At 62.7% G+C, this 55,462-nt stretch carries 57 protein-coding genes (2 of these 57 only partly in view); 35 read left to right on the forward strand and 22 right to left on the reverse strand.

From position 1 onward, the window contains the following. Nucleotides 1–739, forward strand: partial view of a guanosine monophosphate reductase gene (locus tag NKF25_RS09860; protein WP_253226508.1) — the 3' portion only. The gene continues 332 nt to the left of window position 1, outside the view; only the last 739 of its 1,071 coding nucleotides appear in the window; its start codon lies off the left edge, out of view; the stop codon is at nucleotides 737–739. 76 nt (nucleotides 740–815) lie between these two features. On the opposite strand, the gene thsA is transcribed toward NKF25_RS09860, so the two are convergent. Continuing rightward, nucleotides 816–2,456, reverse strand: coding sequence for a thermosome subunit alpha (gene thsA / locus NKF25_RS09865; RefSeq protein WP_253226796.1), 1,641 nt, complete (start codon nucleotides 2,454–2,456; stop codon nucleotides 816–818). A 154-nt stretch (nucleotides 2,457–2,610) separates the two neighbouring features. Between thsA and NKF25_RS09870 the strand changes: the two genes are divergently transcribed. Beyond that, nucleotides 2,611–3,588, forward strand: a complete 978-nt coding sequence (locus NKF25_RS09870) for an AIR synthase family protein (protein ID WP_253226509.1) — start codon at nucleotides 2,611–2,613, stop codon at nucleotides 3,586–3,588. Between the two features lie 53 nt (nucleotides 3,589–3,641). On the opposite strand, the gene NKF25_RS09875 is transcribed toward NKF25_RS09870, so the two are convergent. Further along, the gene (locus NKF25_RS09875; RefSeq protein WP_253226510.1) at nucleotides 3,642–4,589 is read right to left on the reverse strand and encodes a helix-turn-helix domain-containing protein; all 948 of its coding nucleotides are present in this window, start codon (nucleotides 4,587–4,589) and stop codon (nucleotides 3,642–3,644) included. Nucleotides 4,590–4,705: 116 nt separating this feature from the next. Between NKF25_RS09875 and NKF25_RS09880 the strand changes: the two genes are divergently transcribed. Together NKF25_RS09880 and gfo6 are read left to right on the forward strand one after the other, a co-directional pair. Next, nucleotides 4,706–5,287, forward strand: a complete 582-nt coding sequence (locus tag NKF25_RS09880) for an NAD(P)H-dependent oxidoreductase (protein WP_066143858.1) — start codon at nucleotides 4,706–4,708, stop codon at nucleotides 5,285–5,287. Between the two features lie 50 nt (nucleotides 5,288–5,337). Next, the gene (gene gfo6, locus NKF25_RS09885) at nucleotides 5,338–6,414 is read left to right on the forward strand and encodes a D-xylose 1-dehydrogenase Gfo6 (protein WP_253226511.1); all 1,077 of its coding nucleotides are present in this window, start codon (nucleotides 5,338–5,340) and stop codon (nucleotides 6,412–6,414) included. An 11-nt stretch (nucleotides 6,415–6,425) separates the two neighbouring features. Here the strand turns inward: gfo6 and NKF25_RS09890 are convergent, their stop codons facing one another. Further along, on the reverse strand, nucleotides 6,426–7,466 hold the full coding sequence (locus tag NKF25_RS09890; protein ID WP_253226512.1) for an NAD(P)-dependent alcohol dehydrogenase: 1,041 nt from the start codon (nucleotides 7,464–7,466) through the stop codon (nucleotides 6,426–6,428). A gap of 201 nt (nucleotides 7,467–7,667) precedes the next feature. Between NKF25_RS09890 and NKF25_RS09895 the strand changes: the two genes are divergently transcribed. The 5 genes from NKF25_RS09895 to NKF25_RS09915 all read left to right on the forward strand — a co-directional run bounded on the left by NKF25_RS09895 (nucleotide 7,668) and on the right by NKF25_RS09915 (nucleotide 11,855). Then, nucleotides 7,668–8,741: a glucose 1-dehydrogenase gene (locus NKF25_RS09895; protein WP_253226513.1), complete on the forward strand. Its 1,074-nt coding sequence runs from the start codon at nucleotides 7,668–7,670 to the stop codon at nucleotides 8,739–8,741. Further along, on the forward strand, nucleotides 8,728–9,354 hold the full coding sequence (gfcR, locus tag NKF25_RS09900) for a transcriptional regulator GfcR (RefSeq protein ID WP_253226514.1): 627 nt from the start codon (nucleotides 8,728–8,730) through the stop codon (nucleotides 9,352–9,354). The genes NKF25_RS09895 and gfcR overlap by 14 nt, the downstream gene beginning before the upstream one ends. Nucleotides 9,355–9,507: 153 nt before the next feature. Next, the gene (locus NKF25_RS09905; protein WP_253226515.1) at nucleotides 9,508–9,855 is read left to right on the forward strand and encodes a glutaredoxin family protein; all 348 of its coding nucleotides are present in this window, start codon (nucleotides 9,508–9,510) and stop codon (nucleotides 9,853–9,855) included. A gap of 105 nt (nucleotides 9,856–9,960) precedes the next feature. Beyond that, complete coding sequence (locus tag NKF25_RS09910) at nucleotides 9,961–10,536, forward strand: hypothetical protein (RefSeq protein ID WP_066143872.1); 576 nt, start codon at nucleotides 9,961–9,963, stop codon at nucleotides 10,534–10,536. A gap of 347 nt (nucleotides 10,537–10,883) precedes the next feature. Then, the gene (locus NKF25_RS09915) at nucleotides 10,884–11,855 is read left to right on the forward strand and encodes a phosphoadenosine phosphosulfate reductase family protein (RefSeq protein WP_253226516.1); all 972 of its coding nucleotides are present in this window, start codon (nucleotides 10,884–10,886) and stop codon (nucleotides 11,853–11,855) included. A gap of 343 nt (nucleotides 11,856–12,198) precedes the next feature. Here NKF25_RS09915 and NKF25_RS09920 read toward each other — a convergent pair whose 3' ends face one another. Then, nucleotides 12,199–12,486, reverse strand: a complete 288-nt coding sequence (locus NKF25_RS09920; protein ID WP_066143882.1) for a transcriptional regulator — start codon at nucleotides 12,484–12,486, stop codon at nucleotides 12,199–12,201. Beyond that, nucleotides 12,483–12,710 carry a hypothetical protein gene (locus NKF25_RS09925; RefSeq protein ID WP_253226517.1) on the reverse strand — a complete coding sequence of 76 codons (228 nt, stop codon included), beginning with the start codon at nucleotides 12,708–12,710 and terminating at the stop codon, nucleotides 12,483–12,485. The genes NKF25_RS09920 and NKF25_RS09925 overlap by 4 nt, the downstream gene beginning before the upstream one ends. 221 nt (nucleotides 12,711–12,931) lie before the next feature. Between NKF25_RS09925 and NKF25_RS09930 the strand changes: the two genes are divergently transcribed. Then, a complete protein-coding gene (locus NKF25_RS09930) occupies nucleotides 12,932–14,065 on the forward strand; it encodes a polysaccharide deacetylase family protein (RefSeq protein ID WP_253226518.1) in 1,134 nt (377 codons plus the stop codon). A gap of 76 nt (nucleotides 14,066–14,141) precedes the next feature. Continuing rightward, nucleotides 14,142–14,990 (forward strand): class I SAM-dependent methyltransferase, encoded by an 849-nt coding sequence (locus NKF25_RS09935; RefSeq protein ID WP_253226519.1) that lies wholly within the window; start codon nucleotides 14,142–14,144, stop codon nucleotides 14,988–14,990. A gap of 33 nt (nucleotides 14,991–15,023) precedes the next feature. On the opposite strand, the gene NKF25_RS09940 is transcribed toward NKF25_RS09935, so the two are convergent. From NKF25_RS09940 to mutL, 3 genes are all read right to left on the reverse strand, one after another. Continuing rightward, nucleotides 15,024–15,209 carry a hypothetical protein gene (locus NKF25_RS09940; protein ID WP_066143895.1) on the reverse strand — a complete coding sequence of 62 codons (186 nt, stop codon included), beginning with the start codon at nucleotides 15,207–15,209 and terminating at the stop codon, nucleotides 15,024–15,026. 31 nt (nucleotides 15,210–15,240) lie between these two features. Beyond that, entirely contained in the window at nucleotides 15,241–15,984 is a 744-nt protein-coding gene (locus NKF25_RS09945) for a hypothetical protein (RefSeq protein ID WP_253226520.1), read from the reverse strand. A gap of 71 nt (nucleotides 15,985–16,055) precedes the next feature. Further along, nucleotides 16,056–18,230: a DNA mismatch repair endonuclease MutL gene (mutL, locus tag NKF25_RS09950; protein WP_253226521.1), complete on the reverse strand. Its 2,175-nt coding sequence runs from the start codon at nucleotides 18,228–18,230 to the stop codon at nucleotides 16,056–16,058. 118 nt (nucleotides 18,231–18,348) lie between these two features. On the opposite strand from mutL, the gene NKF25_RS09955 reads away from it, so the two are divergent. Continuing rightward, a complete protein-coding gene (locus tag NKF25_RS09955; RefSeq protein WP_253226522.1) occupies nucleotides 18,349–18,636 on the forward strand; it encodes a hypothetical protein in 288 nt (95 codons plus the stop codon). A gap of 54 nt (nucleotides 18,637–18,690) precedes the next feature. Here the strand turns inward: NKF25_RS09955 and NKF25_RS09960 are convergent, their stop codons facing one another. After that, a complete protein-coding gene (locus NKF25_RS09960; protein WP_253226523.1) occupies nucleotides 18,691–19,530 on the reverse strand; it encodes an RNA ligase family protein in 840 nt (279 codons plus the stop codon). Nucleotides 19,531–19,753: 223 nt separating this feature from the next. Between NKF25_RS09960 and NKF25_RS09965 the strand changes: the two genes are divergently transcribed. Next, complete coding sequence (locus NKF25_RS09965; RefSeq protein ID WP_253226524.1) at nucleotides 19,754–20,107, forward strand: helix-turn-helix domain-containing protein; 354 nt, start codon at nucleotides 19,754–19,756, stop codon at nucleotides 20,105–20,107. Between the two features lie 282 nt (nucleotides 20,108–20,389). Here NKF25_RS09965 and NKF25_RS09970 read toward each other — a convergent pair whose 3' ends face one another. Together NKF25_RS09970 and NKF25_RS09975 are read right to left on the reverse strand one after the other, a co-directional pair. Then, nucleotides 20,390–22,474: a hypothetical protein gene (locus tag NKF25_RS09970; protein WP_253226525.1), complete on the reverse strand. Its 2,085-nt coding sequence runs from the start codon at nucleotides 22,472–22,474 to the stop codon at nucleotides 20,390–20,392. Nucleotides 22,475–22,508: 34 nt separating this feature from the next. Next, the gene (locus NKF25_RS09975) at nucleotides 22,509–23,198 is read right to left on the reverse strand and encodes a hypothetical protein (RefSeq protein ID WP_253226526.1); all 690 of its coding nucleotides are present in this window, start codon (nucleotides 23,196–23,198) and stop codon (nucleotides 22,509–22,511) included. 50 nt (nucleotides 23,199–23,248) lie between these two features. Here NKF25_RS09975 and NKF25_RS09980 point away from each other — a divergent pair, with 50 nt between their 5' ends. Further along, nucleotides 23,249–23,437: a hypothetical protein gene (locus tag NKF25_RS09980; protein ID WP_253226527.1), complete on the forward strand. Its 189-nt coding sequence runs from the start codon at nucleotides 23,249–23,251 to the stop codon at nucleotides 23,435–23,437. 347 nt (nucleotides 23,438–23,784) lie between these two features. Then, the gene (locus NKF25_RS09985) at nucleotides 23,785–24,516 is read left to right on the forward strand and encodes a hypothetical protein (RefSeq protein ID WP_253226528.1); all 732 of its coding nucleotides are present in this window, start codon (nucleotides 23,785–23,787) and stop codon (nucleotides 24,514–24,516) included. 129 nt (nucleotides 24,517–24,645) lie between these two features. Here NKF25_RS09985 and mutS read toward each other — a convergent pair whose 3' ends face one another. Further along, on the reverse strand, nucleotides 24,646–27,309 hold the full coding sequence (mutS, locus tag NKF25_RS09990; RefSeq protein ID WP_253226529.1) for a DNA mismatch repair protein MutS: 2,664 nt from the start codon (nucleotides 27,307–27,309) through the stop codon (nucleotides 24,646–24,648). Nucleotides 27,310–27,459: 150 nt separating this feature from the next. Here mutS and NKF25_RS09995 point away from each other — a divergent pair, with 150 nt between their 5' ends. Then, on the forward strand, nucleotides 27,460–28,692 hold the full coding sequence (locus NKF25_RS09995; protein WP_342766321.1) for an aryl-sulfate sulfotransferase: 1,233 nt from the start codon (nucleotides 27,460–27,462) through the stop codon (nucleotides 28,690–28,692). Between the two features lie 43 nt (nucleotides 28,693–28,735). Further along, a complete protein-coding gene (locus NKF25_RS10000; protein ID WP_253226530.1) occupies nucleotides 28,736–29,080 on the forward strand; it encodes a four-helix bundle copper-binding protein in 345 nt (114 codons plus the stop codon). Between the two features lie 50 nt (nucleotides 29,081–29,130). Here NKF25_RS10000 and NKF25_RS10005 read toward each other — a convergent pair whose 3' ends face one another. From NKF25_RS10005 to NKF25_RS10020, 4 genes are read right to left on the reverse strand one after another with little or no spacing between them, the layout of a single operon-like run. Next, nucleotides 29,131–30,081 carry a TIGR03560 family F420-dependent LLM class oxidoreductase gene (locus NKF25_RS10005; protein ID WP_253226531.1) on the reverse strand — a complete coding sequence of 317 codons (951 nt, stop codon included), beginning with the start codon at nucleotides 30,079–30,081 and terminating at the stop codon, nucleotides 29,131–29,133. Between the two features lie 2 nt (nucleotides 30,082–30,083). Further along, nucleotides 30,084–31,481: a bifunctional hydroxymethylpyrimidine kinase/phosphomethylpyrimidine kinase gene (gene thiD / locus NKF25_RS10010; protein ID WP_253226532.1), complete on the reverse strand. Its 1,398-nt coding sequence runs from the start codon at nucleotides 31,479–31,481 to the stop codon at nucleotides 30,084–30,086. After that, complete coding sequence (locus tag NKF25_RS10015) at nucleotides 31,478–32,491, reverse strand: AIR synthase family protein (protein ID WP_253226533.1); 1,014 nt, start codon at nucleotides 32,489–32,491, stop codon at nucleotides 31,478–31,480. The genes thiD and NKF25_RS10015 overlap by 4 nt, the downstream gene beginning before the upstream one ends. Before the next feature lie 39 nt (nucleotides 32,492–32,530). Further along, nucleotides 32,531–33,544: an AIR synthase family protein gene (locus NKF25_RS10020; RefSeq protein WP_253226534.1), complete on the reverse strand. Its 1,014-nt coding sequence runs from the start codon at nucleotides 33,542–33,544 to the stop codon at nucleotides 32,531–32,533. A gap of 275 nt (nucleotides 33,545–33,819) precedes the next feature. Between NKF25_RS10020 and NKF25_RS10025 the strand changes: the two genes are divergently transcribed. From NKF25_RS10025 to NKF25_RS10035, 3 genes are all read left to right on the forward strand, one after another. Further along, nucleotides 33,820–34,680 carry an NmrA/HSCARG family protein gene (locus NKF25_RS10025; RefSeq protein WP_253226535.1) on the forward strand — a complete coding sequence of 287 codons (861 nt, stop codon included), beginning with the start codon at nucleotides 33,820–33,822 and terminating at the stop codon, nucleotides 34,678–34,680. Between the two features lie 42 nt (nucleotides 34,681–34,722). Then, nucleotides 34,723–35,235 carry a gamma carbonic anhydrase family protein gene (locus NKF25_RS10030; RefSeq protein WP_253226536.1) on the forward strand — a complete coding sequence of 171 codons (513 nt, stop codon included), beginning with the start codon at nucleotides 34,723–34,725 and terminating at the stop codon, nucleotides 35,233–35,235. A 173-nt stretch (nucleotides 35,236–35,408) separates the two neighbouring features. Then, nucleotides 35,409–36,920 carry a trehalose-6-phosphate synthase gene (locus tag NKF25_RS10035; RefSeq protein ID WP_253226537.1) on the forward strand — a complete coding sequence of 504 codons (1,512 nt, stop codon included), beginning with the start codon at nucleotides 35,409–35,411 and terminating at the stop codon, nucleotides 36,918–36,920. Nucleotides 36,921–37,035: 115 nt separating this feature from the next. Here the strand turns inward: NKF25_RS10035 and NKF25_RS10040 are convergent, their stop codons facing one another. Next, nucleotides 37,036–38,415, reverse strand: coding sequence for a nicotinate phosphoribosyltransferase (locus NKF25_RS10040; protein ID WP_253226538.1), 1,380 nt, complete (start codon nucleotides 38,413–38,415; stop codon nucleotides 37,036–37,038). Nucleotides 38,416–38,584: 169 nt separating this feature from the next. Between NKF25_RS10040 and NKF25_RS24210 the strand changes: the two genes are divergently transcribed. From NKF25_RS24210 to NKF25_RS10055, 4 genes are all read left to right on the forward strand, one after another. After that, nucleotides 38,585–38,716: a hypothetical protein gene (locus NKF25_RS24210; protein ID WP_255359094.1), complete on the forward strand. Its 132-nt coding sequence runs from the start codon at nucleotides 38,585–38,587 to the stop codon at nucleotides 38,714–38,716. An 83-nt stretch (nucleotides 38,717–38,799) separates the two neighbouring features. After that, a complete protein-coding gene (locus NKF25_RS10045) occupies nucleotides 38,800–40,140 on the forward strand; it encodes a RimK/LysX family protein (protein WP_253226539.1) in 1,341 nt (446 codons plus the stop codon). Nucleotides 40,141–40,308: 168 nt separating this feature from the next. After that, nucleotides 40,309–41,541 (forward strand): HAD hydrolase family protein, encoded by a 1,233-nt coding sequence (locus tag NKF25_RS10050; protein WP_253226540.1) that lies wholly within the window; start codon nucleotides 40,309–40,311, stop codon nucleotides 41,539–41,541. A gap of 57 nt (nucleotides 41,542–41,598) precedes the next feature. Next, complete coding sequence (locus NKF25_RS10055) at nucleotides 41,599–41,742, forward strand: hypothetical protein (RefSeq protein WP_253226541.1); 144 nt, start codon at nucleotides 41,599–41,601, stop codon at nucleotides 41,740–41,742. 141 nt (nucleotides 41,743–41,883) lie between these two features. Here NKF25_RS10055 and NKF25_RS10060 read toward each other — a convergent pair whose 3' ends face one another. Then, the gene (locus tag NKF25_RS10060) at nucleotides 41,884–42,150 is read right to left on the reverse strand and encodes a MoaD/ThiS family protein (protein ID WP_066143953.1); all 267 of its coding nucleotides are present in this window, start codon (nucleotides 42,148–42,150) and stop codon (nucleotides 41,884–41,886) included. Between the two features lie 137 nt (nucleotides 42,151–42,287). Between NKF25_RS10060 and NKF25_RS10065 the strand changes: the two genes are divergently transcribed. Then, a complete protein-coding gene (locus tag NKF25_RS10065; RefSeq protein ID WP_253226542.1) occupies nucleotides 42,288–43,202 on the forward strand; it encodes a dihydrodipicolinate synthase family protein in 915 nt (304 codons plus the stop codon). Nucleotides 43,203–43,287: 85 nt separating this feature from the next. Then, nucleotides 43,288–44,121 carry a NosD domain-containing protein gene (locus tag NKF25_RS10070; protein ID WP_253226543.1) on the forward strand — a complete coding sequence of 278 codons (834 nt, stop codon included), beginning with the start codon at nucleotides 43,288–43,290 and terminating at the stop codon, nucleotides 44,119–44,121. On the opposite strand, the gene NKF25_RS10075 is transcribed toward NKF25_RS10070, so the two are convergent. Next, entirely contained in the window at nucleotides 44,105–45,205 is a 1,101-nt protein-coding gene (locus NKF25_RS10075) for a cellulase family glycosylhydrolase (protein WP_253226544.1), read from the reverse strand. The genes NKF25_RS10070 and NKF25_RS10075 overlap by 17 nt on opposite strands. A 372-nt stretch (nucleotides 45,206–45,577) precedes the next feature. Between NKF25_RS10075 and NKF25_RS24215 the strand changes: the two genes are divergently transcribed. From NKF25_RS24215 to NKF25_RS10095, 5 genes are all read left to right on the forward strand, one after another. Further along, on the forward strand, nucleotides 45,578–45,703 hold the full coding sequence (locus tag NKF25_RS24215) for a hypothetical protein (RefSeq protein WP_256486879.1): 126 nt from the start codon (nucleotides 45,578–45,580) through the stop codon (nucleotides 45,701–45,703). A gap of 50 nt (nucleotides 45,704–45,753) precedes the next feature. Continuing rightward, nucleotides 45,754–46,992, forward strand: coding sequence for a mandelate racemase/muconate lactonizing enzyme family protein (locus NKF25_RS10080; protein ID WP_253226545.1), 1,239 nt, complete (start codon nucleotides 45,754–45,756; stop codon nucleotides 46,990–46,992). 370 nt (nucleotides 46,993–47,362) lie between these two features. Then, a complete protein-coding gene (locus tag NKF25_RS10085) occupies nucleotides 47,363–49,060 on the forward strand; it encodes a PQQ-binding-like beta-propeller repeat protein (RefSeq protein WP_253226546.1) in 1,698 nt (565 codons plus the stop codon). A gap of 43 nt (nucleotides 49,061–49,103) precedes the next feature. After that, a complete protein-coding gene (locus NKF25_RS10090) occupies nucleotides 49,104–49,595 on the forward strand; it encodes an NUDIX hydrolase (protein WP_253226547.1) in 492 nt (163 codons plus the stop codon). 89 nt (nucleotides 49,596–49,684) lie between these two features. Then, nucleotides 49,685–50,104: a DUF5518 domain-containing protein gene (locus tag NKF25_RS10095; protein ID WP_253226548.1), complete on the forward strand. Its 420-nt coding sequence runs from the start codon at nucleotides 49,685–49,687 to the stop codon at nucleotides 50,102–50,104. Nucleotides 50,105–50,132: 28 nt separating this feature from the next. On the opposite strand, the gene NKF25_RS10100 is transcribed toward NKF25_RS10095, so the two are convergent. Both NKF25_RS10100 and NKF25_RS10105 read right to left on the reverse strand, forming a co-directional pair. Continuing rightward, on the reverse strand, nucleotides 50,133–50,498 hold the full coding sequence (locus NKF25_RS10100) for a hypothetical protein (protein WP_253226549.1): 366 nt from the start codon (nucleotides 50,496–50,498) through the stop codon (nucleotides 50,133–50,135). Nucleotides 50,499–50,548: 50 nt separating this feature from the next. Then, nucleotides 50,549–51,172 (reverse strand): rubrerythrin family protein, encoded by a 624-nt coding sequence (locus NKF25_RS10105; protein WP_253226550.1) that lies wholly within the window; start codon nucleotides 51,170–51,172, stop codon nucleotides 50,549–50,551. An 87-nt stretch (nucleotides 51,173–51,259) separates the two neighbouring features. On the opposite strand from NKF25_RS10105, the gene NKF25_RS10110 reads away from it, so the two are divergent. Both NKF25_RS10110 and NKF25_RS10115 read left to right on the forward strand, forming a co-directional pair. Further along, a complete protein-coding gene (locus tag NKF25_RS10110) occupies nucleotides 51,260–52,411 on the forward strand; it encodes an MBL fold metallo-hydrolase (RefSeq protein WP_253226551.1) in 1,152 nt (383 codons plus the stop codon). A gap of 99 nt (nucleotides 52,412–52,510) precedes the next feature. After that, nucleotides 52,511–52,813 carry a hypothetical protein gene (locus tag NKF25_RS10115; protein ID WP_253226552.1) on the forward strand — a complete coding sequence of 101 codons (303 nt, stop codon included), beginning with the start codon at nucleotides 52,511–52,513 and terminating at the stop codon, nucleotides 52,811–52,813. 410 nt (nucleotides 52,814–53,223) lie between these two features. On the opposite strand, the gene NKF25_RS10120 is transcribed toward NKF25_RS10115, so the two are convergent. Next, nucleotides 53,224–54,012 (reverse strand): YihY/virulence factor BrkB family protein, encoded by a 789-nt coding sequence (locus tag NKF25_RS10120; protein ID WP_253226553.1) that lies wholly within the window; start codon nucleotides 54,010–54,012, stop codon nucleotides 53,224–53,226. Between the two features lie 127 nt (nucleotides 54,013–54,139). Here NKF25_RS10120 and NKF25_RS10125 point away from each other — a divergent pair, with 127 nt between their 5' ends. Next, on the forward strand, nucleotides 54,140–54,724 hold the full coding sequence (locus NKF25_RS10125; RefSeq protein ID WP_253226554.1) for a flavin reductase family protein: 585 nt from the start codon (nucleotides 54,140–54,142) through the stop codon (nucleotides 54,722–54,724). Then, a protein-coding gene (locus tag NKF25_RS10130; RefSeq protein WP_253226555.1) for an AAC(3) family N-acetyltransferase crosses the window boundary here: on the forward strand, nucleotides 54,721–55,462 show its 5' portion. It continues 59 nt past the right edge of the window; only the first 742 of its 801 coding nucleotides appear in the window; its start codon is at nucleotides 54,721–54,723; its stop codon lies off the right edge, out of view. Before NKF25_RS10125 ends, NKF25_RS10130 begins: the two co-directional genes overlap by 4 nt.

Consider the following 55,462-nt stretch of genomic DNA (forward strand, 5'->3'; position numbering starts at 1 on the left):
GGCGGGCGTGGACTGCATCATGGTCGACGTCGCACACGGACACATGGAACGCTGTCTCGACGCCGTGGCGGAGATTAACGCCGAATTCCCGGACGCGGAACTCGTCGCCGGAAACGTCGTGACGCCCGAGGCCGTCTCGGACCTCTACTCCGCGGGCGCGGACGGCGTGAAAGTCGGCGTCGGTCCCGGTTCCCACTGCACGACCCGAAAGGTCGCCGGGGCTGGCGTTCCGCAACTCACCGCCGTGGACGACTGTTCGGAGCGAGCCGAAGCGTTGGGAATCCCGATCGTCGCGGACGGCGGTATCCGAACGTCCGGCGACGCCGTGAAGGCGCTCATGGCCGGGGCGGACACCGTCATGATGGGGAGCTTCTTCGCCGGAACCGACGAGGCACCCGGCGAGACGGTCACCGTCGAGGGGAAGACGTTCAAGCGGTCGCGCGGCATGGCCTCCACCGCCGCGAACGAGAACCGCACCGACAAGAGCCTCACCCCGGACGCGGACGAGGGCATCGCGGGGCTGACCGAGTACAAAGGCCCGCTCGCCGACGAAACCGCGACCTTCCTGGCCGGAATCCGGTCGGGGTTGAGCTACTGCGGCGGCCACGACATCCCCGCCGCCCGCGAGAACGCCGAGTTCATTCAGGTCGCCCCGAGTGCCCGGGAGCGTGAGGGTTCCCATTCCGTCTTCGCAAACGTGGAACCCGAGATGGAGAAGGAACTCGCGCCGCTACAGTAATCGGGGTTGTGAATTTTCGCGTCTCCGAGACCGTCCTCGAAAAAATACCGCTCCCGTCTCCCGTCTCGTTTCCCGTCTATATCGCGCCACCCATGCCGCCCATTCCTCCCATACCGCCCGGCACCGGAGCTTCCGCTTCGTCGCTGCCGCCGAGGTCGCCCGCGGAAATCACGTCGTCGATACGGAGGAGGAGTTCGGCCACGTCGGTCGCGCTCCCGATGGCTCGGGATTTGACGCGGCGGGGTTCGACCACGCCAGCGTCGAGCATGTCCACGACCTCGCCGGTTTCGGCATCGAGGCCGACGTTTTCCTCGCCCGCGTCGTGACGGCTTCGAAGGTCGGTCACGCCGTCGATGGGACTGATCCCCGCGTTCTCCGCGAGGGTGCGCGGCACCGTCTCCATTGCGTCGGCGAACGCCTCGACGGCGAGTTGTTCCCGACCGCCGACGCCGTCGGCGAACTCCCGCAATCCGAGTGCGAGCGTCGTTTCCGGTGCACCTCCGCCGGGGAGAACCTGCCCGTCCAGCAGGGTGACCCGCACGACGCCCAGACTGTCGTGGACCGCCCGCTCGACCTCCTCGACGACGTGTTCGGTCCCGCCGCGCAGGAGGAGGGTGACGCTTCGCGGGTTGTCACACTCCTCCACGAAGATTCGGGTGTCGCCCGCGACGTTGCGTTCCTCGACGATTCCGGCGTGGCCGAGGTCGTCGGGATCGATGTCGCCGAGGCTGGAGACGACGCGCGCCCCCGTCGCCCGCGCGAGGTGTTGCACGTCGCTCTTCTTGGCCCGGCGGACGGCGAGAACCCCTTCCTGTGCCAACAGGTGCTGGGCCATGTCGTCGATTCCCTTCTGACAGAAGACGACGTTCGCGCCACTGTCGGTGATGCGTTCGACCATCTCCCGCAGTTGGGCCTCCTCGCGGTCCAAAAAGCCCTGTAACTGGTCGGGGTCGGTGATGCTGACCGCCGTGTCCGTCTCTGTCTCCTGCACCTCGATGGGCGTGTCCACGAGTGCGATGGTGGCGTCCTCGACGCGCCACGGCATGTCGTCGTTCACGCGCTCCTTGTCCACGACGACGCCCTCCACGAGTTCCGAATCCGAGATGCCGCCCCCGACGACCGTCTCCACGGTGACGTTCGAGAGGTCGATGTCCCCGCCGTCACCGTCCTCGTCGTAGACGGCTCGAACCGCCCGCACGACGAGTTCCGAGAGCGCCTCTTTGGCCGCCTCCGCACCCTTCCCGGTCATCGCGGTCTGTGCAATCTCCGTGAGGAGGTCCCGCTCCTCGACCGGATGGGATGCCGTTTCGAGCAGCCGATACGCCTCCTCGCTGGCGAGGCGGTAGCCGCGTGCGACCGTCGTCGGATGGACGCCTTGTTCGAGTAAGTCCTCCGCCTGTCGGAGGAGGTCGCCAGCGAGGATGACCGCCGTTGTCGTCCCGTCGCCGGTCTCGTCCTCCTGTGTTTCGGCGACTTCGACCATCATCGTCGCCGCCGGATGCTCGATGTCCATCTCCTTGAGGATGGTCACCCCGTCGTTCGTCACGACCACGTCGCCCATCGAATCGACGAGCATCTTGTCCATCCCGCGCGGCCCGAGCGTGGTTCGTACCGCCTCGGCGACCGCCCGCCCGGCGGTGACGTTCATCTCGCGGGCGTCCCGCCCGCTGGTTCGCTGTGCCTCCTCCCCCAGTATCAGAATCGGTCCGGTCTGCATTCTGTCTGCCATGATACCCCCGAACAGGGTACGACGGCATCCGGCAAAAAAGACTGGTGCGGAATGGAATCGGTACGAAGCGGAACCGGTGCGGAGCGGGACCGGTGCGGACGACGACGAAACGCACATTGGGGCTCCCTCGAAAGTTCGTGCCATGATCGGCAAACTCGACCCGGACGACCTCGCGCTCGTCGTCTCGCGCACGGGTGCGCGGGACGACGACGTGCTGGTCGGTCCCGGCTACGGTGAGGACGCCGCCGCCATCGAAATCGGCGACGAGACCCTCGTCGTCAGCTCCGACCCGCTCTCGCTGGCCCGCGAACGACTCGGCACGCTAGCCGTCAACGTCGCCTGCAACGACGTGGCCTGCTCCGGTGCCGACCCGCGCTGGCTGACGAACGTGGTGTTTCTCCCTGACGACGACCGGGAGACGCTGGATATCGTGACCGAACAGATAGACGAAGCGGCGAAAAATCTCGATGTCGCCATCGTCGGCGGTCACTCCGAGTACGCCCCCGACCTCCCACGGCCGACGGTGACGATGACCGCGATGGGATTGGCGGACGAGTACGTCCCGACCGGCGGGGTGGAACCCGGCGACCGACTCGTGTTGACGAAAGGGGCCGGAATCGAGGGGACGGCCATCCTCGCCACGGATTTCCGCGACGAAGTCGGATCGGATACGACGGTAGATGGGAAATCGACGGCGGAAGCGGGTGAATCGTTCTTCGAGGAGATCAGCGTGGCCGAGGACGCCCGCGTCCTCCGGGAGTACGCCCACGCCATGCACGACCCGACGGAAGGCGGCGTGGTCACCGGCCTACTGGAGATGGCGGAGGCGTCCGAAATACGGTTGGAAGTCGAGCGCGACGACGTTCCGGTTCGGGACGTGACGCGGACGCTCTGTGAGACGATGTCCGTGGACCCGCTCCGGATCTTCGGTTCGGGGGCGCTCCTCGCGGCGATTCCAGAGGAGGGGGTCGAGGATGCATTCGACGTGCTTCGTGACGGCGGAATTTCGGCCGCCGTCATCGGTCACGCCGTCGAAGGGGATGGAGACGGCGAACTCGTACTGGACGATGAGACCATCGACGACCCGCCGCGCGACGATCTATATCAGCTCTGGGAGTAGTCTCGATAATTCCACCTCCGGAATCGCCATTCTGGTACGAACGGGACCGCCCGCTACGAACGGGACCGCTCGATGACGTTCAACTCGTCATCGACGACGAGTTCGAGGGTGTCGCCGTCGAGCGTGAGCCCAAACGCGACTTCCCATGGGTCGGTCGAGCGGACGGTCACATTGCGGTCGGTGATGGCGAATTCGAGTCGCCAGATCGGCGTCGTCGTCGCGTCGAGGCCGTGCTCGCGACAGAACGAGAGCAAGCCGGGGTCGGCGAGGAGCGCCTCGCCGACCCGCAGGATGTCGATGCGGCCACAGTGATCACACGAACGGTTGATACAGGCTTCGCGCCTGTCCGGTCGAGGATACCCCGTTTCCGAGGGGGCGACGAACGTCGTCCCGACGCCGTTTCCACAGAGCGGACAGATGCCGCGCGCGAACGCGAGGCGAACGGCTCGGTTGTACTCGCTGGCGTTCGAGATGGCGGTTTCCGCGTCCCCGTTCAGGATTCCGGGTGGCGTGAGGTCGTACTCGTAGAGATACTCGCAGTCGGCACACTGTATCTTGAACAGCGCGTTCTCGTAGGTCGCCTCGACCGTCCCGTCACAGAAGTAGCAGTCCAGATCGAGGGCAGTGGGTGAAAGCGTCGCTTCCCCGGCCGCCGTTTCGGCGCGAATCGTCCGGGTCAGCATCGTTCCTTCGGGGCGCAATGCGTACCCCCCTTCGTCGGGATCGACGACGGAATCCACGAGTTGCGAGTGGCCGTCCTCCCGGCGCTCGACGAACCGGCCGACGAGTTGCTGGAGGTGGTAATTGAACCGACTGCTGTCCACGTCGCTGTCCACGCGCGAGCGCAGTTCCGAGAAGGAGAGCGTCGGCGGAGTTCCCTCGCCACCCCGTTCGTCGCTGAGCGCCCGGAGGATTTCCGCTCGAACGTCGTTCCCGATGAGATTGAACGCCTCGTCCGGCGTCACCGCGCCGTACGTCGTCGGTTCGGGATCGTCCTGCATTCGTCGGTACTCCTCGGGCGATCGGGTAATCCCTTCCGATCATCCCGGAAGTGAAACTATTCCAACTGAATCACACTTCAGCGAGTGCTTTAGTGGCTCTCTCCGGTATCTGTCGTATGGAACTCGATATTCACGTCGTGGGATTGTGTGGGTGCCTGCGCGACGGAAGCGAAACACGAGTTGCCCTCCGAACCGCGCTCGACGCGACGGAGTCGATGGGCGCGACGACGACGCTCGTCGACCTGCGAACGTACGACCTCCCGTTGCTCGATGGCGACGAGGCGACACCGCCCGACGCCGAAGCGCTCCGGGAGACGGTTCGGGACGCCGACGCGGTGCTCCTCGCCACGCCGATGTACCACGGTTCGTACTCCTCGCCGTTGAAAACGGCCCTCGACTACTGCGGATTCGAGGAGTTCGAGGGGAAGACGGTCGGCCTGCTCGCGGTTTCGGGATGCGGATTCCCGACTCCCGCGCTCGAACACCTGCGGTCGGTCTGCCGGGCGCTGAACGCGTGGACGCTCCCCGTGGAAGTCGGGATTCCCGACGCCCGCTCGAACATCGAGGACGGGGAAATCACGGACGAAGATACCGCGGACCGCGTCCAGCGACTCGGCGAGCGACTCGTCCTGTTCGCCGGGGTCGATGAGTATCCAGAAGTCGCCAGCACGACGCTCGAATCCGTCACCGGGTTCTGAGACGGTCGAAGCCCAAAGCACTAACCGATTCACGGTCGTTCCGTCCGTGGATGGAACTCACTGAGCACTTGGAGAACTTCACCCGGCGTGATTGGCAGACGATAACTGAACCGGAGGAAACGGTTCGCTTCGCGCTGATCGGTCTGGGCTGGTTCACGACGGAAGCGGTCGTTCCCGCCCTGCGCGAGAGTGCTCTTTGTGAGGTGGGGGCGGTCGTCAGCGGATCACCCGAGAAGGCCGCTCGACTCCGCGACGAAACGGGTGCTGACCGCGCGCTGAGTTACGAGGAATTCCATGACAAGGAGGGGACCGACAGTTACGACGCGGTGTACGTCGCCACGCCGAACGCCACCCATCTGGCGTTCGTGGAGACGGCCGCGGACCTCGGTAAGGCCGTGCTCTGCGAGAAACCGATGGAGGCCTCGGCCGCGCGCGCCGAACGACTGGTCGAGGTCGCCGAGGCGGCAGGTATTCCGCTGATGATCGGCTATCGAATGCACACGAATCCGGCCGTCCGACGGATGCGAGAACTCGTGCGGGACGGGTTCATCGGCACGCCCGCACTGGTCGAGGGGTCGATGTGCCAGAACGTCTTCGAGATGATTTCGCCCGACCCGAACCAGTGGCGACTCGACGCCGACCTCGCGGGCGGGTCGGCGCTCATCGACCTCGGCATCTACCCGCTGAACACGGCCAGATTCGTCCTCGATTCCGACCCGGTGAGCGCACAGGGGACGACGAAGAGTCCACACGAGCACTTTTCCGAGGTGGACCAACACGTCACGTTCGAAGTCGGGTTCGAAAACGGCGTCACGGCGGCGTGCGTCGCCAGCCAGTACGCCCAGCGGGAGAGTCGATTCAGCGTGATCGGAACGGAAGGGAAACTCACGCTCTCCCCGGCCTTCTTCGGCGAGGCCCAGTTGACGATCGAGCGGGGCGACGTGGAAGCCGCACTCTCCGTCGAACCCGTGAACGAGGAAGTCGAGGAGTTCGACTACTTCGCCGACCGTTTGCTCTCGGGTCGCGGCCCGGAACCTGACGGACGACACGGACTGGTCGATATGCGCACCATCGAAGCGATTTACGAGTCCGCGGAAACGGGAAAACGAGTGCGCGTCGAAGACTGACGGGCGACTGCTCAGGGAACGATAACGGCTCGCCCCTCGATTTCGCCGTGTTCCAGTTTTGCCGCGACGTCGTTGATGTCCTCAAGCGCGTACCGCGAGGTTCGCAGGCTCACCTCGCCACGCGCGACGAGCGACAACAACTCTTGGAGTTCGGGGTAGGTACCGACGAGCGTTCCACGATAGGCGAAGTCGCCGTCCACGAGCGCTTGGGCCGGTTCGTGAATGTGGCCGCCGTAGCCGACGACGTGGTGGTCCCCGCCGCCCGCGAGCACGTTCGGGGCGTAGTCCAAGGTCTCGTCGGCACCGACGAAGTCGATGACCTGCTGGACGCCCGCTCCGTCGGTGAGGGCGTCCAATCGCTCGGCCACGTCCTCCGTTCGTGAGTTGATGGTGTGGTGTGCGCCGAGGTCGGTCGCGAGCGTTAGCGCTTCGTCTTTCACATCGATGGCCGTTATCTCGGCGGCGCTCATCGCCCGGAGCGCTTGGAGTCCGATGTGGCCGAGTCCCCCGACGCCGACGACGACGGCGGGTTCGCCGGGGTTCAGTTCCCTAACCGCCTTTTTCACCGCGTGGTACGCCGTGATTCCGGCGTCCGCGTGGGGGGCGATTTGCTTCGGATCGACCCCTTCCGGGAGCGGAATCACCGCACGCTCGTTCGTCAGGAGATACTCCGCGAACCCGCCGTCCGTCGAGAGGCCGGGGAAGGCGAGGTTCTCACAGTGCATGTCCTGTCCCAGACGACAGGCCCGACAGATGCCGCAGGTCATCGCCGGATGGCAGATGACGGTGTCGCCCTCCGACACCAGCGTCACGTCGTCGCCCGTTTCCGCGACGGTTCCGGCGTTTTCGTGCCCGAGCGTCATCGGGAGGGTTTGACCCATCCGTTCCTCCCACATCCCCTCGATGGCGTGATTGTCCGTCTGACACCACCCTGCTCCCTCGATTTCCACGACAACTTGGTTCGGCTCGGTCGCCGACGGTCGGTCGACGTCCTCGATAGTGAGCGCGTCGTCCATCTCATCGGTGTACTCGTGGAGTCGTGCAGCACGCATGCTCACGAATCATGACGCGCAAAGGGACAGGTGTTGTGGCACTTCGTCGGTTCGAAAAACGGGACGGCCGAAAGCGACGTGTCGGACAGGTGTTCAGGTTCGATGTGGACGGAATCGTACGCTCGCGGCCGTCCAACTGCATCTGAACTTTTTACTCGGTAAAGAATAAATGTTTTGAATACCTAGTGGATAGGGAGCAGTATGCATGCAATCGCACTCAGGCGCGGGGCACGCGCGCCGGAAGTAATCGAAACACCCCGACCGGAACCCGACACGGACGAGGTTCTGGTGCGGACGCTTCGGGTCGGCGTCGACGGGACGGACCACGAAGTCATCGCCGGGCATCACGGTGGCTTTCCCGCGGGCGACGACCATCTCGTTCTCGGCCACGAGGCCGTCGGCGTCGTGGAGGATCCGAACGGCACGGCGTTCAAGCAGGGTGATATCGTCGTCCCGACCGTCCGCCGTCCGCTTCCCGACGGCCCGACCGAGTATTTCGAACGCGGTGAACCCGACATGTCCCCCCCGGAGGACGTCATCGAACGAGGCATCACCGGCGGTCACGGCTTCATGAGCGAGTACTTCACCAGTTCCGCCGAATTCCTGCTTCCCATCCCGGACGAACTCGCGGAGTGGGGATTCCTGGTCGAACCGATCAGCATCGCCGAGAAGGCCATCGAACTCGCCCGCGCATCGCGCTCGGCGTTCGACTGGCAACCGGAGAGCGCGCTCGTCCTCGGCAACGGGTCGCTCGGGTTGCTCACGACGGCGATGCTCACCGAGTCGTTCGACCGGGTGTACTGTCTGGGCCGCCGGGACCGACCCGACCCGACCATCGACATCATCGAGGAACTCGGCGCGACGTACGTCGATTCGCGGGAGACACCCGTCTCCGAGATTCCCGGCGTTTACGAACCGATGGACTTCATCTTCGAGGCGACCGGCTACCCGAAACACGCCTTCGAGAGCATCGAGGCGCTCGCACCGAACGGCGTCGCCGCCCTACTCGGCGTCCCGGACGAATGGACGTTCGAAGTGGACGGCGGTGCCCTTCACCGGGAACTCGTAATGCACAACAAGGCGCTCGTCGGGAGCGTCAACTCCGGCTATCGCCATTTCGAGGCGGCGATAGAGACGCTTTCGGGGCTTCCGGAGTGGTTATTGGACGATCTCGTGACAGGTATTTTCGATTCGTCGAACGTCGAAGAGGCTTTTGCGAACGACGAAACGACAATAAAGACGGCGGTGAAATTCTACGACAATGAAAAACGTTGACGACCTCATCGATAGTGCGGCCGAACTCGCGGAACGCGGCCTCTCGAAGGGAGAGATCGCTGACGAACTGAACGTGTCGCGCGAGACGGCCAGTTGGCTGGTCGAGCGCAGTGGCAGTACGCCAAGTCACGAACCGACGGGCGGTCCGCAGGACATCCACGTCGATTGGAGCGCCATCGGCCGCGACAGCAGTCGCCTCTCCCACGTAGGAGCGGCGATGGCCGACATGCTCTCGAAACACGGCGAGGAGGTCGATCTGACCATCGGTATCGAGAAGGCAGGTGCTCCGCTCGCGACCACCGTGGCCCGCGAACTCGACACCGACCTCGGGACCTACGCGCCGCGCAAGCACCAGTGGGACGAGGGCGACATCAACGAGTACGGCGGCAGTTTCTCGCGGAACTTCGCACAGATTCGGAACCGCGAGTGCTACGTCGTGGACGACACCATCACCAGCGGGACGACGATGACCGAGACCATCGAGGCCATCCAGGACCGTGGCGGTGAGCCAGTCGCCTGTATCGTCCTCGCCGACAAGAGCGGTATCGAGGAACTGAACGGCGTCCCCGTCTACTCGCTGGTGCAAGTCATCGGCGTCGGCAGCGACGAATAGGGCGGAAACCGTAGACGATCGATGTACTCATTTTTCGAACGGCCGCGCTTGACGACCGTCGGGACTCGCGAATCGTCACCCGTACCCGGTTCGTGAACGGCACGTCGTGACGCGGGCGCAACTTCTTTGCGGCGTGGGTGCCTACGCAAGCGTATGACCTTCACACCCGGCGAAGCGCTATCCGCCGAGGAAGTCGAGGAACGGGTCGATTCGGCAATCGAGGAAAACGAAGTGGTGCTCTTCATGAAGGGGACGCGTCTCATGCCACAGTGTGGATTCTCCATGCGCGCGGTCGAACTTCTGGACGAGCATCGTGGAGAGGAGTTTGAAACGGTGAACGTGCTCGACAACTTGGACGCCTACCGCGAGGCGCTCTCGGAGTACAGCGGTTGGGAAACGATCCCGCAAACGTACGTCGACGGCGAATTCATCGGCGGCAGCGATATCCTCGCCGAAATGGAAGAACGAGATGAACTCGAATCGACACTCCGAACGGACTGATGTCATTGCGGAGGTTGCACTTGCAACCGAAAGAGTAGACCCTATAAGCACGGGGCGCGTAGACAAATACGTACCGCCGACGGGAGACGGAACCCACGACTACAAATGAGCCAGGTATACCGACTACATTCGACGCTCGAATTGCCGCTTGAAACCGTTTACGACCACTTCGAAAGCGACCCCGACCTACCGGATGGAATCGACAGCGTCGATATCACCCGCCGGAACAACACACTCATCATCAGTGCGGTCTCGACGGACGAAAGCATCAGCAAGTACACCCCGACCGCGCAACTGAAAGCCAGTGTCTCGGAAACGCGCGTCTTCACCGAGGAGGAGGAAGCGCGACGGAACGCACCACGATGGGGCACGCCGGAGGAGGAGGAAGAAGAGGAACCGACCGGTGAACTCATCGAGATGGCCGCGTTCAAGGGCGACCGCGAGACGGTGCTCCAGAACACCGCGGTGCAGTACCCGATGTTCGAGGTGCTTTGCACCATCGCGCGCAAGGCCGAGAAAGGCACGCTGACCGCCATCGCCGAAGTCGGTGGCGAACTCGAAGCCACCCGCATCGTGGACGGCGACGACCGACCGGCGTCCATCGAAGTCGTCGAGGGGCCACGCAAGGAGAACTCGTCGTCCAGCGGCGTGAACTGGCGCGACAACAAGTTCATCAGCTAATTGGATACCGTCGACCTCCGCAGGAATGTAGAGTGTAGCTACTTCTTCGATCCGCTTTTTGGAAACACAGTATCGACGATGCAGACTTCAGCGCCCTCGATATCTCTCCGTTCGTGAACCGAACTGAGAGCGATTCACGACCGGGAACGGTTCACAAAAACGTATTTATGCATGCATACGCTCTTCAGAGATGATCCAAGGGCCGTATTCGCTGTTTGTTTTCCGGAAACTCGAACTCTGTCGAACGATGGCTCGAAAATTCGAGTTCGACTCCTCACTAACCCAAACGGTTCTTCACGACGAGCCGAAAAGCACTTTAGCCATCTAATTATATGTAATTACACGCCATGCCAAACGACTTCCCCGACTATCTCGACGTGGACTACACGGACGGCGAAGGCGAGAATCCCGAAGATTACCCTTCGCTCGAAGATAAAATCGAGAAAGCCATCGACGTGACCCGCAAGGGTCTCGAAGAGTACGAAAACCCCGCCGTCATGTGGACCGGCGGAAAGGACTCGACGCTCACGCTGTACTTCATCAAGGAAGTCGCGGAGCGCTACGATTTGGAAGTCCCCCCGGCAGTGTTCATCGACCACTACCAGCACTTCCAGGAGATCCACGACTTCGTGGAACACTGGGCCGACGAGTGGGACCTCGAAGTCATCTACGCCCGTAACGAGGACGTGGGTGGCTACGTGGACGAACACGGTCTCGAACCGGGCGACGACATCGAAATCGGCGCCCTCTCGGAGCACAACCAGCACCACGTTCGTGACCTCCTCGAATACGAGGACGACACGTTCCCGTTCCTGCTCGACACCTACGTCGGCAACCACCTGCTGAAGACCGTCGCGCTCAACGACGCGCTCGAAGAGTACGACGTGGACGGCGTCATCTCCGGCGTCCGCTGGGACGAACAGGAAGCGCGCGCCGACGAGACGTTCTTCAGCCCGCGTCACGACCCCGAAATCTACCCGCCGCACGACCGCATTCAACCCATTCTCCACTTCGACGAACCCGCCGTCTGGGACGCCTTCTGGTACTTCGTCGTCCCGGACACCGTCGAGGACTACCCGGACGACGGCCACGTCCCGCAGGGATTCGACGACCTGCCGAACGGACTCGGACAGGACGACATCCCCGTCTCGCCCAAGTACTTCGAGGGATTCCGTTCCCTCGGCAGCGAAGTCAGCACGCAGAAGAGCGACCAGGAACCGGCTTGGTTGCAGGACATGGAGAACACCACCGAGCGCGCAGGCCGCGCACAGGACAAAGAAGACCTGATGGAACGCCTGCGTGACCTCGGTTACATGTAGAAACCACCTTTTTCTGCGGTCAGGAGCCGAATCCCGCGTCACGGTGACGCAGGATTCGGCCTACTTCCCTGGAAAAAGCTGGACCAAAAGCATTGCACTCCTCCCGTTGGTCGTCGTTTAGCCCGGAAAATCTCCGATTTTCCGGTGGGAGCGCTGATGACTAGCGGCTGTGGAGATTGACGATTTTTGTCGGCTCTACGGAACGCTGCTTTTGACGTTTATGTCGATTGTGACTTCTGAGAGTGCGGTCTGCGGATACTCGATCATCCCATTTACGGCCTATTTCCAGTGGTTGTGTCCTCGGCGTATGGTTCACGGGTCACATGCGTTCGCCGTTCGCTGTTCAGGTGTCGAGGCCGTCGATGAGCGCTTCGAGCGTCTCGACGTGTTCCTCGAACAGTTCGCGGCCCTCGTCGGTCAGTCGATAGGTCGTTCGAGGCTTCTTGTCCACGAACTCCTTTTTCACTTCGACCGCGCCCGCGTCCTCCATTCGGCCGAGGTGGCTGCTGAGGTTTCCCTCGGTCACGTCCAAGGCTTCTCGGAGGTCGTTGAAACTCACTTCGCCGTGTGCGTAGAGGTGTGCGAACAACTGCAACCGCGTCGGTTGGTGGACGAGTTTGTCGAAGTTCATGCCCCGCGTAGGATTCCGTAAGAAGCGACGGCATAAATGAAGTACGAGATTCCGAAGACGACGTACGCCAACGGACGGAGCGGTTCCCAGTAGGTGAGCAACACGACGTAGCCGAGCGCTCCCAAGGGGTTCGTGACGAGTTGCACCACGATTCCCGAGAGAAAGACGAGGCCAAACTTGGGTCTGATCCAATTCTTACTTCGATGACATTTCTCGCTGAGCATTGATTCTGTAACACATAAAGGTTTGCAATAGAATTTGCTTTGTGGAGCAAAGTTATCTCATACATCCATCTAGCGCCGTTTTAGAACGTCGGAGGGGAAAATTAGGAGAATTCCTGTCACCCGTACTTGACAATTCGTCATTTCAAGAAATTATCTATTTCATGATACTATGTCACACTTTACCCCAGTGAGCTTTTGAATTTGTACAGTTTCGTGCTAGTATGCACTCTTCAGTGAACGGGAGTCGCCGTCGTTTTCTCCGAAGCGCCGGCGTTACTGGCGTTGCACTCACCGCTCCCGTGTCGCTCGCTTCTCGCGCTGCCGCAAAATCGTCTTCCGGAAAACTCGTCTTCATCTACGACGACAGCGTGGCGGAGGATTACACGAAAACGTTCCCGGTCCATCAGGACGAAGGCGTTCCCGCCTGTTCCGCCGCAATTTCCGGCCAACTCGGGGAGAAGGACCGACTGACGGTAAAACAGTTGCATGAGATGAGCAACGCGGGGTGGGAAGTCATGTCCCACACGGTTCATCACCGAGCGCTGGGGCCACTCCAACTCGCCGAGGACGCGTCGAAGGGAGATACGAAAGTCTACGAACGCTCCAACCGCCACGGCGACCATCCCGGCGACGAGGTCATCATCTCGAACGGGACGAAAGAGGAAACCGTCACCATCGCGGGCGAGGGATCGGACGATACGGGCGAGTACGTCACCCTCAAGAATCCCCTCGAAAAATCGTTCATCGCGGATAATTCGACGATGCGGTACACCGACGAGATACTACATTCCGAGATTTTCGACTCGAAGAAACAGCTTGAGAAGGACGGATTCGACGTCACGAGTATGGTACTTCCATACGGTATCAACGGACAGCAAGCGGAGGCGATGATACAGAAGGAGTACGACGCACTCGCGAACGCGAAGATCGCGGACGGACTGAATCCGATCACCGGGTTCGACCCGTACCACCTCAGCCGAGCGTATTTCAAGCCCGACTCCGAGACGAAGAAGAAACTCGGTACGTATCTCGACACCGTCGCGAAGGGTGACTTCCTCGGTATCCTCGCGGGCCACAGTTCGTACGAGGACTTCGACCCGAAGCGCGTTCGAACCGCGATTCAGATGGCGAAGGACCGCGACATCGAGATACTCACGCTCCGAGACGCGATGGTCGATATGGGTATTATAGAACAGCAAACGACCACGACCACGACGACTTCGTCCGAGAAAACGACGACGACGTCGAACGATGAATCGACGAGTACGACGAAATCGAGCGGGCAACCCGGCTTCGGGTTCGCCACGGCACTGACCGGCCTCGGCGCGCTCGCGTGGCGTCAGTCGCGTCGCTAACCCGACGAAAGTCGTGCCGTGTGCTGTCAGTACACAACAACAGTTTTGCGTTCGTTTTCTATCTGTAGAGACACGCATGACCGGCGACCCGGAGGAACAAATCGATCCCTCGAACTACTACGACCGCCTCGGCGAGGGCGAGTGGGAACGCCTCGACGAGTCGTTCAAAAACGGCTTGGAGTTCGAGAACACCACGGAGTATCTCGACCGATACCTCCCAGAATCGGGACACGTCCTCGATGCTGGCGGGGCCGCGGGAAGGTACTCGATATGGTTGGCCGAGCGCGGGTACGACGTGACGCTACTCGACCTGTCGGCCAAGCAAGTCGCCATCGCAAAGCGGCAGGTTGCGAAACGTGACCTCGGTGAACGAGTCACGGTCCAGCAGGGAGACATTCGTGGGCTTCCCTTCCCTGCCGACGAGTTCGACGCGACGCTCTGTCTCAGCGGACCGCTTTCGCACGTCGTCGACGCCGACGAACGGGACGCGGCGGTTCGGGAACTCTACCGTGTTTCCCGCCCCAATGCGCCCGTTTTCGCCTCCGTGATGGGCTTCGTCGCCGTCGTCCAGAACCTCATCAAGTGCGCACCACAGTTCGAGGCGGGCGTTCGGCAACTCTCCGAACTGATCGAGACGGCGACCTACTCGCCCGAACTCGCCGAGAAGTACGAGGGTGAGAATCCGTCGTTCGTGGAGTGTCATTTCTTCCGCGCCGATGAACTCCGCCGACTGCTGGAACGACACGAAATCGCCGTCGAAACCGTGGCCGGACTCGAAGGTCCGGCCTCGAACTTCGGGGCGAACATCGAAGATATCGACGCGGATGCACAGGAAAAGGTGGCGCAGGCCGTTCGGACGCTTCGGGAGGACCCGACTATCGCGGATTTGTCGAACCACATCCTCGCGGTCGGGCGGGTCGAATAGTTCCGGGGAGGTTTTGAAAAACGAGCGGCGGAGCTACCGTGTCGCGCGATATTCGCCATGTTTCACGCCGAGTGCGAGCGTCAGAAGGCCGAAGACGGCCAAACCGCCGAGAACCATGGTAACCGTGCTGGTCGACATGGGACTCATGAACGTCCCGACTGCGATGATGAGGAACAGGACGATGAATCCGATTGCTGTCGTCGTTGTATTGAACTCCATACGGAACCGTTCGGTGAGCGGACGAAAAGCGTTATGCCGATTTCGGGCGCATGAGATTCGCCAGCGTAACTAAGAACCCGAGAACCCAACCGACCGGCACGGCGATGCCGAACCACATGCCGACGTAGGCGAGTCCTTCGAGGTTGAACCGTGCCCGAAGAACCTCGTCGATGTTGCGGTAGGTGAGCACGTTGTCCAGCAACCACACCGCGAGGTTCGTGCTGTTCGGGAAGATCACGTTCGAGAGCGTCGGCGAGTACAGCGCGGCGACGACCGGTGGCAGGAAGATGGCCGTCATGCCGAACGGGTACGCGAACAGCACCGTCGTAATCCGACCGCCGTATCGGCTAGTGAGATAGGCCAGCGCTGCTGCGACGGTTGCGACGCCACCGGCGGCGGCGACGGCGTAGAACCCTTCCGTTGAGAAGCGATACTTCGCCAGCGCCGCCAGCCCACCCCAGACGACGGCCGAGAGCAAAATGACGCCCAACACGCCGAGACTCGCCGCCGTGCGGTCGATTTTGCTCGTGTAGTAGCGCGTGGCGAAGCCGAACAGGACGAACGGGTACAACAGTGCGACGATGAAGCTCCCGACGATGCTCCACCCGCTGTAGGCTACCTTGCCCGACGTGCTCTGTGGTCGCCACTTTCCGAGAACCGAGTGGGATTGCTGTCTCTGTCGCGGGAAGAACAATGCCATCCAACCGGTGTGTAACTGTGCGATATCGTATCGTATTGCGTCGATGAGTCCTCCCTGACTCGTCCCGCGTGACATATCGTGATTCCATTCAGCCCTTCGATATGAAGGTTCTCCTTACGGGTCCGAAAACAGACTAATCAGGAAAATTACTCCGAACGTCGTCCGGTGTGACCCGGATAGTCGCGCTCGAACCGGTCCTCGATCTCCCCGCGATTCAACTCGATGACGACGGGGCGACCGTGCGGGCAGGCGTAGGGGTTGTCACACTCGTCCAGCGCGGCGAGCAGACTCACCACGTCACCCTCCCGAAGCGACGTGTTGCCGGTGATGGAGGGATAGCAGGCCAGATCGGAGATGAGTTCGTCGGCGACCGCCTCCGCCGAGTTCCCCTCCCGCTCGTCGGACTCGGTCGAGATGAACTCGTTCAGCACGTCCCGGAGCAACTCGGGCGAGAGCGTCTTCTCGAAGACGGCCGGAACCGTCGTCACCTCGACCGTCCTGTCGTCCACGAGCGCGGCGTGAAAGCCCAGTCGCGCCAAGGCTTCCTGGTACTCCTCGAACAGCGCCGCTTCCGCCGCCGTCAGTTCGAGTTCGACCGACGAGGCGAGAACTTGGGAAGTCGTCTCCCCGGCGAACTCCCGACAGAGCCGTTCGTAGTTCACGCGTTCGTCCGCCGCGTGCTGATCGATTAGCACCAGTCCATCACCGGTTTCGGCGACGACGTAGGTGTCGTGTAACTGCCCGAGAATTCGCATGCTCGGCAGTCGCTCGAACTCCCGCTGCGTCTCCCCGCCCGTCCCGGAAAGCGTCGTCGCCGCCGTCGCAGCGCCGAACTTCCGTTCCGGTTCGGATGTCGATGCCGAACCCGTGGCGTTCGTTCGGGGGGCAGAATCGTCCGCGTCGTCGGTGGGCGTACCCTCCGCGGTTGCGGTTCGGTTGCTGGCCGATGACGTGCTCCCGCTCGCTTCCGAACCGTTGCTTTCGGCGTTCGATACCGACCCCGCGTCGGATGCGGAGCGAGCGGTGTCCGCCCCGGCGGACGCCGCTCTCCCTGTTCGTCCCGCTTGTCCGGTTTGTCCAGTCTGCTCCGTTTGTCCCGTCCCGGTCGGCGGCGAGTCCCTCGCCGCCGACCGACCGTCCGTCGGGTCGGACGTCGTCCGGGGCGGTTCAGACGTGCTCGTCGTCCCCTCGTCCTCCAACGTGGAACCGGCGTCCGCCGGTTCCTCGTCCTCGTCCTCGAAGTTGGACTGGACTGGCTCGGGTGCGACGTCCGCCTCGTCGGGCGCGGAGCGCCCGCGCGGGGCGGACGAGCGAATCAGTCCGTTATCGAGGAGGGCGTCCTCGACTGCCTCACGGACCGCCGTTTTGACGCGTCGTTCGTCGCCGAACCGGACTTCCATCTTTCGCGGGTGGACGTTCACGTCCACGGCGTCGCCCGGCACGTCGAGGAAGAGGACAGCGAAGGGGTAGCGGTCGGGCGCGAGTTGGTTGCCGTAGGCGTCGAGGATGGCCTCCCGAATCACCGCGGAGCGAACGTAGCGCCCGTTGACGTAGGTTGCGACGTACTCGCGCGTGCTCCGGGTGGTTTCGGGGTGGCTGACGTGCCCCGACACGCTGACCTCGGCGTCCCCCTCGACCGGGATCATCGCGGTGGCGACCTCCCGCCCGTACACCGAGAGAATCGTGGACTGGAGGTTGCCCTGTCCGGTCGTCGAGAACACGTCGCGGCCGTCGTGTTCCAGCGAGAACGCCACGTCCGGGTTCGCCAGCGCGTACTGCGTGACGACGCGGTTGACGTGCGCGAACTCGGTGGACTCCGTCTTCAGGTACTTCCGTCGCGCCGGGGTGTTGAAGAAGAGGTCAGTGACTTCGATGGTCGTCCCCTCGGGACAGCCCGCGGGACCGACCGCTTCGACCTCGCCGCCGACGAGGCGAAGTTCGGTGCCCGTGTCGCCACCCCTCGGTTTCGTCCGGATTTTGGTGCGCGAAACCGCACCGATGGTGTACAGCGCCTCGCCGCGAAAGCCGAGGGTGGAGACGCCCGCTTCGAGGTCGTCGATGTCCCGAATCTTGCTCGTCGTGTGCTCTTCGACGGCGACCTGCACGTCCGCTTTGCTCATCCCGGTTCCGTCGTCCGTGACGGCGATACGCTCCGTCCCGCCGCCATCGACCTGCACGGAAATTCGCGAAGCATCGGCGTCGAGGCTGTTCTCGATCAGTTCCTTCACCACCGAGGACGGTCGCTCGACCACTTCCCCCGCCGCAATGCGCTGGATCGTCGTCTCGGACAGCGCCCGGATGTCCGTCTCCCCGTCACTCATTTCTCGAACCCTTTCGTCCCGACGTAATCAAGGTTGGTGTGTCGCCCGCAACAATATAATGAATAATAGGGATAAAATCGCAACGTTTACTCCCGTCCGTGGCATGTACGTGCTTGCTATGGAATCGTTCACCGAAACACTGGAACTCGTGAGGCTGGGTAACCACGTTCGAATCGAACTCGAAGACGGGGAGGCGTTCGAAGGCCCGGCAAGCCCGATCGACTACATGCCCGGCGACCGGTTCCGACTCGAAATCGAACCGAAACACGAGCGGATTCGGCGATGTGAAGTGAGCGCGGTCTACGTCGATGGGTCGTGGACGGCACCCGAAGTCCGTCACTACAGCCTCGGCGACGAGGACTGGATCGTCGCCGGGGAAGCACGAGAGATGGAGATCACGCGATGAAGGCGTGTACCGCGTCAGATTAGCCACTTTGTTTTAGACCAGAAAACGAAACGACTACTTCGGACGGTCTGCCACGAACTCACTGGTGAGGGCTGCGAGTTCCGAACGGAACGCCCCGACGTCGAAATCACCGCGCCCCTGAAACAACCGGTCGTTCTCCTCCCGAGCGATGTCCTCGAAGACGCGGTCGTAGAGGCTATCGACGGTGACCGGTCTGTCTTGGGCTTCGAGCCGAGTTGCGACCCGTCGGAATCGACGGTCGGTTCCGAGTTCGTCGGCCAACTCGTCGGCGGGTTTCCTGGCGGGGGACGGCCCGTCTTCCGTCTCGAAGTCCCGGCTCAATTTCGCTTTGTCGCCGGTTTTGTTCCGAAGGACGACGCCAGCCGCCGGGCCGTCGTACCAGTTCGAGTCCGGGATTTCGTAGGATAGCGGGTCGAAATCGACCGCTCGAACTTCCTTCTGGAAGGTGTTCACCGAGCGCAAACCGAGGCTCGCGTACACCTTCTCGACGGCGTCCGGCGGGAGGAATCGTTCCTCGTCGGCGAACCACACGTCGTACCCGAGAAACGACGGGGTTCGTTCCCAGTCGTAGTCGATGGTCCGTTTCACCGTCGCGTCCCCGAAGAAGACGACGGATTCGACGTCCTCGACGGCGGCGTGCAACGCCTCTCGGTCGAGGCTCTCCCGGAGGTGGCGCAGTAGGTGGTGGTAGGACGGCGGAACGTCGTCGGCTTTGTAAACCCGTTCTCGGTCGCCGAGTCGGATCATGCCCGAATCTCGCAGTTGGAATCTGACGCCCGCTCCGTCGATCTGCTCTTGAATCCAGAGGTGGCCGCGTTCGAGCAGGGATTCGGGTGCCGCGTCTACGGTCGGAATGGACGGATACTGTTTCATCGTTGTGGGGTAGGGAAGTCTCCGGACGGCGGGTTTGACATCCAGCGATACCCGGGCGCGTCACTCGTAGTTTTTCATGTAGTGGTCAGGGTGGACGAACAGTTCAAGAGGACCACCATCGAGAAGACGACGCATATCTTTCCGATCGGCGATTTAGTCACCACCTCTTTATAAAAATGAGCGAGGTGTTTATTGCAATCAACAGCCCAGTACCATACAACCGATGTGTGCAGATCAATTCAGTCCGGGGTTGTCACGGGTACTCGGCTCGGAGGCGCGGTGTGACCTCCTCGCTATCCTCGCCGAGAATCCCGACGAGTGGGTCACTGCCGCCGAACTGTGCGAACGGGCGGGGGTTTCCCGGTCGGGCTTCCACCGCGATCACAAATCCCTCCTCCTCGGCTTCGACATCCTGGCCCGACGTGACGAAAGCGCCGACGGCCACACGTTCCCCACCTACCGACTCGCCGACACGGAACAGGCCGACCTGCTCGTCGAACTCCACGACGTACTGGAGACCAAACTCGAAAACACGGACTCGCTGCTCGCCGACACGCTCACCGGATTCGTCCAGTAGTTCGAGCGGAACGGGAAAACAGACTCCCACAGCGAACGCGCTCGAAAATCACGGATATCGTCGTGTCCTTTTGCGTTTATTTATATATTACAACAGTTGGTAGTCTTAAGAAAAGTATTCCTCCAAGTGTGTAATGTATTTTAATGCATGTCAGAGAACGACCTGAAAGCGTACTTGGCGGAGAATCCACGAATGATCGGCGTACTGTTCACTATCTGTCTGTTGTTATCACAGGCGGGGAATGCGATGGGGGCAGTATACAATGCGACAAATGGACCATAGCTAATTGAAATCGGAAGCAGAGAGTTCATCACTCCAACGAAGACCATCATCTATTTTCACGGGGAGTAGTTCGAGATCTAATGCATCGTCCAATTCGTTGGAGGATAGTTTCAATTCTGTCAGCATCCCGGAACCGAGATACCGTGTCGAATCTTGCTCCATGACTACAGATACTATAGTCCCCAACCCATAACTCGCAGCCGGGAAAGCATATTGACCGAGTAAAAAATGGTCCTTATTTTTCTGGGTCACTCGAAACATAGCAGGCGTCCCGCTCTCGCTCTGACACAACGTCACCCCACCGTCACCGATCGTCACGTACTCCACGCCGACGACCAGTTCCTCCTTTGCGATACTGAGCGCGGCACGAAGCGAAAAGCCACAGTTCAGCAGGCGGGCGAGTGACCGACCGATCTTCGTCGCCGAGGAGTTGACGACTTCGGCGAGGGTGACGACACCGCCCTTGCTTCCCTTCTCGACCAGCATCTCTCCCTGCCGGTAGGACCGGCAGGCGTTCAACAGGAAGGCATCGACGTTGACCTCCGTGAGCGAGTTCGCGTCGAGGAGGCCGTCCGCACAGCGGAACCCGCCGTCGTCGACGTGACCGATGTAGTGCAGGAAGTCGGCATCGGATTCGAACAGCGCCGCGAGTTCGTCCGTCGTGATCTCCTCGTGAATCGAGACGTCGAACGCCACGAAGTCACGCAGGCCGTAGAACCGCTCCACGACGTTCTCCTCGTCCATCGCCACGTCGTTGCAGACGACGTGGACCTTCAGCGCCGAATCGTCCGGTTCGGTGTAATCGACGGTCTGGCGCAAGGACTCGATGGGGACCTTGTTCGCCCCGATGGGGTAGCCGTTGCCGACCCACGCGTGTTCGGTGGTGTCCGTGGATTCGACCTGGAACAGTTCGTCGTCGCCCCACTCCCACGCCTCGTCGGTGCTCCGCGTGAAGTCGCCTGCCGGAACCGCAGTCCGCGTGAAATCGTCCAGCATCTTCGGTTTCGGTGCGACGGTGTGTGACTCCGGGTTGTGCGGCGTCCGGAGCAACGACAGTTCCTTCGCGAAGTACGGGAGCGCGGGAATCGTCTCCGCCGTCGGCACCACGTCGGTCGTGAGATGCCAATCGAGGAGGTGTGGTTCCAGCGTTTCGAACGGAACCGAGAGGTACTCCGGAAGCTGTTCGGCGAGCGGGCGGTCGTACAGTTCGGCGAAATCGAGATCCACGAGCGGCTCGACCTGCGTGCGCTCGTGCAGTTCGACCTGGTAGTACCCCTCCGTCCGCGTGAGACAGTCAAGGAAGAACGCCTGTCTGAGGACGCGATTGACGGTCGTTTCGTACCCGCCTGCTCCCGCGAGCGGATACTCGAACGAACCCGCAATCAGCCGTGGCGTGCTTCCCGGCACGACGTCTGCGCCGAGGTAGTACGCCAACGACGCGGCGGGATACACGTAGCGCCGTTCGGGCGGTAACACGAGTCGAACGCCCGTCTCCGGTCGCTCGATACCGGTCGGGACGTCGAACGCTTCACCGCGTTCGATGAGCGGCGGATGACCTCGAAGCGTCGGAAACGACCGCTCACAAGTGGTGGTCTTCAGCGCCGACCCGAGATACGAGACGGCGGCCATCGCGTCGTCCACATCGTCGGTGACGGTGATCGTCCCCGCCGGACGCTCGTGAAACGAGCGCGCACCGACGCGGGCCCGGCGACATCCGTCGAATTCGATCATTGCGGATGTCGTACCGTGATTCAACGTCACCGCGCTTTCGACGGCGATGTAGAGTTTCATCGGCGTGCTCTGCACTTCCAGCAGGTAGCTATCGAAATCGAGCGACAGATCGTTGAACGTCGTGGCGTCGGTGGTGATCTCGCCATCCTGCGTTCGTACGACGACCGACAAGTGGTTCGGAATCTCGATGCCGGTGGATTCGAAGCTCACTGCCGCGTCGATGGGGAAGTAAAATCCCGCCGTGTCGATGGGCTCGGTAGTGAGTGGTTCGGCAGTATAGAGTTCGAATCGGACGTTCTCGACCGGGTCGAAAATAGCGAGACCGGAACGCCTGTTGAGTGTGTCGAACTCCATACGTACTCGTTGTGAACGGTATATTTCGGAACGATTATAGTTCTACCCACACCGTCGTTTTGTCGAGTTCCGGCACGTGCCAACGCTGTTCGGCCTTCATCCCCGGTTTCCGTCGCAGTTCGATGCGCGCATCGAACAGCGGTGTCAACTCTCTCACGATGTCCTCCTCATCGTGGACTCGCAGATGATACTGTCCCATCCCGTGAACGCCACGGACCGTCGCGGTGAGGGTACGTAGCGATTGTTTGGTCGCGCATCTGTCCCGTTGGAGGAGGGGAAAGAGCGAGTCGATACCGACACGGAGTTCCGCAGGGAGAAGCCCTTCGGAACGCTCCTCGTAGAAACTGATGGCGGTCTGGATTTCGTCGCGGAGTTGCCGAACGTTGTCCTTCTCCGGCGGGCGAAGATAGGACGCCGCCGACGTCGCGTCGACCGGAATCGAACGTTCACCGTTTCGTTGATCGATTATCCACGTCGTCGGATCGGTGGGTGAGACCGATTCCGGCAGTCGGGATTCGGGACTGTCGATGGTTCGATCGACAAGCGCGAGGATTCGATACCGTCGCTGACCGTGGCCAAACAGGACGCGAGCCGCCTCCGCCGATAGCCAATCCGGCACGTTACCGGTGATGAGGATGTTACTTCCACGCTTCTTCAACCGCTCTAACCACGTTTGGAAGTTCGCGTCGTTACCACCACCGCGAAATCTGAGCATCGAGGCCATATATTATACACTGAACATATATTAAATAAACATACTGGATTGAACGACGCTTGTCAAGATTCGACGGACGGGGAGTCACGACACGTCGTATTGGACGGGTTTCGACGACGGACGCGACCGGTACCGGTTGGTGGAACGCCCACCGCTACGATTCGGCGGGCATCGACACCGTGACGTTGACTGCCACGGACAACACCGGCCATTCGACGGCGTTCGACGTGATGATCACTGTCGTGTAAATTCCTGACACGACGGAAGGGGAACGGAATTTTTGTCGCATAGCTGAATATGTCGGAAGGTTATCCCTCCGCTGTTCCCATCCCTTTCACACAAATACGAACATGATCTCCGAAAAGATATAATACGCCTATATATCAGATCTCATCGTCCCGTATTCCTCTCCTTAATACATACATAACATCTCGATATCAGTGAACTGAGGGGCGTACGCGTTCCAATCATCAAATCGGAGCCCCTTCATGTTTTATCTACATGTATTCCATTCTTAAATCCGTAGAACTAACGAAACGGTGTTGCAAAGTTATGCGGCAATGCGTGAATTTCCGAGACGAGGATGTCTAAATACATGAAGCGAACGAGCATCACACTTCTATTGGTTCTCATGCTGATGGTCGCCGGGTGTTCGTCCCTCGGCGGCAATTCGGCGAGTACGAGTAGCAAGACATCGGTCAGCCAAACCTCCACGAAGGCGGCCGACTCGACCGCCTCCACGAGCAGCGCCGACGGCGGTGGATCGGAATCCACGTCGACAACGACGAGCGAGGCGACACAAACGACGACGACTGCGGCAGCGACTACGACGACCACCACGACTACGACGACGTCCGCAGATTCGTGGACGAAGCCGAAGCCACCGAACACGCCGCTCCAGAACAAGATGGACGAGAACGACGGGAGTCGAATCTCGAACGTCGAGGTCATCCACAAGGAGGAGGCGAGTGACGGCGGTTACTCCAACTTCGACGTGGCATTCTCCGCCAACACCTCGATGAAGCGTGTGGACCCCGCCGAGCACGGTACCGTGCGGGGCGAGCCATACTTCCTCGTCTACGCCAACGGCGACCTCGACAACGGGTCGCGCTTCACCGATACCAGCGGCACGCTCATCGAGCGAACGCCGGTCGTCAGTCAGGAGAAGAACGGCGACTTCGCCATCGAAATCCACCCCGAAGCGCTGGACAAGGCGGGTGCGGATGGCAAGGTCAAACTCATGATCCTCCTGATGGACCGTGACTCCGACTGGGACGACATCTACGGCGTCGCGTGGGTGACGGTGGATTACTCGTCCAGCGAGTAACGCCCGAAGACGACCATCGATTTTGAACTTTTTTCGAACGCAGTAGTGAGAAAGCCGATGACGATGAGTTACAGAGCTACGTGACGGGAGCGAGTAGATGTTCTCTCGTCGAGTAAGACGGTCGAATTCCTACCGTTCTCCGACTTTCCCCTGCCATTCCTGCACCTTCGACATCAATTCGATGGGCGAGATATCGGCGACTTCGACCCCGGCGAGTTCGGAGAGGACAGCCTCCGTCTCGGGGTCGAGCGCGTCCGCTTCGTCCTCCGATTCTTCACCATCCGACTCGCTTTTCCCCGAACCGTTCGCCTGAAACTGGCCCGCCCCGAGGTCGAAGACGGCCTGTACCGTCTCGTTCGACCCCGAACCGCGAGCCTCGATGGCTTTCTCCTGTCTGAGTTTGTCGAGCACATCGCGCGAGCGCTCGACGACCGGCATCGGCACGCCCGCCAAGTCCGCGACGTGAATCCCGTACGAGCGGTTCGTCGGCCCATCGCGAACGGTCCTGAGGAAGGTCACGTCGCCGTCCCGTTCGTCCGCCGCCACGTGGACGTTCTCGACGCGCTCCAGATGGTCGGCGAGCGTCGTCAGTTCGTGGTAGTGGGTCGCGAACAGCGTCTTCGCCCGGACCTCGTTGTGCAGGTACTCCGTCGCGGCCCACGCGATGGAGATGCCGTCGTAGGTCGCGGTTCCGCGCCCCACCTCGTCCAGAATTACCAAGGAGTCCTCGCTCGCGGAGTGGAGGATGTTGCTCAACTCCTGCATCTCGACCATGAACGTCGAGCGACCCTGCGCCAACTCGTCCAGCGCCCCGACGCGGGTGAAGATGCCGTCCACCAAGCCGATGCGGGCCGACCGCGCTGGGACGAAGCTCCCAACCTGTGCGAGCAGGGTGATGAGTGCGGCCTGCCGCATGTACGTCGATTTCCCACTCATGTTCGGCCCGGTGACGATGAGGAACTCGCGGTCGTCGTCCATCCGCACGTCGTTCGGGACGAACTCGGTCGTCCGCTCCACGACGGGGTGACGACCCTGGTCGATATCGAGCCCCGACTCGGCGAGTTCCGGACGCACCCAGCCGTTTTCGACGGCGTGGACGGCCAGACTCGCCAGCACGTCGAGTTCGGCCAGCGTCCGGCCGACGTCCTGTAGCAGTTCGGCGTGTTCCGCGACTCGATTTCTGAGTTCCTTGAACAGGTCGTACTCCAGTTCGCCGCGCCGCTCTTCGAGCCGAAGAATCTCGCGCTCGCGCTCCCGGAGTTCGTCGGTGACGTACCGTTCGGAGTTTTTCAGGGTTTTGACGGCCTCGTACTCCTCCGGGACCTTGCCGGTGTCCGACTTCCCGACCTGCAGGTAGTAGCCGTCCGTCTTGTTGCGGTCCACCTGCAGATGTGAGATGCCGGTTCGGGACTTCTCCCTGCCCGCCAGCGTGTCGAACCATTCCAGATTCTCCTCGTGCTTGTCGATGATCCCGTCCAATTCCTCGTCGTAGCCGCGGCACAGCAAACCGCCCTGGGTGACCGTGTTCGGCGGGTCCTCGGCGAGCGCCTCGGCCAGTTCCTCGCGCAGCGCTTCCGCCTGCGCTCGGTCGGGACGAGAGACGAGTTCGGACAACGGCGAACTCGAAAGCCCGGGCGCGTTGGCGATGGCATCGGCGACCGTCGGCAGAACCGAAAGGCTGTCGCGCACCCGCAGGAGGTCGTGCGCGTCGGCGCTCCCCGACACCGCCTTGCTCGCCAACCGTTCGAGGTCGTAGGCGTCGGCGAGCGTCTCGCGGATCTCCTCGCGGGCCAACGCCGATTCGGCGAACGACCCGACGCTCGACTGGCGTTCCTGAAGCGTCGCCTTCGACCGGCGGGGACGCTGGAGCCACTCCTTCAACAACCGTCGTCCGGCGCTCGTCTTCGTGTGATCCACCGTCTCGAACAGCGACCCCTTGCGGTCCCCGTGCATGGTCTCGGTGAGTTCGAGGTTGCGTTGGGTCGTCGCGTCGAGTTCGACGTGATCGTCCGCGTGGTACGACTGCAGGCGCGTCATCGACCCGAGGACGCCCGCGCCGGTCTCCTCGACGTACGAGAGCACCGCGCCCGCCGCCCGGACCTCCGCTTCGTCGTCGGAATCCAATCCGAGACTGGACAGCGTCTCCTTCCCGAACTGCTCGCGGGTGACGTGGGTTGCCTTTCCGGGTGCGAAGGCGTTCGCGTCGTGGACCGAGATGGACGCGTCGGTGCGGTCGCGAACCCGTTCGAGGAACGAATCGTCGTTTCTGATCTCCGGGCCGGGAAGGACCTCGGCGGGCGCGAACCGGTACAGTTCCGTCAGCGCCTTCGAGTCCGCGTCGGGACCGGAGACTGCGGTGACGAGGAACTTGCCCGTCGTGATGTCCGCGAACGCCAACCCGTAGCCATCGTCCACGCGGACGATTCCGGCGAGATACTGGGCGTCCGCCGAGGACGTTTCGAGGAGCGTACCGGGCGTCACGACCCGCGTTATCTTCCGGGCGTGACCACTGTCCGTCTCGTACTGGTCGGCCACGGCCACCCGATAGCCGCGTTCGACCAGTTGTTTCATGTACGGCGTGAGTTCCGACAGCGGCACGCCAGCCATCGGATAGCTGCTTCCGTGGCTCGATTTCCGCGAGATGTTCAGGTCGAGCACGTCGCCGACCAACTCCGCGTCGTCGGCGAAGAACTCGTAGAAGTCGCCGACCTGCATCGTCAGCACGTCCGCGTCCGTCTCGTCTTTGAGCGAGAGGAACTCCCCGACGATGCCGCCGTCACTCACGGCGGACACCTCTGGAAGCGAGAACCGAAATCATGTGCGAACGTGGGTGGGACGGCGACTAAAACGGTGTGGATTCCGCGCGAAACCGACTCGGTTTCCGCCGTCGCCTGCAGGACGCCAGTACGGTTTTGTCGCTTCGGGTCGTCGTCCCTTCCTCCCGTGGTCCCCGCCGTTTCCGCACGTCGACTCGGCGCGACGCTGATGGGGGTCGCCGTCGTCGGGTTCGTCCTCACGCTCGTCGTCAGCGCCGCCGTCGCGCCGCCGATTTCGAACGCTCCGTCGTCCGATTTGTCCGGCCGAACCGTCGTCGGCGTCCAATCGACCTCGACCGATGGGAAGGTCGTCGTGCTCGATTCCGACGGGGAGAAACTGTGGAGCTACGGCCACGCGAACGGCTATCACGACGTGTCGTGGCTGCCCAACGGAACGGTCCTCGCGTCGTTCATCGACGACGGGTATCGGCGCTGCGGACCCTACGAATCACCCTGCGCTCGGACCGGCGTGCGGGTCATCGACCCGAACCCGTCGCCGCACGTCGTCTACCAGTGGACGTTTCCGGTCCGCTCGGGACTGAACAGCGAGGTTCACGACGCCGAGTTGCTTCCGTCGGGCGAACTGCTGGTCGCGGACATGGACAAGGAACGGGTGTTCACGGTCGCGCCGAACGGAACGGTCACGTGGCAGTGGAACGCGAGCGAACGGTACGACCCGCCGTCCGACCCCACGCGAACCGACTGGCTCCACATCAACGACGTGGACCGTATCGGGCCGGGACGGTACCTCGTCAGCGTGCGAAACGCGAACCAACTCGTCGTCATCCAGCGCGGGAAGGGTGTCGTGAACGTGATCAACGAGAACGGGGATTGGCGACTGCTGAACAAACAGCACAACCCCCAGTATCTCTCGAAAAACGCCGTCCTCGTCGCGGACAGCGAGAACGACCGGGTGGTCGAACTCCACCGCCGAAACGGAACGTGGGGAGTCGCGTGGCAGGTCCACGGCGCGGGTGGTCTCGGATTCGACTGGCCGCGCGACGCTGACCGTTTGCCGAACGGCCACACGCTCATCACCGACAGCCGAAACAACCGCGTCGTCGAGTTGAATCGGTCCGGAAAACTGGTGTGGAGCGCGCGTATCTCCTCGCTTCCGTACGAGGCCGACCGTTACCCCGGCGAATATCCCGCCGGGCCGCCCGTGAATTCGAGCGCCGACTTCGGTCCGACGACGACGAAGCTACCCGTCTTCGGCTACCTGCTCGACAGCGCCCGCCACGTCGTTTCGCTTCCGTACTGGGTGGCCGGGTGGCACGTCGCCCTCGGCGGCGTCGCGCTCGTGACGTTCCTCGTCGGAGTCTGGCTGTTCGCTCGGGGATGGAAAAAGTCCGTTGCGTGAGCAACCAGAATTACCACCGACGATACTCTCCTCGCTTTCCACCATGGCGCTCACCCAGATTGACCACCTCGACGCCGAGAAGGACGAGTGTATCGACGACTGTTTCGCCGCCGCACAGGCCTGCGAGTGGTGTGCCGACCAGTGTGCGGAAAAAGGCGAAGGCATGGCCAAATGCATCCGGCTCTGTCGTGACGTGGCCGACCTGGCGACCATGCACGCCCGGTTCATGGCCCGCGATTCGAACTTCGACAGCGAACTCGCGGAAGCCTGTGCGGGTGCCTGCGAGGAGTGTGCCGAGGAGTGCTCGCGGCACGACCACGACCACTGTCAGCTCTGTGCCGACGTGCTGGAGGACTGTGCGGAGAGCTGTCGGAACATGATGGGCTAACGCAGACGTGTCGTGGCCTAACGGCGACCCGTGATGGCCTAAACGCCGACTCAGTCCATCACGTCGGCGAGCAGTTCCAAACTATCATCTTCTGGCGCGTCCGGCACGCTCAGCATGAACGTCTCGATGCCCACGTCCTCGTAGCGCTCCAGTTCCGTCCGAACCTCGTCCGGCGTCCCGACCAGCGCCGTCTCCAGATAGCCCGCGAGGAAGAACTCCCGCGGTTCGCTCGGTTTACTGTTCAAATGCCGGTCGGCGAAGCGTTCGCGCTTCGCCTCGGCGTCTTCCCGCGAGTCGGCGACGAACGCGAACAGTTCGGCGGATTTCGTGATGTCCTCGTAGCGCTCCTCGTTCTCACAGTGTTCCCGAAGCACGGCCAACTTTTCCGCGAACCCGTCGGGGTCGAGGGTGCCGTAATTCCATCCGTCAGCGAGTTCGGCCGTGTACCGGAGCGTGAACTGCTCCCCGGCCCCGCCGATCCAGATCGGCGGGTGGGGTTCCTGCACCGGCTCCGGGCGGCAGAACGCCTCCTCCAGATCGAACTGCTCGCCGTGGTGGGAGAACCGCTCGTTCGTCCAGAGGCCGTGGAGAACCTCGACGGTCTCTCGCAGTCGCTCGATGCGGGCGGCGGGCGGTTCGCGGAACTCGTAACCGAAACGCTCGAACTCGTCCCGGTACCATCCCGCGCCCAGGCCGAGGTCGAGGCGGCCATCGCTCACGCGGTCCACGGTCGCCGCCATCTTCGCCAGCAGGGACGGGTGGCGATAGGCCTGACAGTCCACCAGCGTCCCGAGTCGAATGTCGTCGGTCGCCTCCGCGAGCGCCGCGAGCGTCGTCCACGGTTCGTAGGTGTCCTGCTCGATGTCGCCGATCCACGATTGGAAGTGGTCTTCGAGCCACAGGCCGTCGAATCCGTGCTCCTCGGCGTCGTGAGCCACGTCCCGTATCGTCCCGTACTCGTGGCCGTACTGGGGCAGGATGATGCCGACGTCGGCGTTCATGGTTATGCCCCCTCCTCGTCTTCCTCGTCCGGTTCCCGCGCCTCCAGCGCGGAGAGGAGCGCCAGCGTCCGTCGCTGGAGTTCCTCGGCGTCCGCTGCGAGCAGTTTCACGATGGCCTCCTTGCCGACCTCCCCGCGGTCGATTATCGCGATGGGCGTTCCGCTCGCCGACTCGAACGCCCGCCGGGCACCCCAACCCATCGTGCTCCCCTCCTCGGCCTTCACGTCCGCCGGTTCCGCCCCGCGGTCGAACTCCGCGACCTCGCCGCTGAGCGTCGAGAGCGCGTTTTCCACGTCGCTATCGAATCGACAGTTGACCGCGAACCGCAGGCTGGGGTCGTTCTCCCGCGCCGAGAGCAGGAACCGGGCGACGTGGCTCGACGCGCCGAATCGCACGCCTCGGTTCGGTTTCACGCCGGTCATGGTTCGCGTGATTCGCCCCTCGACGGCGGCGGTTTCGTCCACCGCCTCGGCGTACGGCGTCGCCCCGACGACGTTCATCCCGACCTCCGGGACGAGGGCGCTCACGTCCCGCTCGACGAACGACTGAACGACGCTTTCGACCGCCTCGGCCGTGTCGTTCCGCGCCGCCCGGTTCCGGAGTTCGACGAGGTGGTGAACCGCTCCCGGTCCCTCGCCGACGTCGGCGGCGTAGCGGACCGCGCGCTCCATGAACGCCGTCGCGCCGCCGACCGCCGTTCGAAGGTCGTCGCCCAACGCGAGTCGGGCGGTGATGGCGCTGGCGAGCGTGCATCCCGACCCGTGAGTCGCCTCCGTTGCGATGCGCGGGTGTTCGAAGACGTCGATGCCGTCGGCCGTGACGAGCACGTCCCGAACCGTCTCGCCGGGGACGTGACCGCCCTTCACGAGCGCGGCGTCCGCACCCATCTCGCGGAGCGCCTCGCCCGCTGCCGCGGCGCTCTCGTCGTCCGTTAGCTCGATGCCCGTCAGGACTTCGGCCTCGTCCGTGTTGGGCGTGACGAGGGTCGCGTGGGTGAACAGGTCCGCGTAGGCTTCCTCGCCCGCCGAGTCGAGCAGTCGGTCGCCCGACGCCGCGACCATCACGGGGTCCACGACGGCCGGGATTTCCAGACCGGAGACCTGCTCCGCGACGCTCCGGACGACCGGGGCTTCCGCGAGCATGCCGGTCTTGACCGCCCGAACGTCGAAATCCGAGAGGACGGCCTCACATTGGGCTTCGACCTCCTCGACCGGGAGCGTGGAAAATCCCTCGACCCCGCGGGTGTTCTGTGCCGTGACGCTCGTGATGGCGCTGGTGCCGAACACGCCGTGTGCTTCCATCGTCTTCAGGTCGGCCTGAATCCCCGCGCCGCCGCCGGAGTCGCTTCCGGCGATGGTCAGCGCGACGGGGAGAGAGACCGGTGCTGGTTCTCTACTCATGTTGATTTCTCCATGAACTCCTCGAAGGCACCCCAGAACGGGTCCACCTCGGGATGTTCGATTTCCTCACCGTCCACCGTGACGCCGGTGCCGTCCCGAACCTCGCCGATGTCACCCGCCGGAATCCCGGCGTCGTCGAACGCGGCGAGGACGTCGTCGGCGTCCTCCGGCGCGACGGCCAACAACAGCGTTCCCTCGCTGATGGAGGACCACGGGTCGATGTCGAAGAACTCGCAGGCCTCCAGCACGCCCGGCAGGACCGGCACGTCGTCGTGGCGCACGTCGAGGCGGACCCCGCTCGCGGCCGCCATCTCGGTCAACGCGCCGTGCACCCCGCCCTCCGTCGCGTCGTGCATGGCCGACACGTCGCCCGCCTCCGCCGCTATCCGGGCGTCCTCGACCGGACTCATGTCGTAAAACCGGTCTTTCGCCTGCTCGACGGTCTCCTCCGGAAGGTCCATCAGGTCCTCGAACTGGTTGCTCAGGAGGCCGGTTGCCTCGACTGCCGGACCTTTCGTGAGCAGGACGCGGTCGCCGGGGCGCGCGCCGTTCGGTCGGACCACGTCGTCCGGGTCGCCGACGGCCATCGCGGTGGCCCCGCCGACCATCGGGTAGTTACAGCCCGCGTATCTGGCGGTGTGTCCCGTGACGACGCTGACGTTCATCTCGTTGGCCTCACGGTCGAACGTCTGCCAAATCGTGGCGAACTGCTCGTCCGTAATCTCCGGCGGGAGGTTGAAATCCACCGCGAGATGGGTGGGTTGCAGGCCGCTCACCGCCACGTCGCTCATCAGGATGTGGAACGCGAACCACGCCGCCCGCTCGAAGCCGAGCGAGGGCATGATGTAGATGGGGTCGGTCGCGGTGGCGACCGCTTTGTCGCCGACCTTGATGACGCCGAAATCGACGCCGTGCTGTGGCCCCAGCGTCACGTCGTCGCGCTCCGCACCGAGATGCGGGAAGATGTACTCCTCGAAGAATTCGCTGTCTACTTTGCCGAGATCGGTCATCACGTCGGGATATTACTTGGTTGTATTTAGCGGTGGTGTTCACTCCCGGTCGGCCGACAACTCGGCGAACACCTGCAACGAGGGGTCTACATCGGGATGCTCGATTCGGTCGCCATCGACGTAGACGCCATCGCCCTCGCTCACCTTCCCCATTTCGGCCGCCGGAATATCCGCGTCGTCGAACGCGGCGAGGACGGTTTCGGCAGCCTCGGCTTCGACCGTCAGGACGAGCGTCCCCTCGGTCGTGGACGCCCACGGATCGATATCGAAATAGTCGCAGGCTTCCAGCACGCCCGGCAGAATCGGCACGTCGTCGTGGCTCACGTCGAAGCGGACGCCCGCCGAGCGCGCCATCTCGACCAGCGCGCCGTGAATCCCGCACTCAGTCGCGTCGTGCATGGCCGTCACGCCGCCCGCCTCCGCCGCGACCAGCGCGTCCTCGACCGGACTCATGTCGTAGAACCGGTCCTTGGCGTCCGCGATATCGTCCTCCGGCAGGTCGATCCGGTCCTCGAACAGCGTCACCAGAAAGCCCGCCGTCTCCACGCCCGGTCCCTTCGTCACCAACACGCTGTCGCCCGGTCTCGCGCCGTCCGGGCGGACGAGGTCTTGCTTCTCTCCGAAGGCCAACGTCGTCGCGCCGCCGACCCACGGATACTGACAGCCCGAATACCGGGCGGTGTGCCCCGTGACGATGCTGACGCCCAGCTTTTTCGCCTCGCGGTCGAAGGTTTTCCAGACCTCCGCGAACTCCTCGTCCGCGATCTCCGGCGGGAGGTTGAACTCCACCGCGAGGTGGCTCGGATGCAGGCCGCTCACCGCCACGTCGCTCATCACGACGTGGAACGCGAACCATCCGGCCTTCTCGAAACCGAGTTCCGGGAGCAGCGAGAGCGGGTCCGTGGCGAGCGCGACGACGTGGTCGCCAACATCGATTACGCCAAAGTCCACGCCGTGTTTCGGGCCGAGGAGTTCGTCCTCGCGCTCCGCGCCGAGATAGGGGTAGATGTGTTCGTCGAAGAAATCGCGGTCTATCTTCCCGATGTCGGTCATACGGAACGTATTTCCGCCGCGCACAAATCCGTGCTGATTCGTGGAATCGGGGATTCAACGGAATTTGCCACGAGAGGTCACCGCGATTTCCGTGGCTACGATCGCCGAGCAGCACTGAAACCGCACCGCACCCGCTTGCTTGCGGCGTTGGCGTGAGACGACGATATTGCCGCGAGCGGAGGGTTTCGAGGTCGCCGTAGCAGTCGGGAAATCAGGACGAGGGTACCCGCGACGGTGACAACGACTAAGCAAATCCGTGGCGTTTTCCATCCGTTATGCCACCGGAACGTGTACTCGTGGCGGGAGCGACGGGGCGACAGGGTGGGGCCGTCGCGCGCCACCTCCTGGAACGCGGCGTTGAAGTCCACGCGCTGACCAGGGACGGGGGAAGCGACGCTGCCCGAGAACTCGACGAACGGGGTGCGGTCGTCGTGGAGGGGGACCTCGGGGAGAAGGAGTCGCTCGTGCACGCCGTGCGCGATGTGGATGGCGTGTACGGCGTCACCACGTGGGCCGCCGGATTGGACGCCGAAGTCGAACAGGGGACGAATCTCGGGGAAGTCGCCGCCGACCACGGCGTCGACCACTTCGTTTTCAGTTCGGTATGGGGTGCGAACGAGAATTCGGGCGTTCCGTTCTTCGACACGAAAGCGACCATCGAACGACGACTGTCGGATCTCGATCTGCCGTTGACGGTCGTCCGGCCCGTGTTCTTCATGCAGAACTTGGAGGGCATGCGCGACGACATCATGAACGAGACGCTTTCGATGGCGCTCGAACCGCGCACGCCGTTGTACATGGTGGACGTGGACGACATCGGCGCAATCGTCGCGGAGGCCTTCGCGAAGCGAGCGAACTACGTCGAGCGGGAAATCGACCTCGCGGGTGACGAACTCACGTTGTCGGCGATGGCGGTTCGGCTGTCGAAGAGTATCGGAATCGACGTGACCGCCGACCACGTTCCCATCGACGCCTTCGAAAAGCGGGCGGGAGAGGACTATGCGGCGATGTACCGCTGGTTCAACCGCGGGGATGCACCCATCGACCTCGCCGAGTTGCGGTCGTCTCACGACGTACAGTTCACGCTGTTCGAGGAGTATCTGGACGAACACGAGTGGAGCGGATCAGTAGGCTAGTCCCCCCGCCAAAGCTTTGGGGTCGAACGTCGTGTCAGGTGTATGGTTCGAACGTACGAGTTCGAAGGGGGTGAGCCGTCGATACACGAAGAGGCCCACGTTTGCCGGGAGGCGACGTTGGTCGGGGACGTGACGGTCGAAGCCGACGCCAGCGTCTGGCCCGGTGCGGTGCTACGGGGTGATGCGGCACCGGTGCGAATCGGCCAAGAGTCACACATCGGGGACAACGCGGTGCTCCACGCATCGACCGTCGGCGACCGAGTGATGGTCGGTCACGGTGCGGTGCTGAACGAAGCGACGATCGGCGACGGGTCCCTCGTCGGATTTAACGCGACCATAAACACGGACGTCCACGTCGGCGAGCGGAGCATCGTTGCCGCAGGGACCGTGACCCTCGAAGAGGCGGACATCCCGCCGGAGTCGTTCGTTCGGGGGGTTCCCGCGCAGGTGACGCCGCTTTCGGAGACGACCATCGACGCGGCGGACATCTTCGAATCGTACTCGTCGGGCGAGTACACGGGACTCGCCGAGCGCCACGAAGGACTGTTCGAGTAGGATCGATACGGGGGTGAAGAGGGTCGATACGGGCGGGTCAGAGCCTAATAAAGAAACTTGCAAACGCAACCCATGCAGTGATTGGTTTGACCCTCGAATATGCGTGATGAGCGACAAAACTAATGAACGAGACTGCTGAAGGATTTGCTGCCGACTCAGGGAGGGGAGATACGATGTCTGATACTGCTCTTCAGTTCGGAAACCGCGAATTGGTCCTGGTGTCGAACAGGGAACCGTACGTCCACGAGCGAGTGGACGGTGAGATTCAAGTCGTTCGACCGACCGGCGGCCTCACGTCCGCGCTCGATCCCATGATGGCGAACACCGGGGGAACGTGGGTCGCGTGGGGGAGCGGCGACGGCGACGACGAGATGAGCGACGAGAACGGTTGTGTTCGCGTCCCGCCGGAGTCTCCCTCGTACGACTTGAAGCGCGTCTCGCTCACGGACGAACAGGTACAGAACTACTACTACGGCTACAGCAATCAGGTGCTCTGGCCAATGTGTCACTCCGATACGGCCAAGATGACGCCGAAACCGGAGTTCTGGGAGCACTATCGGGAAACCAACGAACACTTCGCGGACGCGATACGGGAGCAAGTGGACCCATCGGAAGCCGTCATCTGGTTTCAGGATTATCACTTCGCGCTCGCCCCGCGGCGGATCCGGGAGGAGTGTCCCGACGCGTTCTGCATGCAGTTCTGGCACATCCCGTGGCCGTCGTGGGACGTGCTCCAAAGCTGTCCGGAGTACGAGGAACTGCTCGACGGACTGCTGGCGAACGACCTGCTCGGCTTCCACACCGACCGCTACTGCGAGAACTTCCTCGACTGCGTCGAACGGGCGTTCGACGCCGAGGTGGATCACGAAGCCGGGTGGGTTCGCTACGAAGGGCGAACGATTCAGGTCGAATCCTTCCCGCTCGGTATCGACGCCGCGGAACGGCGACAGCTCGCGGGGTCGTCGGAGGCCGACGACGCGTGGGAATCGCTCCGCGAAACGTACGCGCTCGACGCCGACCGGTTGGCCGTCGGGGTGGACCGACTCGACTACACGAAAGGAATCGAGCAACGGCTCGCCGCACTCGAACAGCTCTGGGAGAAGTATCCCGAGCGGCGCGAAACGTTCACGTACGTCCAGAAGGCGAGCGAGAGCCGAAGTCAGATCGACGACTATCAGCGCGTCAAGGAGAACGTGACGAGCGAAGTCGAGCGGATCAACGACCGATTCGGGACGGCGACGTGGCAACCGATCGTCTACATCGACGACCACCTCTCCCCGGTCACGCTGGCCGCGCTGTATCGGGAATCGGACATGGTGCTCGTGAGTTCGCTCCGCGATGGGATGAACCTCGTCGCGAAGGAGTTCGTCGCCTCACAGGTCGACGATCCGGGAGTGTTGGTCCTCAGCGAACTCGTCGGCGCACACGAGGCGCTCGGCGAGTGGGCGATAACCGTCCACCCGAACGACACCGAAGCGTTCGCGGATAGCATCGAGGAAGCCTTGGAGATGGACGAATCGGAGCGAGCGACCCGAATGGAGCCGCTACGAGCGTCGGTAGAGGAAAACGACATCGAGGCGTGGAAAAACAGCGTGCTGCAGAGTGCGAGCAAGGTGTTGAGTCGAAAGGAGACGACGGCCCAACGCGATACGACGGGAACGACAACGGAATACACGAACGAATGATCGGAAGCGGGTCGGCTTCCGCGTATCGGCGTTTACCGTACCTCGTAGCGGACCGCTTCCGCCGCAGTCCGTAGCGGACTGCTCGGACGCCGCTACGATTTCGACGTCGGGTATCTCATCGGTCCAGCAGGTCGGCCCGACAGTCCTCGGTTAGCTGACGGAGGCCGTCGCTGATTTCGACGGGGTAGGAACCCGGCGCACGGAGGTCGCGACAGTCGTCCGGGAGACATCGCCGTCGCCTTCCCGCCCGTTCGGCGATTGCGCCGAGTTCGGAGGAGTCGGCGACGCGCTCCCCGTCCTCGTAGACGAACACCAGTTGGTCCTCGCCGGGTGCGTCCTCGCCACGCAGTGCGATCACGTCCTTTTCGTAGGTGCCGTCGTCGTCCTCCTCGATTCTGCGGACGCTCTTCCCCCCGGGGTACGTGACTTTCCCCGACGACAGTTTCATGCTCGGTCGCATCTCGCCGTCGTGTTCGATTTCGGTGAGTTTGTAGACGAGGTCGAGCGACGGGGCATCCCCGCTCGTCGTCAGTGCGGTACCGGGACCGAACCCGGTCGCCACACCGCCCTCACGCAGGAAGTCGGCGATCTTGTACTCGTCCATGCTGGAGGAGACGAAGATCGGTCGGTCGCCGACTATTTCGGCGACATCTTTCGAGAGGGAAACGAGGTCGCCGGAGTCGAGTCGCACGCCGACCTCGGCGTCGTGCTCGTCGGTCAGTTCCATCGCCAACTTCGCCCCTTCGACGGTGTCGTAGGTGTCCACCAGCAGAATCGTGTCCTCGTGATACTGATCGAGGAACGTCTCGAAGGCGTCGCGCTCGCTCTCGAAGCTCTGGACCCACGAGTGGGCCATCGTCCCGTACACCGGGAGGGAAAACGCCTCCCCTGCGGAGACGAGCGAGGTTCCGTCGAAGCCACCGATCGCCGCGGCGCGGGCGGCTTTCATCCCGGCGTCGGTACCGTGGGCGCGTCGGGCACCGAAATCCACGAGCGATTGGCCGTCGCCGTGGCGTTCGACCGCTTCGCGCATCCGAGCGGCTTTGGTCGCCACGAGGCTCTGAAAGCCGACCTGATTCAACAGCAGGGTCTCGAACAGTTGGGCTTCGAAGATGGGCGCGGTCACCTCCACGATGGGTTCGTTCGGGAACACGGGCGTCCCCTCCGGGAGCGCCCGCACGGTACCGGTGAACTCGAACTCCGCGAGTCGGGAGAGAAAGTCATCGTCGAACCCGCGACCGGCGAGATACGAGATCGCTCGTTCCCCGAACGAGATGGAATCGATGTAGGCCATCGCCTGTTCGAGTCCGGCCGCGAGGACGTACCCCCTATCCGATGGCAGTTTGCGGAAGAAAAGGCTGAACGTCGCCCGCGGGTTGTGGTCCGCGGCGTGGTACCCCTGCAACATCGTCAACTCGTAGAGGTCGGTGAACAACCCCAAATTTTCGGGCGTGATGTAGCCGAACCGCTCCGCTGGTTGGTTCCCCCCAGTCATAGACGCCGAGACGACGCCGCCACAGTAATAGTTGGGGGACGGTTCGGGTTCGAATCGGAGAACGGCACGAATTCAAATCGAGGGACGGTACGAGTTCGAATCGAGGGACGGTTCGGGTTCGAGGGACCCCGGCGAGACGCGTTTATTCGTCGGGACCCTACTTCGTCCCATGAACCTGGAATCGCTCAAACCCGATTTCCTCACGCCGAACTGGAAATGCCACTCGTGCGGGAAGAAGTACTGGCGCAACCCTCGACAGTGCGGCCGCTGTCAGAGCACGGTCTTCGACAAGATTCGATAGCCGATAGTTGGACGGAAGACGACGCCGAAATATTAGCGAAAGAGCAATAACTGTTTTGCCATGAGTTAGCGAATAGCAAGCTGATGTCGGGAGAAAAAGCAGTGTCAGTGGGAGTACTCAGTCTCCACAACAGCAAGGAGACGAAGGCTATTTTGAACGCCGTCGAAGCGTTGGGCCACGATCCGGTCTGGCTCCGGCGGGAGAACACGTCCGTCGAGATACGGGACGGTCGTGTCGTGCTCGAACCGGATGTGGACGTCATCGCGAATCGGTTGTTGTTGTCGAAGACGGAGAACCCCGAGGAACTCCTCGGGCTTGCGAACCTGTACGAAAGCCTCGTGCCGATGCTGAACCCGCCGATGTCGGTCCTACAGGCCACTCACAAGTTCTCGGCGGCCGTCCGGTTGGCGGACAAGGGGATTTCGGTTCCCGACGCTATCTTCGCGCTCTCCACGGATCGGCTCAACGAGATCGGCAAGACGTACGGGACCGAGGCGGTGTACAAAACCGCCATCGGGACCCACGGCGGTGGAACGTGGAAGGTGAATTTGAACACGCCCATCAGTTCACGGGTCGGGAAGCGACAGGCGTTCATCCAACAGCTCATCGAACAGGACGGCGACGGTCCGCACAGCGACCTGCGCGTCTACGTGGTCGGGGATTCCGTCCTCGGCGGGATGATCCGGTCGGCCCCGGACGAGGAGTGGCGGACGAACGTCGCGCTCGGCGGCGACGTGACGGCGGCAGGGGACGTCCTCACGGACGAAATCGTCCAAATCGCCCTGGATTCGGCCCACGCCCTCGGGCTGGACTACGCTGGGGTAGATCTCATCCGGGACGAGGACGAGTGGTACGTGCTCGAAGTCAACCCGACGGCGGGGTTCAAAGGGTTCTTCCGAGCCACGGGCCACAGTCCGGCACCGCACATCGCACGCGCCGCCATCGAAGCGGGCGGCGGGGGCGTCGAGGAGGGCCGCGTTACGGAACTGACGACGACGCTCGACGATTCGGTTCCCGACTGCAAACCGGCGACGGGTAGCCAACGACTGTCGGACCAGCCCACCATCGGCTACACCACCGAGGTCGTCGTCAGCGGGACGACGGGGTCGCGCACCGTCGTCGCCAAGTCCGACACGGGCGCGAGCCGAACCAGTATCGACACCGGAATCGCGGCCGACGTGGGCGCGGGACCGATTCGGCGAATCTCGCGGGTGCGCTCCGGAAGCTCGAAATCGAGCCGAACCCGACCGGTCGTGGACGTGGTTATCGGCATCGCCGGAAACCACTACACGGTTTCCGCGAACGTCGAGGACAGGAGCCACATGAACAATCCCGTCCTGCTGGGCCGCGACATCCTCGAACACTACCAAGTGGACATCAGCAAGCGAGTGGACGAGACGGAGGGCGGCACCGTCGAGGAGTGAGTGTCAGATTCTTACTGTCCCCAATGGGGGCCCATCCCGTCGAGGAGGAGTCACCGTCTCACGGGCCGAATTCTACTGTATTGGAATCGTGGTTGCAGTCAAATACTCGATCCGACACTATCTGCCACCCTCCCCGACCTTTATCCCGGAATGTGACCCACATCCAGTATGGAACGGTACGATGCTCTCTATCGGCTCTACGACGAATTCGACGCGAAGACCCTTCGAGCGTATCAGGATTTCGTGGACGTATTCCCGCCGGTCGACTCCCGCGTTGCGCTGGAGCACTGGCAGTCGGCGAGCGACGAACTGGAACGGCGAAAGGACGAGATTCGAGACGGGTTCGACGCGGGCGAAACCTACGCGGACGTAGCGGCCCACGCGACCCGCGACCAGGCGTTCACCGCGCTCGACCTCTACTCCAAGTACGGCCGGTCGGTGAACGCGCTCGTGTTGGACGTGGACGAGACGCTCCGGTCGGCGGGCGGGACGGACAACGAGATTCCGCGCGAGACGCTGAACCTGCTCACCGAATTCCACGAGAAGGGCGTGCCCATCGTCGTCTGTACGGGCCAGACGCTGGAGAACGTGAAGGGGTTCGCCATACAGGGACTCGGCAACGAAATCGTCCACTCCGGCACGGTAAGTATCGTCTACGAGGCAGGAACTGGCGTGTTCACGCCCGGCCACGGCGCGGAGACGAAGCGACTGCTGTTCGAGGAGTTGGACGACGAGATTCGAACCGTCTTCGACACGGTGCGCTCGGAGGTGCTCTCCTCGGCACCCGACGAACTCCGGCGGTGCACCCACCTGCAGGGCAACGAGTTCAACATCACGATGAAGCCGAACTTCGAGACGGGGAGTTCGCGGGCGGTCGAAGTCATCGACCGCGCGCTCGTCTATCAAATCGACTTGCTCGGCGAGACGGTGGTCGGGGATGGCGAAGACGGAAGCGAATGGGCGCGGGCGTATTACGCCGACAGCGACCCCGAAATCCGCGGCGTCCTCGAAGCGGCGGACGGGATGCCCAAGACGGACGTTTCGGAGATTCCGGCGGACGTGCGGGACACCTTCGACAGGATCGACGTGGCGTACTACGAGGGTGACGCCGCCGAAATCGGCAGTCGGGAGTTGAACAAGGTGGTCGGCGTGGAGGCCGCGCTGGACGTCCTCGGCGTGGACGAACCGTTCACCCTCGTGATGGGCGACAGCAAGAGCGACCTCCGCGTGATGCAGTGGGTCGACGAGAACGACTGCGGCATCGGTGCCGCGCCGGAACACGCCTCGCGCGACGTGTTGAACCACGTCATTCAGACGGACGAACTCGTCTTCGACCGCGGGAAGGCGGGCGACGTGCTCCGGACGGTGTACGCGTTGAACCGTCTGGCGAGACTGGGATAGCCGACGTTTGCAGGTGCAAGCACAGCGCGTTTTCGTCCGGCGTTCGAAGTACCGAACATGGAAGAATGCCCAGTGTGCGGTACGGAACTGTACGTTGATCGGGAGACGGAGTTCGTGGCGCGCCATCTCGGCCGACAGTATCGGTTCTGCTCGGACGACCATCGAACGCAGTTCGAGGAAGCGCCGGGCGAGTACGTCTGATATCGCTACTATTTCGTCACGAAAATGCGAGGGAAGTAGAGCGTAGCGACTGTCGGGTGTGAAAAGTGTGAAAAGTGTGAAAATCGAGGGAAAGGTCCGTTCGTTCGGAAGGAACCGAGGTAGAGGTCGTGGGAACCGTCGTCAGGCGTGAACCTGTACGCGGACGGTTTCGCCCGGTTCGACGGGACTGCGGACCGAGAGCGGTTCGTGGTCGGACTCTCGGAAGAGGCAGGTGTCCGAGCGGAGGCCGAGTCCGTCCATGATTCCGGCGCGGACCTGCGGGCCGTAACGCTCGCCGAGTTTGTCGACGACGTCCGCGACGGTTGCCTCGTCGGGGACTGCCACGCGTGCGTCACGAGTCCCGGTGCGCGCCACCATCGGTCCGGTAAGCTTAACTGTGACGTTCATACTCACACATTGTCCCCCCTGCAACAAAAAGTTTACTCAGTCTCGAAAAACAGCTCTCGGGTGAATTTTACTCGTTCCCGGAAAAGAACCCTGCCGAGACGAAATCGCTTATCAGGTCGGAGGACAAGCGTCCGAGTATGTCGCACGCACCAGAACCGGGGACGGACGACCCGCTTTCGCTGCACGGCGTCGTTCCGCCCACGATTACGGCGTTTCACGAGGACGAGTCGGTGAACTACGAAGCCACGGCGGCCCACGCTCAATACGTCGTCGAGGGCGGCGCACACGGCGTCTTCCCGCTCGGGACGAACGGCGAGTTCCCGCTCCTGACCGGCGAGGAAAAGCGCGGCGTCGTCGAAGCGGTCGTCGATGCGGTGGACGACGTTCCCGTCATCGCGGGCGTCGGTGCGCCGAGCACGTACGAAACCATCCAAAACGCGGAACACGCCGAGTCGGTCGGCGCGGACGGACTCGTCGTCATCACGCCGTTCTACTACCCGCTCGACCACGACGGGGCGCTCGAACACTACCGCCGCGTCTGCGAAGCGGTCGATCTGCCGGTGTACATCTACCACATTCCGAGCAAGACCGGCAACTCGCTGTCGCTCGACACGCTCTCGGACCTCGCCGAGATTCCGAACCTCGCCGGACTCAAGGATTCGAGCAAGGACGTTCCGTGGCTCGGACAGGCCATCGACGACAACCCGGACCTCACGTTCCTCTCGGGGTCGGACTCCCTGATCCTGCCGGGACTCCAACTCGGTTGTACCGGAACCGTAAGCGCGGTGGCGAACGCCTTCCCCGAACTGATCGTTTCCCTCTACGACGCCTACGACGAGGGCGACGAGGAACGCGCCCGCGAACTCCAAAGCGATGTGTACGCGATTCGGAGCGCGCTGAAGGGCGGGTCGTACATGGCTGGCGTGAAGACGACGCTCGACCTGCTCGACGTGGACTTCTCGCCCGGTCCGCTCCGGAGTCCGCTCCGGAAGATGAACGACGCCGACCGCGCGACGCTCGAATCGGACCTTCGCGCGCTCGGCGTGCTCTGATTTCCCCCTTTTAAACACTGATTTCCACGAGTAGGCCGCCCTTACCGGGAGAGCGTATAACAGGGGGGCCGTCGTGCGTGGGATTATGCCTCAGTCGCGCGTTCTCGCCGTCGGGTTGGTTCTCCTCTGCATCGTCAGTGTCAGCTACGGCGGATTGCCTGCCGCATCTACTGCGTCCGCCGCATCCACACCACAAACGGCCACGACCGTCGATTCCTGTACGAAGATCACGAAACCGGGAACCTACGTGCTGACTCGCGACGTCCATAACGGGAAGACCGCCATCTCGACCGGTTGTATCGAAATCCGCGCGAACGACGTGGTTCTCGACGGCGGGGGACACACCCTCGACGGATACGGCGTCAGCGACACCAGCGGCGTCCACGTCGATGGGGCGTCGAACGTGACGGTTCGAAACCTCCGAACGCAGGATTGGAATCGCGGGGTGTACGTGGAGGACGCCTCGGACGTGACGGTGCACGACCTCGTCGCCGTGAACAACGCCATCGGAATCGGCGTGACGGGGTCGGACACTCGATTGGTGAACAACACCGTGAGGGGCGACCTCCGCGGCGTCACGCTCGACGATTCGTGGGACGATACGCTGCTCGACAACCGGATCCATCACAATCGCGCCATCGACATCTACGCGCCGGTGGTGCTGGTGCACGGATTCGGGCACCAACTGAACGTCGGCCCGCCGCTCGACCCCGACAAGGACGGACGATACGAGGATCTGACCGGAAACGGAAAGACCGGCGTCTCGGACGCGGTTGCGTTTCCGATCGTTGCCGCCGCGGAGACGAGTGGTCTCGCACATGTGCCAGCACGACAGCAGTCGGCCCTGGACTTCGATGGCGACGGTAACTTCGACCAGACGGACGTGCTGGCCTACGCCGGACTCACGCCCTCCGGATGACTTCCTTCGCCCAATCCGGCCACTCCTTGCGTTCGGTTCCGTGAAACGTGCCGTCGCCGGACATCGATTTGAGTGCGCTCGCGTCCTCCGTGCTCCAGACCGCTCCGTCCTCGTGGAAGACGCCGTTGAGGATGCCACGTTTGCGCTGGCTCAGCATGTAGGCGGGTTTGAGCATGAGCGACCAGAAGAAGTTTCCGACGCCCGACTTACGGATGACGGGGGCGAGCGAGGCGTAATCCGGGCCGCGCTGGGCCACGGAGACCTCCTTTTGACCCCAGCCGAAATTCGCGATGCGTTGCCACTCGGTCAGCCAGACGGGCATGTTGATGCTGTTGCGGAGTTCGTTCGCCTGTTGGAGGACGCCACGGTAGATGTCCGTCGTGTTCGGGTAGTTGTAGTGAAACTGGATCACGTCGATCCCCCAGTCGTAGTAATCGGTGGCGTTCGCAAAGCTCGTCGCGCCGATCGTCAGCGGGACGTCGCCGCGTCGCTCGCGGACGTAGTCGAACATGGCGCGTGCGAACCGCTTCTTCCACGGTCGCCAACCGGGTTCGTTCATCACCTCGATGGCGAGCAGTCGCTCGTCGTCGCGGTAGCGGTTCGTCACCCACTCGGCGAAGCGCTTCGGTTCGTCCCACAGGTCGGGATTCCGCATGACGTGCTTTCCGGGCGACCAAACCGAGGTGCCCGTCCACGGGTCGGTGTCGTAGAGGTTCTTCGGGACCGGCGGACGCCCGACACCCTCGAAGACACCGAGGAGGACCTGGATGCCGTGCTTGTCCGCGGTCGCCAGGAAGTGGTCGAGCGCCCGGCCGAACGATGCGGGGTCGCGTTTCCACGCCTCGTAACTCAACCACGTTCGAATCGCGTTCAGGTTCAGACGGTCGGCAAACCCCATGTCTCGCTCCGTGACCCCACGGTCGTACGTGTTCCACATCTGGAAAGAGTTCATCGCGCGTGAGGGGAGATACATCGCACCACGAACGTCCACAGGAGGGGTCCCGATGTCTGCGACGCATCCGGAAAGCGAGACAGCAGACGCGACACCGGCGAGAAACCCCCGTCTCGTACACCGACGTGTCATGAAATCGCCGACAACGGCCGCACACCTGAAAGTAGTAACCTTTCATCTGACATTTTTCCTCGTTGGCCGTTTGATGGGACGGAAGCCACTTCCGGGAATCGAGCGTCGGAACGCCGCGCGAGCCACGTCGCCGAAAACGTCGTGTCGATATCGGGGATTGGAGTACGTCCCCGTGATAGGGTCACCTCACTGAGTGTTTCCCCCGCTACTCCCGGATTAACCCCTGTATAACCGCATGCAGACGGTGGGGGTTTGGGAACGAGAGCGGACCGACATTGGTGTCTCAACGGACAGGAACGGTGGGACTATCAGGGGGCGTAACCGGTTAACTGGTCAATAGTAAGGGTGAGGAGGGTCGAAGGGATACACGAGATGCCTAATCAGCAGACCGAGCCACGGGTCGTCGGCTACTATCGACGCGGGAGATACGAACTTCGCGCAGAGGATTCGATCCACGCGTGGATCAGTGCGGAGACCCCCGTGGATGTGCTCCAGTAATTACGGACGATACCACGTAAACTTTTACTACCGAAGAAGTACCCGCGGGTATGGGACGCGACTATGCGACACTGCACGACCCCAACGCAGAGTACACGATGCGCAATCTCTCCAGCGAGACGATGGGAACGAAGGCCTCGCGGGGCGATAAGCGCGACATCGAGATAACGGACGTCCAGACGACGATGATCGACGGGAACTTCCCGTGGACGCTCGTCCGCCTGTACACCGACGCGGGAATCGTCGGCACGGGTGAAGCCTACTGGGGTGCCGGTGTTCCCGAACTCATCGAGCGCATGAAGCCGTTCGTCATCGGCGAGAACCCGCTCGACATCGACCGATTGTTCGAACACCTCGTCCAGAAGATGTCCGGCGAGGGTTCCATCGAAGGCGTAACCATTACCGCCATCTCCGGCATCGAGATCGCGCTACACGACCTCGCGGGCAAGATTCTCGACATTCCTGCCTACCAACTGCTCGGCGGCAAGTACCGCGACAAGGTTCGCGTCTACTGTGACTGCCACACCGCGGACGAGGCCGACCCCGAGGCGTGCGCCGACGAAGCCGAACGCGTCGTCGAGGAACTGGGCTACGACGCGCTCAAGTTCGACCTCGACGTGCCGTCCGGGTTCGAAAAGGACCGCGCGAACCGCCACCTGCGACCCGGCGAGATCCGTCACAAAGCCGAGATCGTGGAGACGGTCACCGAGCGCGTGAAGGACCGCGCCGACGTCGCGTTCGACTGTCACTGGACGTTCTCGGCCGGGAGCGCGAAACGACTCGCCAAAGCCATCGAGGACTACGACGTCTGGTGGCTCGAAGACCCCGTCCCACCGGAGAACCTCAAGGTACAGGAAGAGGTCACGAAGTCCACCTCGACGCCCATCACGGTCGGTGAGAACCGCTACCGCGTCACCGAGGAGCGCCGCCTCATCGAGAACCTCGCTGTGGACATCATCGCGCCCGACCTGCCCAAGGTCGGTGGCATGCGCGAAACCCGCAAAATCGCGGACGTCGCCAACCAGTACTACGTCCCCGTCGCCATGCACAACGTCTCCTCGCCCATCGCGACGATGGCGAGCGCGCACGTCGGCACGGCCATCCCGAACTCGCTGGCGGTCGAATACCACTCCTACCAGCTCGGCTGGTGGGAGGACCTCGTGGAGGAGGACGTCATCGAGGACGGCTACATCACGATCCCCGAGAAACCCGGTCTCGGCCTGACGCTCGACATCGACGCCGTCGAGGAGCACATGGTCGAGGGCGAGGAATTGTTCGACGAAGCGTGAGCTTCGTCGAGCCAGCGAATCTCTGATTTGCGTGTTCGACGAAGCGTAAATCTCGTCGAGCCAACAAATCTCTGATTTGCATTGTTCGACGGAACCGAAAGGAAGTATTGGAAAAAGTCGATAATTCTAACTCCCCAATACGTTTGCGTTGGGTCACATTCGACGGCTTGCACGTCGACGGCTGAAAGCTATTTTTCCGTCATGAGATACTTCTCGAAAGGAGAATATCACACGCCGAAGCCGATTCAACTCGAAGAGGGGAGGTATCGAACAAACTTAGAGACATATCCTATAATTGCCAACATTCGAAACCATTTTCACATGAAATTAGTCGAAAACTATATCCAAACGCCATACTTTCGAATATTCCATGCGCGCAACGAATCGGCGTGATTTCCTCAAGGCGACGACCGTCCTCGGCGCGACCCTCGCGGTCGGCGCGGAGTTCGCGGTACAGGCGAAAGGCACCGGTGGCTCGGCCGGTTCGTGGACGACGTTTCGGGGGAACGCGGGGCGAACCGGGGCGACGACCGATAGCGGACCGAACTCGAACGTGGACACGGAGTGGACATTCGATTTGGACGGCGGGATGCACACCGTCGAACCGCTCGTCGCGGACGGGACGATATATCTGGCCGTGACGACGACGAACTCCCCGTCGGGCAGCGAGGGATACGTCGCCGCCTACGACCAACGGGAGGGAGCGACGGTGTGGAAGAAGGACGACATCTCGCGCCCGGGGACGCCGACGCTCGCCGACGGGACCATCTACTTCGAAACGTACGGTTCCGAGGACGCGGAAGCGACCGGGTTCTTCGCCCTCGACAGCAACAACGGCGAGACGAAGTGGCACAAGGAGGACTCCCTCGGGTTCTCGAATCCGATGGTGGTGGACGGGACACTGTTCGCCGAGGTGGCGAACGGCATGGCCCAACTCGACCCCGGAACTGGTGACCAGATCTGGAAGACCGACGGTGCGAACGGGAGCGCATGCTACGCCGATGGAACGCTGTTCTCCGAGATGGGAGTCGCGCTCGACACGAGCGACGGGTCCGTTCTGTGGGACGCGTCGGGCGACGACGACGAACTGCAAGCGGTGGCCGATGGGGTGGTGTACGGCGTCGTCAACGATGGCAAGACGAATCACGCCGTCACGGCGCGGTCGGTGGACGACGGGACGGTTCAGTGGACGACGTCGATCGACTATTCGGACTACTGGTTTCAGGACCGGCTCACGGTCGCGGACGGACGTGTCTACTTCCACGCTGGGGATACGCTGCTGGCGCTCGACGCGAAGAGCGGTGAGACGGTGTGGACACACGAGGCAAACGCCACGCTCTCCGGGGCGGTGACGGTCGCCGACGGGACCCTCTACGCCGGTGGACGGGTCGGCGGCGACGGGGGGAACGCGGTGCTCCTCGCCATCGATGCGGCGTCGGGCGAACAGGATTGGCAGTACGAATTCGGAGGGTGGGATTCCGCGGACACCGGCCCTGCGGCCAACTCGCCTGTCGTCGCCGACGGGAAGGTGTACACCGCGACGTACCCGATGAAATCGACCATCGACTACGAGTACACGAAGTACGGCGACTTCTACGTCCTCGGAAGCGACGGCGAACCGACGACCACGACGACGGAGGAAACGACCACGGATACCACGACCACCGACGAAACAACCACGGATACCACGACCACCAACGGGACCACGACCGAAACCACCACGGATACGGCGACGACGACTGGGGGTTCGACGACCGAAACGACGACATCCACGACGGAAGCGGGGACGACCACGACCGGAACAACGACCACGACCGGAACGGGGACGACCACGACCGGAACAACGACCACGACCGGAACGGGGACGACGACCGGGACGACCACAGAGGGAAGCCCCGGAACGGGGATGACAAACACGACTGACGCCGCTGGCAGCGGGACGAATACCAGCACGGCGACGAGTACGACCAGTTCGAAGGGACAACCCGGATTCGGCATCCTCACCGGGGTCGGCGGCATCGCCGGTCTGGGTGCGGCGCTCCGTGCCAAGTTCGGCGACGAGGAGTGATTTTTCCCGACCGATTTTTGTCGGCGAGTACGAACCGACGGGCATGCCCGACGAAATCGCGCGCGACGCACCGCGTGAACGACAAACGCTCCACCTTCCGGAGTCGAAACTGGAGTCGCTTCGGGAGTGGGCGCTCGACGGGACGGGGCTGACCGCCGCCGCGCGGGTTCGGGACGCCGACGGACGAATCGCCCTCGTGAAGAACGGGTGGTCGGACGGGTGGATCCTTCCCGGCGGCGGTGTCGAAAGTGGGGAAACGACGGCCGAGGCGGCGAGACGGGAAGTGCGTGAGGAGACGGGATTGAACGCGGCCATCGACGCACCGCTGGTCGTTTTCGAACAATCGTACGTCGCGGCGGAAGACGACGAGGAGTGGTTCACGGCGAAGTACGTCGTGTATGCGGCACGTGCGGACGGTGAGATTCCGGATGCATCCCGATTGGGCGTGGCGGGTGAGGGAATTTCCGCGGCGCGATGGTTCGATAAGGTTCCCGAGAACCTGCACGACGGGGAGTTGCTTCGGGGGTATCTGTGAATCCGAGTCGGGGGAGAGACGGATTTCTATCATTCCTGTACTATACAAATAATTTATATTCTGACGAGGAGTAATCTCTCCTGTTTCTCATGACGCCCTCCCTTCGGCAGTTGGACGACGCGTGGAAGTACGCTATCCTCGGAGGGGTGGCCTCCCTCCCGTTTACCGCGGCTAGCTACTGGCAGACCGGGTCGAAGGTGTCACTCGTATCAGTGTTCGGCGGCGGCATTCTCGCCGGTTACTTCCTAACCCGGAATACGGGAACGCGCGATCACGTCGGAGCGCGCGCCGGACTGATCGGCGGACTTCCGATACTGGTGATGCTGTTCGATATGTTACGGTTCACGTTCGAATCGTCCAACCCGCTGTGGTTCTCGGTCACCGCCGTACTCATGACACTTGCGTTCGCCGTGCTCTCCTTCGGTCTGGCCGCACTGACCGGCGAGTTGGGCGCGATAGTCGGGAGCAAGTTGGCGAAACGGAAGGGTCCACGTCATCGGCCCGCGTAGGGAGTCGACCCGAGGAAGAAGGACAATTTTACACCCGCAACTGCTCGATGGCGGTCGTTTTGAACGCGACGGCGACCGCACCGGCCGAAAACAGCCACACCAGCACGATTTCCGTCGCCGTGGCGTTTCCGTCCGTCAGTCCCGTTCCGAGCAGGAAGTGAACCCCGATGGAGAGCAGGAAGACGAGAAAAGCGAAGTGCCAGACACCATCGACGTACAGGTCGGGATTGTACGAGAGCGCGGCGTAGGAGACGACGAGCGCGATGCCCAGCACGCCGACCACCCAAAACTGCTGGGTTCCGAAGCCGAGTGCGGTCGCCAACGGACCGGCGAGCGTCACCAACGCCAAACTCAGCGCGAACGTGGTGCTGAGGATTCGGGAGCCATCGACCATGCCGCGTGTTGCCGGAGGCGTGTGATAAGTATCGCTACATCGACGGAATCTCAACAGATGGGTTTCGGGTCGAGACCCATTCCGGTGAGGGTGTCAGCGTAGTCGTCGTAGGCTATCTGAACGGTTTCGGTCGCGACGTCGAACGCCCGATTCCAGTCGTCGTCGTCCGCACAGCATTCGGCGAGCACGGCCGTGCCGTCCTCGACGTTTTCCCGGGTATCGGCGCGCAGGTCGCGGAAGATATCCGCTCGGCGCTCGTCGGCTTTATTGACGAAGAAGTTCACGACCTGCAGCAGGGTTCGATTTCCGACGAGCGACCGGCCGACCAGTCCGCCCGCCCGCGAGATGTCGTCGTCCAATCCACGGAGATATGCCTGCATCGAGTCGATAGAATCCAGCGGTTCGAATTCGTCCAACTCGGCGACGACGCGCTCGTAGTGGTCCCGTTCCTGGTCCGCCAACCGCTCGAACGTCTCCCGTGCGTCGTCGCTCCCGTCGCCCCATTCGGCGAACGTCTCGGCGGCGCTGCGCTCGCTGTTCGCGGACGCCGTGAGCACCACCTCGGGTTCGAGGTCGGCACCCGTCAGCGCGACCAGCAGTTGTTGTGACCCGAGGCGGTCGAGTTCGGTCGATTTCTCCGCACCCACCCTGTCGGCGAAGTCGTCCGGGTTCATAGCCATCACACGACGACGCCGAGTATAACGTTTGGGCGGCGTGGGATTCACGCGATTCCTTTTGGAGTTGCACGGCGTACGTCCTTCATGGCCGACGCCCTCTCACCGACCGAACTGTACGACCGACTTCAGCGGGGTGAGTCGCTCTCGATACTCGACGTTCGCAACCGCGACGAGTTCGAGGCGTGGCACATCGACGCACCGCGAACGATACAGCGGCCGTACGCCGAATTCATGGGTGCGAAGGTGCGCGGCGAAATTCCGGAACTCGTCGAATCGCTCGACCTCGATTCGGCCGACGAAGACGGACCGATCGTCGCCGTCTGTCCGCAAGGCGACGCGAGCGAGGGCGTCGCCGAACTGCTCCGCGAGGAGGGACTGGACGTGTTGAACCTCGAAGAAGGGATGGAGGGCTGGGCGAAAGTCCTCGTCGCCCGCGAAATCGACGCCGACAGCGGAACCGTCGTCCAGTACGAACGCCCGTCCAGCGGTTGTCTGTCCTATCTCGTGATTTCGGACGACGAAGCCGCCGTCATCGACCCGTTGCGCGAATTCGCCGACCGATACGTCGCGGACGCGGCCGAGCGGGGTGCGGATCTCCGCTACGCCATCGACACGCACGTCCACGCCGACCACATCAGCGGAATTCGAGCGGTTGCGGAGCGGAGCGAAGCGACGCCGGTGCTCCCGACGGGAGCGGAGGAACGTGGGCTGGCGTTCGACGCCACGAACGTCACGCTCGTCGTTGACGGCGAGTCCGTCGAACTCGGGGACGGAACGCTGACCGCGCTCCACGCGCCGGGGCACACCAGCGAGATGACCCTGTTCAGGTTCGACGGCGTTCTGTTCAGCGCCGACACGCTGTTTCTGGACGGCATCGGTCGCCCCGACTTGGAGGCGGGGAGCGACGGCGCGCGCTCGCTCGCCGACTCGCTCTACACGACGCTCCACGACCGCATCCGTGCGCTGCCGGGAGAGACGCTCGTCGCACCCGGGCACGTTCGCTCGGGGACGCCCCGAGCGAGCGACGGGACGTTCACCGCACCCCTGTCAGCGGTCCGCGATTCGGTTTCGCTCCTCTCTCTCGACAGGGACGAGTTCGTCGCACGCGTCGCGGACGATCTGCCGCCGCGACCGGCCAACTACGAGGAGATCGTGTCGGTGAATCTCGGGCGAGAAACGGTCGATTCGGAGACCGCGTTCGAACTCGAACTCGGCCCGAACAACTGTGCGGTGTAGGGAAGTTCGTATGAACGTACGGCAACGGGTTCGATGACAGCCCAGAAAGCCCCCGTCAGCTACGAAACGAGACGTGTTTGATGAGTGTGTGAGTGCAGTATGGGCTACACGATACGAACCATCCGCACGGCGCGCGACGCCCTCGTGAACGAAGTTCTCGTGAGCCTGCGAACGAATGGCTCGTCGGAGCTTGTCTCCGACGGTGGACGACTGAACGTAGTGAAGGAGTCGGTTGGGGAGGCCCGTGGCGCGGTGCGGAGGCGGTTGCGGGGTCTGGGTGTTCCCGTGAGTGAAGCGAACGGGAGCTCGTCGGAGCTTGTCTCCGACGGCGGGTTGAAAGGGGCCGCCCGCTCGCGCACCGCGTGGTCGTCTCGCCGACCTCTCTCGGAGGAGTTCTCGTGAGCGACGGAGGAGCGAACGAGAGCAGGCAAGAGCTTTGCTCTTGCCAAGGCACGCGATTTGTGCCGACGGAGAGATGTCGGACGAGCGTCACGCGAACGTAGTGAGGGTGACCACGGAAGTCGCAGCTCGCGAACGAATGTGAGCCGGAACGTCTTCCGGAGGACCGCGAGCGGGCGGGGGCTTTCGAGGTAGTCTTCCCAGTAGTTGCAATCGCACAAGAACCAAAATCAAATCAATGTCGTAGCGAGCGAGTAGGGACTTTCGAGGTAGTCTGCTTCTCAGTAACCGCAATCACATACCGACCAAACACGGCTGTTCGGCGTCTACCTCTCACCCGAACCTGCGCTCGTGTTCATCTCGATTCGAAAAGTGCTACACGACAAAACACCGAACAGTGACGAGAACCCCTCTCAGATGGTCGCCGCACTGCGGTCCGCGGCGACGAGGTTGACGGCGGCACCGGCCAGTATGATGATACCCGCGAAGTAGAGCCACGTGAGGAAGACGATAATCGTCCCGAGGATTCCGCTGAGTCCGTACTTACTCGCCCCACTGAGGAAGAATTGGAATCCGGCTTGAAGCACCAACCAGCCGAGTGCGGCGAAAATCGTCCCCGGTAGCGCCTCCCGAAACGACATGTCCACCGGCGGGAGGACGTAGTACAGCGGGAAGAAGACGAACACGAGACCCAACAGTAGGACGGCACTGGCGATGGTCCCGATGTGCGGAACGTTCACGAACAGCGACGACCCGAGAACGGCGCCGATGCCGACCATCAACGCGATGCCGAGAACCACCGCGACGAGTGTCACGAGACCTTTCTTTACCTGTTCGACGATACCCGTGTCCGGGAATCGCTGATACACTTCCTCGAAGGAGATAACCAGCCCTCGAAACAGCTTGAGGCTACTCCAAACCAGAAGGATGACACTGATGATGGACGCTCCGGCGCTTCCGGAGGAATTCGTCAGCGTCCGGTCGACGATGGTTGTCCCCTCCTTGGAGAGGAACTGTTTGGAAGCGTCGATGAGCATGGTCGAGAACTCCTTTCCGCCGAGGAGTGTCCCGATGGTCAACGCGAGGATGAGTAGCGGAAAGAGCGAGACGAACGCGTAGTAGGCAAAGCTGGCCGCGAGGAACGTGATATTTCGTTCTTGGACGACATCGATGACCGATCGTGCCGACTCGGTGACGCTCATACAGGGAAATGGATTTCTTACGTAATGTTTGATTCGGCTGTAGAAATGACGAATCGGGAGACGAGACCGTCCCGGCAGAACCGACCGCACCCGAAATCCGTTTGTCATCGCGTTTCGTTTCATGCGTATGGAAATCGATCCGGACGCAGGCGGTTCGCTGTACCGAACGCTGGCGGGGGCGGTGATTCCGCGCCCCATCGCGTGGGTGAGTTCGCGGAGCGCGGACGGCGTGGTGAACCTTGCACCGTACAGTTTCTTCAACGTCGCGAGCGTCGCCCCGCCGATGTTGATGTTCTCGGCCGCGGACGGACAGGACGGTTTGAAGGACACGCCGACAAACATCCAGGAGACCGAGGAGTTCGTCGTCAACATCGTCACCGAATCAGTCGCCGAGGCGATGAACGAGACGAGCGCGACGCTCCCCCACGGGGAGAACGAGTTCGACCACGCCGGACTCACCCGCGCGGAATCGGAGACCGTGAACGCGCCGCGCGTCGCCGAATCGCCGGTCTCGTTCGAGTGTTCGCTGCACGAGATGGTGGACCTCGGCGCGTCCACGATGGTGCTCGGAAAGGTCGAGTGGGTGCACGTGGACGACGACGTGACGACCGACGGGAAACTCGACGTGAACAAGATCGACGCCGTCGGTCGCCTTTCGGGAAGCCTCTACACCCACACGGGTGACCGATTTTCGATGGAACGGCCGCCATGAGCGAGGGGGACGCGGTCGAGCGAACCGACGAACCGGTGACGTGTGAGAGATTGGAAGCCGACCTGCGGGAACTCGGCTTGTCGGCGGGGGACACGGTGCTCGTCCACGCGTCGCTCTCGGCGCTCGGGTGGGTTCCCGGCGGTGCACCGGCCGTCGTGGACGCGCTGATGGGCGTCGTCACGGCGACTGGGACGCTCGCCATGCCCGCTCACTCCTCACAGCTGTCGGACCCGATCCACTGGGAGAACCCGCCCGTTCCCGACGACTGGGTGGAGACGGTCAAGGAAACGTCGCCGCCGTTCCGGCCGGAACTCACGCCGACGCGCGGCATCGGTGCCATCGCGGACTGCTTCCGGGATTATCCCGGCGTCCGCCGAAGCGCCCATCCCGTCTCGTCGTTCGCGGCGTGGGGCGCGGACGCCGATTTCGTGGTCGAGAATCACGCCTACGACTCGTCGCTCGGCGAGGAGTCACCGCTGGCGCGGCTCTTCGACCTCGACGCGCGGGTCCTCCGGCTAGGCGTGGATGCGAACACGTCGCTCCATCTGGCGGAGTATCGGGCAGAGTACGACGGCAAGTCGTACGAGCAAAACGGCGGACCGGTGCTGGAAAACGGCGAGCGTCGATGGGTGACGTACGAGGAACCCGAAAGCGAGGACGACTTCCGGGAAATCGAAGCGGCGTTCGAAGAGGACCATTCGGTGCGGCGCGGACGCGTCGGCGAAGCCGACGCGACGC

This window comes from Haladaptatus sp. AB643, from assembly GCF_024136975.1.
GTDB lineage: Archaea > Halobacteriota > Halobacteria > Halobacteriales > Haladaptataceae > Haladaptatus.

Coding starts and splice junctions, on each gene's coding strand:
- gfcR (WP_253226514.1), top strand. CDS start 8,728: ATGAAAAACGTTGACGACCTCATCGATAGTGCGGCCGAACTCGCGGAA.
- NKF25_RS09940 (WP_066143895.1), bottom strand. CDS start 15,209: ATGGAGTTCAATACAACGACGACAGCAATCGGATTCATCGTCCTGTTC.
- NKF25_RS10115 (WP_253226552.1), top strand. CDS start 52,511: ATGGGCTACACGATACGAACCATCCGCACGGCGCGCGACGCCCTCGTG.
- NKF25_RS09955 (WP_253226522.1), top strand. CDS start 18,349: ATGGAATCGTTCACCGAAACACTGGAACTCGTGAGGCTGGGTAACCAC.
- NKF25_RS09925 (WP_253226517.1), bottom strand. CDS start 12,710: ATGCTCAGCGAGAAATGTCATCGAAGTAAGAATTGGATCAGACCCAAG.
- NKF25_RS10105 (WP_253226550.1), bottom strand. CDS start 51,172: ATGAACCCGGACGACTTCGCCGACAGGGTGGGTGCGGAGAAATCGACC.
- NKF25_RS10100 (WP_253226549.1), bottom strand. CDS start 50,498: ATGGTCGATGGCTCCCGAATCCTCAGCACCACGTTCGCGCTGAGTTTG.
- NKF25_RS24210 (WP_255359094.1), top strand. CDS start 38,585: ATGAACCTGGAATCGCTCAAACCCGATTTCCTCACGCCGAACTGGAAA.
- NKF25_RS10045 (WP_253226539.1), top strand. CDS start 38,800: ATGTCGGGAGAAAAAGCAGTGTCAGTGGGAGTACTCAGTCTCCACAAC.
- NKF25_RS10020 (WP_253226534.1), bottom strand. CDS start 33,544: ATGACCGACATCGGGAAGATAGACCGCGATTTCTTCGACGAACACATC.
- thsA (WP_253226796.1), bottom strand. CDS start 2,456: ATGCAGACCGGACCGATTCTGATACTGGGGGAGGAGGCACAGCGAACC.
- NKF25_RS10080 (WP_253226545.1), top strand. CDS start 45,754: ATGGGACGCGACTATGCGACACTGCACGACCCCAACGCAGAGTACACG.
- NKF25_RS10085 (WP_253226546.1), top strand. CDS start 47,363: ATGCGCGCAACGAATCGGCGTGATTTCCTCAAGGCGACGACCGTCCTC.
- NKF25_RS09960 (WP_253226523.1), bottom strand. CDS start 19,530: ATGAAACAGTATCCGTCCATTCCGACCGTAGACGCGGCACCCGAATCC.
- NKF25_RS10055 (WP_253226541.1), top strand. CDS start 41,599: ATGGAAGAATGCCCAGTGTGCGGTACGGAACTGTACGTTGATCGGGAG.
- NKF25_RS09890 (WP_253226512.1), bottom strand. CDS start 7,466: ATGCGTGCTGCACGACTCCACGAGTACACCGATGAGATGGACGACGCG.
- NKF25_RS09975 (WP_253226526.1), bottom strand. CDS start 23,198: ATGGCCTCGATGCTCAGATTTCGCGGTGGTGGTAACGACGCGAACTTC.
- NKF25_RS10125 (WP_253226554.1), top strand. CDS start 54,140: ATGGAAATCGATCCGGACGCAGGCGGTTCGCTGTACCGAACGCTGGCG.
- NKF25_RS10050 (WP_253226540.1), top strand. CDS start 40,309: ATGGAACGGTACGATGCTCTCTATCGGCTCTACGACGAATTCGACGCG.
- NKF25_RS10025 (WP_253226535.1), top strand. CDS start 33,820: ATGCCACCGGAACGTGTACTCGTGGCGGGAGCGACGGGGCGACAGGGT.
- NKF25_RS10035 (WP_253226537.1), top strand. CDS start 35,409: ATGTCTGATACTGCTCTTCAGTTCGGAAACCGCGAATTGGTCCTGGTG.
- NKF25_RS09930 (WP_253226518.1), top strand. CDS start 12,932: ATGCACTCTTCAGTGAACGGGAGTCGCCGTCGTTTTCTCCGAAGCGCC.
- NKF25_RS09945 (WP_253226520.1), bottom strand. CDS start 15,984: ATGTCACGCGGGACGAGTCAGGGAGGACTCATCGACGCAATACGATAC.
- NKF25_RS10075 (WP_253226544.1), bottom strand. CDS start 45,205: ATGACACGTCGGTGTACGAGACGGGGGTTTCTCGCCGGTGTCGCGTCT.
- NKF25_RS09920 (WP_066143882.1), bottom strand. CDS start 12,486: ATGAACTTCGACAAACTCGTCCACCAACCGACGCGGTTGCAGTTGTTC.
- NKF25_RS10005 (WP_253226531.1), bottom strand. CDS start 30,081: ATGAACGCCGACGTCGGCATCATCCTGCCCCAGTACGGCCACGAGTAC.
- NKF25_RS09935 (WP_253226519.1), top strand. CDS start 14,142: ATGACCGGCGACCCGGAGGAACAAATCGATCCCTCGAACTACTACGAC.
- gfo6 (WP_253226511.1), top strand. CDS start 5,338: ATGGAACTCACTGAGCACTTGGAGAACTTCACCCGGCGTGATTGGCAG.
- NKF25_RS10000 (WP_253226530.1), top strand. CDS start 28,736: ATGGCGCTCACCCAGATTGACCACCTCGACGCCGAGAAGGACGAGTGT.
- NKF25_RS10070 (WP_253226543.1), top strand. CDS start 43,288: ATGCCTCAGTCGCGCGTTCTCGCCGTCGGGTTGGTTCTCCTCTGCATC.
- NKF25_RS10065 (WP_253226542.1), top strand. CDS start 42,288: ATGTCGCACGCACCAGAACCGGGGACGGACGACCCGCTTTCGCTGCAC.
- NKF25_RS09970 (WP_253226525.1), bottom strand. CDS start 22,474: ATGGAGTTCGACACACTCAACAGGCGTTCCGGTCTCGCTATTTTCGAC.
- mutL (WP_253226521.1), bottom strand. CDS start 18,230: ATGAGTGACGGGGAGACGGACATCCGGGCGCTGTCCGAGACGACGATC.
- NKF25_RS10095 (WP_253226548.1), top strand. CDS start 49,685: ATGACGCCCTCCCTTCGGCAGTTGGACGACGCGTGGAAGTACGCTATC.
- NKF25_RS09870 (WP_253226509.1), top strand. CDS start 2,611: ATGATCGGCAAACTCGACCCGGACGACCTCGCGCTCGTCGTCTCGCGC.
- NKF25_RS10040 (WP_253226538.1), bottom strand. CDS start 38,415: ATGACTGGGGGGAACCAACCAGCGGAGCGGTTCGGCTACATCACGCCC.
- NKF25_RS09875 (WP_253226510.1), bottom strand. CDS start 4,589: ATGCAGGACGATCCCGAACCGACGACGTACGGCGCGGTGACGCCGGAC.
- NKF25_RS10110 (WP_253226551.1), top strand. CDS start 51,260: ATGGCCGACGCCCTCTCACCGACCGAACTGTACGACCGACTTCAGCGG.
- NKF25_RS09895 (WP_253226513.1), top strand. CDS start 7,668: ATGCATGCAATCGCACTCAGGCGCGGGGCACGCGCGCCGGAAGTAATC.
- NKF25_RS24215 (WP_256486879.1), top strand. CDS start 45,578: ATGCCTAATCAGCAGACCGAGCCACGGGTCGTCGGCTACTATCGACGC.
- NKF25_RS10060 (WP_066143953.1), bottom strand. CDS start 42,150: ATGAACGTCACAGTTAAGCTTACCGGACCGATGGTGGCGCGCACCGGG.
- NKF25_RS10015 (WP_253226533.1), bottom strand. CDS start 32,491: ATGACCGATCTCGGCAAAGTAGACAGCGAATTCTTCGAGGAGTACATC.
- NKF25_RS09905 (WP_253226515.1), top strand. CDS start 9,508: ATGACCTTCACACCCGGCGAAGCGCTATCCGCCGAGGAAGTCGAGGAA.
- NKF25_RS09985 (WP_253226528.1), top strand. CDS start 23,785: ATGAAGCGAACGAGCATCACACTTCTATTGGTTCTCATGCTGATGGTC.
- NKF25_RS09965 (WP_253226524.1), top strand. CDS start 19,754: ATGTGTGCAGATCAATTCAGTCCGGGGTTGTCACGGGTACTCGGCTCG.
- thiD (WP_253226532.1), bottom strand. CDS start 31,481: ATGAGTAGAGAACCAGCACCGGTCTCTCTCCCCGTCGCGCTGACCATC.
- NKF25_RS09915 (WP_253226516.1), top strand. CDS start 10,884: ATGCCAAACGACTTCCCCGACTATCTCGACGTGGACTACACGGACGGC.
- NKF25_RS10120 (WP_253226553.1), bottom strand. CDS start 54,012: ATGAGCGTCACCGAGTCGGCACGATCGGTCATCGATGTCGTCCAAGAA.
- NKF25_RS10030 (WP_253226536.1), top strand. CDS start 34,723: ATGGTTCGAACGTACGAGTTCGAAGGGGGTGAGCCGTCGATACACGAA.
- NKF25_RS09880 (WP_066143858.1), top strand. CDS start 4,706: ATGGAACTCGATATTCACGTCGTGGGATTGTGTGGGTGCCTGCGCGAC.
- NKF25_RS10090 (WP_253226547.1), top strand. CDS start 49,104: ATGCCCGACGAAATCGCGCGCGACGCACCGCGTGAACGACAAACGCTC.
- NKF25_RS09910 (WP_066143872.1), top strand. CDS start 9,961: ATGAGCCAGGTATACCGACTACATTCGACGCTCGAATTGCCGCTTGAA.